The sequence below is a fragment of the Belnapia sp. genome, from assembly GCF_059504005.1.
Genome location: NZ_JCACHU010000010.1, coordinates 1 through 52,144 on the forward strand (window position 1 = coordinate 1; position 52,144 = coordinate 52,144).

The 52,144-nt window shown below is 72.6% G+C and carries 61 protein-coding genes and 3 pseudogenes (1 of these 64 cut by a window edge); 29 read left to right on the forward strand and 35 right to left on the reverse strand.

The window, feature by feature from the left end; all coding sequences use genetic code 11:
- Positions 1-191: 191 nt before the first annotated feature.
- From speE to AC5JJ1_RS00920, 11 genes and pseudogenes are all read right to left on the reverse strand, one after another.
- Positions 192-1,067, reverse strand: a complete 876-nt coding sequence (speE, locus tag AC5JJ1_RS00870) for a polyamine aminopropyltransferase (protein ID WP_495783222.1) — start codon at positions 1,065-1,067, stop codon at positions 192-194.
- Between the two features lie 72 nt (positions 1,068-1,139).
- A complete protein-coding gene (gene speD / locus AC5JJ1_RS00875) occupies positions 1,140-1,595 on the reverse strand; it encodes an adenosylmethionine decarboxylase (RefSeq protein WP_495783223.1) in 456 nt (151 codons plus the stop codon).
- Positions 1,596-1,750: 155 nt separating this feature from the next.
- Positions 1,751-2,857 carry a hypothetical protein gene (locus AC5JJ1_RS00880; RefSeq protein WP_495783224.1) on the reverse strand — a complete coding sequence of 369 codons (1,107 nt, stop codon included), beginning with the start codon at positions 2,855-2,857 and terminating at the stop codon, positions 1,751-1,753.
- Positions 2,808-4,496 (reverse strand): hypothetical protein, encoded by a 1,689-nt coding sequence (locus AC5JJ1_RS00885; RefSeq protein WP_495783225.1) that lies wholly within the window; start codon positions 4,494-4,496, stop codon positions 2,808-2,810. The genes AC5JJ1_RS00880 and AC5JJ1_RS00885 overlap by 50 nt, the downstream gene beginning before the upstream one ends.
- Complete coding sequence (locus AC5JJ1_RS00890; RefSeq protein WP_495783226.1) at positions 4,384-5,088, reverse strand: protein phosphatase CheZ; 705 nt, start codon at positions 5,086-5,088, stop codon at positions 4,384-4,386. Before AC5JJ1_RS00890 ends, AC5JJ1_RS00885 begins: the two co-directional genes overlap by 113 nt.
- On the reverse strand, positions 5,081-5,461 hold the full coding sequence (locus AC5JJ1_RS00895; RefSeq protein WP_495783227.1) for a response regulator: 381 nt from the start codon (positions 5,459-5,461) through the stop codon (positions 5,081-5,083). The genes AC5JJ1_RS00890 and AC5JJ1_RS00895 overlap by 8 nt, the downstream gene beginning before the upstream one ends.
- Positions 5,462-5,481: 20 nt before the next feature.
- Positions 5,482-6,084, reverse strand: a complete 603-nt coding sequence (locus tag AC5JJ1_RS00900) for a MotE family protein (protein ID WP_495783228.1) — start codon at positions 6,082-6,084, stop codon at positions 5,482-5,484.
- Positions 6,084-6,512, reverse strand: coding sequence for a DUF6468 domain-containing protein (locus AC5JJ1_RS00905; protein WP_495783413.1), 429 nt, complete (start codon positions 6,510-6,512; stop codon positions 6,084-6,086). The genes AC5JJ1_RS00900 and AC5JJ1_RS00905 overlap by 1 nt, the downstream gene beginning before the upstream one ends.
- A 2-nt stretch (positions 6,513-6,514) precedes the next feature.
- Positions 6,515-6,724, reverse strand: a complete 210-nt coding sequence (locus tag AC5JJ1_RS00910) for a FliM/FliN family flagellar motor switch protein (RefSeq protein WP_495783414.1) — start codon at positions 6,722-6,724, stop codon at positions 6,515-6,517.
- A gap of 130 nt (positions 6,725-6,854) precedes the next feature.
- Positions 6,855-7,571: pseudogene (locus tag AC5JJ1_RS00915) on the reverse strand (flagellar motor switch protein FliM); the annotation flags it as partial.
- Positions 7,568-8,044: a flagellar basal body-associated FliL family protein gene (locus tag AC5JJ1_RS00920; RefSeq protein WP_495783229.1), complete on the reverse strand. Its 477-nt coding sequence runs from the start codon at positions 8,042-8,044 to the stop codon at positions 7,568-7,570. The gene AC5JJ1_RS00920 and the pseudogene AC5JJ1_RS00915, both read right to left, overlap by 4 nt.
- 168 nt (positions 8,045-8,212) lie before the next feature.
- Here AC5JJ1_RS00920 and flgF point away from each other — a divergent pair, with 168 nt between their 5' ends.
- The 5 genes and pseudogenes from flgF (at position 8,213) to flgH (ending at position 11,235) form a co-directional block, all read left to right on the forward strand.
- Positions 8,213-8,944 (forward strand): flagellar basal-body rod protein FlgF, encoded by a 732-nt coding sequence (gene flgF / locus AC5JJ1_RS00925; RefSeq protein WP_495783230.1) that lies wholly within the window; start codon positions 8,213-8,215, stop codon positions 8,942-8,944.
- 12 nt (positions 8,945-8,956) lie between these two features.
- Positions 8,957-9,741: pseudogene (flgG, locus tag AC5JJ1_RS00930) on the forward strand (flagellar basal-body rod protein FlgG).
- 2 nt (positions 9,742-9,743) lie between these two features.
- Positions 9,744-10,232 (forward strand): hypothetical protein, encoded by a 489-nt coding sequence (locus AC5JJ1_RS00935; protein ID WP_495783231.1) that lies wholly within the window; start codon positions 9,744-9,746, stop codon positions 10,230-10,232.
- On the forward strand, positions 10,175-10,510 hold the full coding sequence (flgA, locus tag AC5JJ1_RS00940) for a flagellar basal body P-ring formation chaperone FlgA (protein ID WP_495783232.1): 336 nt from the start codon (positions 10,175-10,177) through the stop codon (positions 10,508-10,510). Before AC5JJ1_RS00935 ends, flgA begins: the two co-directional genes overlap by 58 nt.
- Before the next feature lie 2 nt (positions 10,511-10,512).
- Complete coding sequence (flgH, locus tag AC5JJ1_RS00945; RefSeq protein WP_495783233.1) at positions 10,513-11,235, forward strand: flagellar basal body L-ring protein FlgH; 723 nt, start codon at positions 10,513-10,515, stop codon at positions 11,233-11,235.
- A gap of 655 nt (positions 11,236-11,890) precedes the next feature.
- Here flgH and AC5JJ1_RS00950 read toward each other — a convergent pair.
- Complete coding sequence (locus AC5JJ1_RS00950; RefSeq protein WP_495783234.1) at positions 11,891-13,288, reverse strand: aminotransferase-like domain-containing protein; 1,398 nt, start codon at positions 13,286-13,288, stop codon at positions 11,891-11,893.
- A gap of 202 nt (positions 13,289-13,490) precedes the next feature.
- Between AC5JJ1_RS00950 and AC5JJ1_RS00955 the strand changes: the two genes are divergently transcribed.
- A complete protein-coding gene (locus AC5JJ1_RS00955) occupies positions 13,491-13,706 on the forward strand; it encodes a DUF1127 domain-containing protein (protein ID WP_495783235.1) in 216 nt (71 codons plus the stop codon).
- A 69-nt stretch (positions 13,707-13,775) separates the two neighbouring features.
- Here AC5JJ1_RS00955 and AC5JJ1_RS00960 read toward each other — a convergent pair whose 3' ends face one another.
- Complete coding sequence (locus AC5JJ1_RS00960) at positions 13,776-14,411, reverse strand: glutathione S-transferase family protein (protein ID WP_495783236.1); 636 nt, start codon at positions 14,409-14,411, stop codon at positions 13,776-13,778.
- A gap of 33 nt (positions 14,412-14,444) precedes the next feature.
- Between AC5JJ1_RS00960 and AC5JJ1_RS00965 the strand changes: the two genes are divergently transcribed.
- Positions 14,445-15,170: an SOS response-associated peptidase gene (locus tag AC5JJ1_RS00965; RefSeq protein WP_495783237.1), complete on the forward strand. Its 726-nt coding sequence runs from the start codon at positions 14,445-14,447 to the stop codon at positions 15,168-15,170.
- Here AC5JJ1_RS00965 and AC5JJ1_RS00970 read toward each other — a convergent pair.
- Genes AC5JJ1_RS00970 through AC5JJ1_RS00980 form a run of 3 tightly spaced genes read right to left on the reverse strand, consistent with a single transcriptional unit; the run spans position 15,160 to position 18,775 of the window.
- The gene (locus AC5JJ1_RS00970) at positions 15,160-16,086 is read right to left on the reverse strand and encodes a dihydrodipicolinate synthase family protein (RefSeq protein WP_495783238.1); all 927 of its coding nucleotides are present in this window, start codon (positions 16,084-16,086) and stop codon (positions 15,160-15,162) included. The two genes, AC5JJ1_RS00965 and AC5JJ1_RS00970, sit on opposite strands and share 11 nt — an antisense overlap.
- A gap of 2 nt (positions 16,087-16,088) precedes the next feature.
- On the reverse strand, positions 16,089-17,516 hold the full coding sequence (locus tag AC5JJ1_RS00975) for a M20 family metallopeptidase (protein WP_495783239.1): 1,428 nt from the start codon (positions 17,514-17,516) through the stop codon (positions 16,089-16,091).
- Positions 17,517-17,521: 5 nt separating this feature from the next.
- Positions 17,522-18,775, reverse strand: coding sequence for a flavin-dependent oxidoreductase (locus tag AC5JJ1_RS00980; RefSeq protein WP_495783240.1), 1,254 nt, complete (start codon positions 18,773-18,775; stop codon positions 17,522-17,524).
- A 117-nt stretch (positions 18,776-18,892) separates the two neighbouring features.
- Between AC5JJ1_RS00980 and AC5JJ1_RS00985 the strand changes: the two genes are divergently transcribed.
- The 8 genes from AC5JJ1_RS00985 (at position 18,893) to cysG (ending at position 25,667) form a co-directional block, all read left to right on the forward strand.
- On the forward strand, positions 18,893-19,456 hold the full coding sequence (locus AC5JJ1_RS00985) for an ANTAR domain-containing response regulator (RefSeq protein WP_495783241.1): 564 nt from the start codon (positions 18,893-18,895) through the stop codon (positions 19,454-19,456).
- Between the two features lie 224 nt (positions 19,457-19,680).
- The gene (locus AC5JJ1_RS00990; protein WP_495783242.1) at positions 19,681-20,808 is read left to right on the forward strand and encodes a CmpA/NrtA family ABC transporter substrate-binding protein; all 1,128 of its coding nucleotides are present in this window, start codon (positions 19,681-19,683) and stop codon (positions 20,806-20,808) included.
- Between the two features lie 145 nt (positions 20,809-20,953).
- A complete protein-coding gene (locus AC5JJ1_RS00995) occupies positions 20,954-21,487 on the forward strand; it encodes a hypothetical protein (protein WP_495783415.1) in 534 nt (177 codons plus the stop codon).
- A 51-nt stretch (positions 21,488-21,538) separates the two neighbouring features.
- Positions 21,539-21,667, forward strand: a complete 129-nt coding sequence (locus AC5JJ1_RS01000; protein WP_495783243.1) for a hypothetical protein — start codon at positions 21,539-21,541, stop codon at positions 21,665-21,667.
- Positions 21,668-21,787: 120 nt separating this feature from the next.
- Positions 21,788-23,152: a molybdopterin-dependent oxidoreductase gene (locus AC5JJ1_RS01005; RefSeq protein WP_495783244.1), complete on the forward strand. Its 1,365-nt coding sequence runs from the start codon at positions 21,788-21,790 to the stop codon at positions 23,150-23,152.
- A 364-nt stretch (positions 23,153-23,516) separates the two neighbouring features.
- Positions 23,517-24,248, forward strand: a complete 732-nt coding sequence (locus AC5JJ1_RS01010) for a molybdopterin dinucleotide binding domain-containing protein (RefSeq protein WP_495783245.1) — start codon at positions 23,517-23,519, stop codon at positions 24,246-24,248.
- Entirely contained in the window at positions 24,232-24,357 is a 126-nt protein-coding gene (locus tag AC5JJ1_RS01015; protein WP_495783416.1) for a (2Fe-2S)-binding protein, read from the forward strand. The genes AC5JJ1_RS01010 and AC5JJ1_RS01015 overlap by 17 nt, the downstream gene beginning before the upstream one ends.
- Positions 24,357-25,667: a siroheme synthase CysG gene (gene cysG, locus AC5JJ1_RS01020; RefSeq protein WP_495783246.1), complete on the forward strand. Its 1,311-nt coding sequence runs from the start codon at positions 24,357-24,359 to the stop codon at positions 25,665-25,667. Before AC5JJ1_RS01015 ends, cysG begins: the two co-directional genes overlap by 1 nt.
- Positions 25,668-25,673: 6 nt before the next feature.
- Here the strand turns inward: cysG and AC5JJ1_RS01025 are convergent, their stop codons facing one another.
- The 4 genes from AC5JJ1_RS01025 to cnbZ form a co-directional block, all read right to left on the reverse strand.
- Positions 25,674-26,951: a TRAP transporter large permease gene (locus AC5JJ1_RS01025; RefSeq protein ID WP_495783247.1), complete on the reverse strand. Its 1,278-nt coding sequence runs from the start codon at positions 26,949-26,951 to the stop codon at positions 25,674-25,676.
- On the reverse strand, positions 26,948-27,520 hold the full coding sequence (locus AC5JJ1_RS01030) for a TRAP transporter small permease (RefSeq protein WP_495783248.1): 573 nt from the start codon (positions 27,518-27,520) through the stop codon (positions 26,948-26,950). The genes AC5JJ1_RS01025 and AC5JJ1_RS01030 overlap by 4 nt, the downstream gene beginning before the upstream one ends.
- A gap of 1 nt (position 27,521) precedes the next feature.
- Positions 27,522-28,514 (reverse strand): sialic acid TRAP transporter substrate-binding protein SiaP, encoded by a 993-nt coding sequence (locus AC5JJ1_RS01035; RefSeq protein WP_495783249.1) that lies wholly within the window; start codon positions 28,512-28,514, stop codon positions 27,522-27,524.
- Positions 28,515-28,612: 98 nt separating this feature from the next.
- Positions 28,613-29,368: a 2-amino-5-chloromuconate deaminase CnbZ gene (gene cnbZ, locus AC5JJ1_RS01040; protein WP_495783250.1), complete on the reverse strand. Its 756-nt coding sequence runs from the start codon at positions 29,366-29,368 to the stop codon at positions 28,613-28,615.
- 62 nt (positions 29,369-29,430) lie between these two features.
- On the opposite strand from cnbZ, the gene atzD reads away from it, so the two are divergent.
- Positions 29,431-30,522, forward strand: coding sequence for a cyanuric acid amidohydrolase (gene atzD / locus AC5JJ1_RS01045; protein ID WP_495783251.1), 1,092 nt, complete (start codon positions 29,431-29,433; stop codon positions 30,520-30,522).
- Here atzD and AC5JJ1_RS01050 read toward each other — a convergent pair.
- From AC5JJ1_RS01050 to AC5JJ1_RS01080, 7 genes are all read right to left on the reverse strand, one after another.
- A complete protein-coding gene (locus AC5JJ1_RS01050) occupies positions 30,519-31,529 on the reverse strand; it encodes a hypothetical protein (protein WP_495783252.1) in 1,011 nt (336 codons plus the stop codon). The two genes, atzD and AC5JJ1_RS01050, sit on opposite strands and share 4 nt — an antisense overlap.
- Before the next feature lie 29 nt (positions 31,530-31,558).
- Positions 31,559-32,017, reverse strand: coding sequence for a hypothetical protein (locus tag AC5JJ1_RS01055; protein ID WP_495783253.1), 459 nt, complete (start codon positions 32,015-32,017; stop codon positions 31,559-31,561).
- Positions 32,018-32,125: 108 nt separating this feature from the next.
- Entirely contained in the window at positions 32,126-32,989 is an 864-nt protein-coding gene (ypfJ, locus tag AC5JJ1_RS01060) for a KPN_02809 family neutral zinc metallopeptidase (RefSeq protein WP_495783254.1), read from the reverse strand.
- Between the two features lie 63 nt (positions 32,990-33,052).
- Positions 33,053-34,276, reverse strand: a complete 1,224-nt coding sequence (locus AC5JJ1_RS01065) for a CaiB/BaiF CoA transferase family protein (protein WP_495783255.1) — start codon at positions 34,274-34,276, stop codon at positions 33,053-33,055.
- Positions 34,273-35,256 (reverse strand): tripartite tricarboxylate transporter substrate-binding protein, encoded by a 984-nt coding sequence (locus AC5JJ1_RS01070; RefSeq protein ID WP_495783256.1) that lies wholly within the window; start codon positions 35,254-35,256, stop codon positions 34,273-34,275. The genes AC5JJ1_RS01065 and AC5JJ1_RS01070 overlap by 4 nt, the downstream gene beginning before the upstream one ends.
- Positions 35,257-35,340: 84 nt before the next feature.
- Positions 35,341-35,757 (reverse strand): RNA polymerase-binding protein DksA, encoded by a 417-nt coding sequence (dksA, locus tag AC5JJ1_RS01075; RefSeq protein WP_495749275.1) that lies wholly within the window; start codon positions 35,755-35,757, stop codon positions 35,341-35,343.
- A 134-nt stretch (positions 35,758-35,891) separates the two neighbouring features.
- Complete coding sequence (locus tag AC5JJ1_RS01080) at positions 35,892-36,314, reverse strand: flagellar assembly protein FliX (protein ID WP_495783257.1); 423 nt, start codon at positions 36,312-36,314, stop codon at positions 35,892-35,894.
- A gap of 130 nt (positions 36,315-36,444) precedes the next feature.
- On the opposite strand from AC5JJ1_RS01080, the gene AC5JJ1_RS01085 reads away from it, so the two are divergent.
- From AC5JJ1_RS01085 to AC5JJ1_RS01095, 3 genes are read left to right on the forward strand one after another with little or no spacing between them, the layout of a single operon-like run.
- Complete coding sequence (locus AC5JJ1_RS01085; protein ID WP_495783258.1) at positions 36,445-37,572, forward strand: flagellar basal body P-ring protein FlgI; 1,128 nt, start codon at positions 36,445-36,447, stop codon at positions 37,570-37,572.
- The gene (locus tag AC5JJ1_RS01090; protein ID WP_495783259.1) at positions 37,572-37,847 is read left to right on the forward strand and encodes a rod-binding protein; all 276 of its coding nucleotides are present in this window, start codon (positions 37,572-37,574) and stop codon (positions 37,845-37,847) included. The genes AC5JJ1_RS01085 and AC5JJ1_RS01090 overlap by 1 nt, the downstream gene beginning before the upstream one ends.
- The gene (locus AC5JJ1_RS01095; protein ID WP_495783260.1) at positions 37,844-38,245 is read left to right on the forward strand and encodes a hypothetical protein; all 402 of its coding nucleotides are present in this window, start codon (positions 37,844-37,846) and stop codon (positions 38,243-38,245) included. The genes AC5JJ1_RS01090 and AC5JJ1_RS01095 overlap by 4 nt, the downstream gene beginning before the upstream one ends.
- Positions 38,246-38,439: 194 nt before the next feature.
- On the opposite strand, the gene AC5JJ1_RS01100 is transcribed toward AC5JJ1_RS01095, so the two are convergent.
- The 5 genes from AC5JJ1_RS01100 to AC5JJ1_RS01120 all read right to left on the reverse strand — a co-directional run bounded on the left by AC5JJ1_RS01100 (position 38,440) and on the right by AC5JJ1_RS01120 (position 41,498).
- Positions 38,440-38,871: a phasin family protein gene (locus tag AC5JJ1_RS01100; RefSeq protein ID WP_495783261.1), complete on the reverse strand. Its 432-nt coding sequence runs from the start codon at positions 38,869-38,871 to the stop codon at positions 38,440-38,442.
- A gap of 55 nt (positions 38,872-38,926) precedes the next feature.
- Positions 38,927-39,544: a TetR family transcriptional regulator gene (locus AC5JJ1_RS01105; RefSeq protein WP_495783262.1), complete on the reverse strand. Its 618-nt coding sequence runs from the start codon at positions 39,542-39,544 to the stop codon at positions 38,927-38,929.
- 40 nt (positions 39,545-39,584) lie between these two features.
- Positions 39,585-40,400, reverse strand: coding sequence for a pyrroline-5-carboxylate reductase (gene proC / locus AC5JJ1_RS01110; protein WP_495783263.1), 816 nt, complete (start codon positions 40,398-40,400; stop codon positions 39,585-39,587).
- Between the two features lie 36 nt (positions 40,401-40,436).
- Positions 40,437-40,940, reverse strand: a complete 504-nt coding sequence (locus AC5JJ1_RS01115) for a type III secretion system chaperone family protein (protein WP_495783264.1) — start codon at positions 40,938-40,940, stop codon at positions 40,437-40,439.
- Positions 40,941-41,093: 153 nt separating this feature from the next.
- The gene (locus AC5JJ1_RS01120; RefSeq protein WP_495783265.1) at positions 41,094-41,498 is read right to left on the reverse strand and encodes an accessory factor UbiK family protein; all 405 of its coding nucleotides are present in this window, start codon (positions 41,496-41,498) and stop codon (positions 41,094-41,096) included.
- A 95-nt stretch (positions 41,499-41,593) separates the two neighbouring features.
- Between AC5JJ1_RS01120 and rfaD the strand changes: the two genes are divergently transcribed.
- The 5 genes from rfaD (at position 41,594) to AC5JJ1_RS01145 (ending at position 46,187) form a co-directional block, all read left to right on the forward strand.
- Complete coding sequence (rfaD, locus tag AC5JJ1_RS01125) at positions 41,594-42,574, forward strand: ADP-glyceromanno-heptose 6-epimerase (protein ID WP_495783266.1); 981 nt, start codon at positions 41,594-41,596, stop codon at positions 42,572-42,574.
- Positions 42,574-43,380: a prolipoprotein diacylglyceryl transferase gene (lgt, locus tag AC5JJ1_RS01130; protein WP_495783267.1), complete on the forward strand. Its 807-nt coding sequence runs from the start codon at positions 42,574-42,576 to the stop codon at positions 43,378-43,380. Before rfaD ends, lgt begins: the two co-directional genes overlap by 1 nt.
- 86 nt (positions 43,381-43,466) lie before the next feature.
- Positions 43,467-44,435, forward strand: coding sequence for a class I SAM-dependent methyltransferase (locus AC5JJ1_RS01135; RefSeq protein ID WP_495783417.1), 969 nt, complete (start codon positions 43,467-43,469; stop codon positions 44,433-44,435).
- Positions 44,432-45,217, forward strand: coding sequence for a peptidoglycan editing factor PgeF (gene pgeF / locus AC5JJ1_RS01140; RefSeq protein ID WP_495783268.1), 786 nt, complete (start codon positions 44,432-44,434; stop codon positions 45,215-45,217). The genes AC5JJ1_RS01135 and pgeF overlap by 4 nt, the downstream gene beginning before the upstream one ends.
- A gap of 58 nt (positions 45,218-45,275) precedes the next feature.
- On the forward strand, positions 45,276-46,187 hold the full coding sequence (locus tag AC5JJ1_RS01145) for a hypothetical protein (RefSeq protein WP_495783269.1): 912 nt from the start codon (positions 45,276-45,278) through the stop codon (positions 46,185-46,187).
- A gap of 3 nt (positions 46,188-46,190) precedes the next feature.
- On the opposite strand, the gene AC5JJ1_RS01150 is transcribed toward AC5JJ1_RS01145, so the two are convergent.
- From AC5JJ1_RS01150 to AC5JJ1_RS01160, 3 genes are read right to left on the reverse strand one after another with little or no spacing between them, the layout of a single operon-like run.
- Entirely contained in the window at positions 46,191-46,586 is a 396-nt protein-coding gene (locus AC5JJ1_RS01150) for a FlgD immunoglobulin-like domain containing protein (protein WP_495783270.1), read from the reverse strand.
- 30 nt (positions 46,587-46,616) lie between these two features.
- On the reverse strand, positions 46,617-46,862 hold the full coding sequence (locus AC5JJ1_RS01155) for a flagellar hook capping FlgD N-terminal domain-containing protein (protein WP_495783271.1): 246 nt from the start codon (positions 46,860-46,862) through the stop codon (positions 46,617-46,619).
- Between the two features lie 13 nt (positions 46,863-46,875).
- Positions 46,876-48,369 (reverse strand): flagellar hook-length control protein FliK, encoded by a 1,494-nt coding sequence (locus AC5JJ1_RS01160; protein ID WP_495783272.1) that lies wholly within the window; start codon positions 48,367-48,369, stop codon positions 46,876-46,878.
- A 228-nt stretch (positions 48,370-48,597) separates the two neighbouring features.
- Here AC5JJ1_RS01160 and flgE point away from each other — a divergent pair, with 228 nt between their 5' ends.
- The 5 genes and pseudogenes from flgE to AC5JJ1_RS01185 all read left to right on the forward strand — a co-directional run.
- Positions 48,598-49,914, forward strand: a complete 1,317-nt coding sequence (flgE, locus tag AC5JJ1_RS01165; RefSeq protein ID WP_495783273.1) for a flagellar hook protein FlgE — start codon at positions 48,598-48,600, stop codon at positions 49,912-49,914.
- A 165-nt stretch (positions 49,915-50,079) separates the two neighbouring features.
- Positions 50,080-50,796, forward strand: a pseudogene (locus AC5JJ1_RS01170) (FlgK family flagellar hook-associated protein); the annotation flags it as partial.
- 97 nt (positions 50,797-50,893) lie between these two features.
- Positions 50,894-51,451 (forward strand): flagellar basal body rod C-terminal domain-containing protein, encoded by a 558-nt coding sequence (locus AC5JJ1_RS01175; protein WP_495783418.1) that lies wholly within the window; start codon positions 50,894-50,896, stop codon positions 51,449-51,451.
- Positions 51,452-51,465: 14 nt separating this feature from the next.
- On the forward strand, positions 51,466-51,663 hold the full coding sequence (locus AC5JJ1_RS01180; RefSeq protein WP_495783426.1) for a hypothetical protein: 198 nt from the start codon (positions 51,466-51,468) through the stop codon (positions 51,661-51,663).
- 81 nt (positions 51,664-51,744) lie between these two features.
- Positions 51,745-52,144: the 5' portion of a flagellin gene (locus tag AC5JJ1_RS01185; RefSeq protein ID WP_495783274.1), read on the forward strand. 389 nt of this gene lie beyond the right edge of the window; only the first 400 of its 789 coding nucleotides appear in the window; the start codon lies at positions 51,745-51,747; its stop codon lies off the right edge, out of view.

Genomic DNA, 52,144 nt, shown 5'->3' on the forward strand with positions numbered 1-52,144 from the left:
CGGCTGTTTCCGGCACGTCGGCCTGAGCCTTACCCAACTTCCGTGAAGGTCAATAATCGATGGCTGGCGGCTCGTCGCAGGCAGTCTTGTGCAGGGCTTCGCCAGCGGATGATCTCGGCCTACCCCCGGCAGCGGCGTCGGCCGAGGCTCAGCCCGACTCCATCCATGCCCCATCCGGCAGACGCCTCTCCTCAACCAGCAGCGCCCGGAAGCTGCTCGGCGATATACGGCGGGAGGTTGAAGGCTCCGCAATGGATTTCCGGCGTCCAGTACCGGGTCTGGCCAAGAATGCCGGCCATGCGGGCTCGCTCACGGATCTCGCCAACAGTGGCCGTCCGCAGCCGCGCGTCCTTCGCCGCCCAGCCCAGCGCCATGAAGCCGCCGACATAGGTCGGCACCGCGGCGACATAGGCGAAAACATCGGCAAAGACCTTTCCCCGCCGCAAGCTGGTATCCCGCAGCTCGTCCGCCTGCATGAAGGGCACCCCGGACTGGTTCACGACCAGGCCGTGCTCGGTCAGCAGCCGGGCGCAGTTGGCGTAGAATTCCTCCGTGAACAGCACCTCGCCGATACCAATCGGGTCCGTGCTGTCGACGATCACCACGTCGAAGCTCCCGGCCGACGCCTGACGGACATAGTCGATGCCGTCGCCGACGATGACCTCGGCGCGCGCATCGCTCCAAGCCTCCCCGGCAATGCCAGGCATGTACTGCTTCGCCAGCCGGATCACCTCGCCGTCGATCTCGACCATCACCGCCTGCTCGACCGTCCGATGCTGCAGCACCCGCCGGAGCACGCCGCCGTCGCCGGCACCGATGATCAACACTCGCTTGGCCGCGCCATGCGCCAGCAGCGGCACATGGGTCAGCATCTCCTGATAGACGAACTCGTCCGCCTCGGTGATCTGCACCACGCCGTCGAGCAGCATGACCCGGCCATGGGTCTCGCTCTCGAACACCATGATGTCCTGGAATCCGCTCTGCACCCGCGCCAGCTCACGCAGGACGCGGAAGCGCTGGCCCCAGGCGCTGTAGAGCGTCTCGTTCACCCAAGAGTCGGTCGCCATGGCGAGTGTCCCTGAAACAACGAGGGCGGGACCTCAAGGCCCCGCCCCACTCCTTGCGCGCTCGCTTCGATGTCAGCCGGTCAGGCCGCGCTTGTGCTCGGCGAGTTGAACCAGGGCCGGCATGAAGCCCCGCTTCAGTACCGGAATCGCCTTGTACGGGTTGCAATCGCCGCAGACGAAGATGTCGAGCGCCGCATAATCCCGTTCCGGCCAGGTGTGAATGGAGACATGGCTTTCCGCCAGCACCAGCACGCCGGACACTCCGCTGTTCGGGCCGAAATGATGGAAATGGCCGTGCAGGATCGTCGCACCAGTGGCGACCGCCGCCTCACGCAGCACTGCGTCGATATGCTCCGGGTCGGCCAGGTTGGTGGCATCCCAAAGATCGATGATCAGGTGCGTGCCAGCGAATTTCACGCCGTCGCGGGAGACGAAATAGTCCTTAGCCTCGCTCGCCGAGGTATCGGTATTCTGGGCTTCGCTCGGGAGCAACTCCGAGACCATCCCCAGTTGGAGAAGAGCGTCCATCGCGGGCTCCTGTTCCCACCAGCAGATGACCAGGGTGATCGGGATTGATCAGGTCAACGGGGCGCGCATATGGGGCACTGGGAACGGGGACGCAAGCGAAAATCGTCCGGAACGGCCGAAAATTTTGCCGCCCTCCCCCTCGCCCGACGCGGGACTTACCGCGTCATCGGGCCGCCAGCCCGCAATGCCTCCAGCCGCGACGAGATGGCACGGAATAGCGACAACTCTCGTTGCAACCGCGGCAGGTCCGTCAGGCCGCTGAGATGGTCCGCAGTCAGGAGCGTGAAGGCAGCCGCCAGGGGCCCCTCCGGCAGGCGAGGAGCGAATTCGAACCGCAAAGATGCCAGCCCCGATTCGTCACCGGCAAGAGCCAGCATCGCGGCCTGCCGGACCAGCATTCGACGCTGCGCCCCGTCAAGCGGGGCTGGCGCGGGCGCGACGGTTGCACGGAGATAGGCCGCCAGCGCCGCCGCGGCACCCGCCCAATCCTGCCGCTGCGCCAGCAGCTGCGACATCTCCTCCAGCCCGAAGGGTCCGAGTGCGCCAAGGCCAGCCAAGGCGTCTTCCACCTGCCCCAGCCGCGCCCGCGCTCGCGCCGCGAGCACGGCCCGGTCTCGCGCCAGGGCCTCCGGCATCGCGTCCGCTTCGCTCTCCTGCAAGGCTTTCAGCGCTGCCACGCCATTACCCTCCGACATCCGCAGCACCCCCTGTCGCAGGCCGAAGCTCGCCCGCACCGGGCCCGCGATGCGCGCTGCCGCCTGCCCGAGCAAGGCGGCAGCCCTGTCACCGAGATCGAGGTCCACCAGCCGGTCCGCAAGCGCCAGTATGGCGGCCTCCCCTTGCTCTCCCTGCGGCAGCAGTTCCGGATAGGCGTCGAACAGCGCAATCGCGTTGAGCGGCGGCGCCTGCGTCAGAGCCGCCAGGAAGGCGGTGCCGAGCGCTGGGCGCACGGCTTGCGCCCGCTCCGGAAAAAGCGCCTCCGTTTCCCGCAGCAGGGCGAGCGCACCGCGCGCATCGCCGGCCTCCTGCCTGAGCGCTGCAGGGCGGATGCGGGTCGCAGCCTCGTCCGCATCCCATCGCCAGGCGAAGAGCGTCCCCTCGAGTGCCCGCGCCGCCGCGGCCGCATCGATTCGCTTATGTGCCAGGCGCAGCTCGACCGCTCGCCCCATCGCCCGCGCACGCGCCAGCCGGTCGCGGCCGTGGGCGATCTCGTCATATCCGGCGAGCGCCGCATCGACGTCCCCACGGATTTCGGCCAGCATGGCGCGCGGCAGCCCCAGATCGGCCGAGGCTCCCGCCTGCGCCAGCAGCTGCTGCAACGGCAGCGACGCTCCGGCCTCCGCCAGCGCCTGGGCTGCCAAGGGGAGCACCCGCGCGCAGTGTTTCCGCATAGTCGAATACCAATGGCAAGGCCGCCGCGATCGCAGGCGCTGCTCCACCGGCGTCGCCCTCGGCCGCCAGGAGCAGCGCGCGCCACAAGCCCAGCTCATCCGTCTCCGTCAGCTCGGCCTGGCGCAGCGCGGCAGCCTGCGGCAAGCGCCCGCCAAGCGGGGCCGCAGCCCCAGCCAGGGCCGTGAGATGAGCATCCCTTACGGCCTCAGGGTCTTCGCCACGGGAGACGTCCACCATCGCCTGCGCTTCAGGCGGCAGGCCGAGTGCCAGCAAAGTTTCCGCTGCGGCGCGACGCAAGGACAGCCACTGGCACGGCGCCGCCGTTGCAATGCTCGCCTGGAGGATCCGTGTCCGGTCCAGCAGCTGTGCCGCCGGCAGACGCGGCAGGTCGAAGCTGCGAGTCACCGCAGAGCCCGCTGGCAGCTCCGCCAACGCAGGATCCAGCGAGAGCGGCACGGCCGCGGCCCCGATCAGGAAGCCGCCCGCCGTCGCACGCATCGTCACCTGATCCGCCCGCGCCAGCACTGCCCCTCCCAGAAAAGTTGGCGGCAGATCGAGTTCCGGCAGGCGCCGGACGACCGGCATCATCTGCCCCGACTCCCGGACGGTGCCGACCAAGAGCGGCAAGCCCGTCTCAGGGTCGATTACGGGCACCACGCGGCCCGGCTCGCCCGCCCGTACCACGAGGCGGGACGCGACGCCGCCCTCCGCCTCCACCGCCATCGCCCGCCCAGGCAGGTCGCGGCCTCCGGCCGGACGATGAGCTTCCAGCATCCAGCCGCCCGGCTCCCGCCGCGCCCGAATCCGGCCGGGCGCCGCCAGCGGCAGCCGCAGCAATGTCGCGTCGCCCAGCCTGTCGACCTGAAGTGCGGCGAAAACCACGTCTCCCCGCACAGCCGTGAGGTCGAGTGCCTCGCCGCTGTCGAACAGGGCCAGCACCTCCCTGCCCCTGCGCAGCACGGCCAGGCCGGTGGTCGCCGGATAGGGCAGCAGAATGCCGCCCGCCTGCGGCAAGGGCCGCACCGCCAGCGCATCCGGAAACGCAGGCGCGACCGGTGGCGCGGCAGGAACCGGGACCGATGGCACAGGCTGCGGCGCAACCTCGGCAGCGGCTTGCGGAACGGGAACCACCCGAGCCGGCAGCGGGGCAGCCTCCGCAATGGCCTCGCCTCCAGGGTTCAGCGCATCGACGACCAGCTTCGGCCCAACCCGGAACACTCGCGGCCGAACGCCCGGCTTCAGCGTGATGCGAATGCTCTCGCCATCGGCCGTCACCGCCGCCATGTTGCGCGGCGGCCGGCGCGCGCCGGAAAGGTCGATCGCGGCCCCTTGCGGAAAGGACAGCAGCACCGAAGCACCCGCTTGCTCCATGCGGTATTGCGGCGGTGCGGGCCAGTCAAAGACCAGCCGCCCGTGGCCCGGATGGTTGCCCACCCGGACCCCGACCACCTCCTGCGCCGAGGCCGCCGGCGCGAGCAGGAGCAGGGCAAGCAGCGGTGCCCAACGCATCAGTCGAAACTCGCCAGCAGCCGGTCGATCTCGGCCTGGGAGGAAGCCACCCCGGCAGCTGCGGCCCGTTGGCAAGCGCCTCGCCCTCGGTCCGCGCCATCGGTACCTCCTCGATCTCCGGCGATGCCTCCCCCTCGCTGCGGCCGAAGCTATGCGTCACCGCCGCGACACGCTTCTCGATGGACTTCAGGGCCGAGACCACCTTGCCGATGCGCTGCCCGGTGATGTCCTGGAAGCTGCAGGCCTCGTAGATGCGCGTCACGGCACCCCCCAGCGCCTCCGCATCCTCGCCCGCGAGCCGCGCCTGCAGCCCCTCCAGCACCTCGCAGCAATCGAGGATCTCGTTGGTGGCCGTCGCGGTGTGGCTGACGACCGCATCCAGCTCGTCCGTCGCCGTCGAGATGTGGCTGGCATTGATGTCCTCGACGCGCAGCGCCGCGATCTCGCTCTTCGCCCGCGCCACCTCGCGGCCGAGCGCCTCCAACTCGCCCAGCAGCGCCGCCTCGGTCGCCGTCATGTCGCCCGAGAGGCTGCCGAGCACCGCCCGCACCGCGGCCTCGATCCGGTCGCCGCCGGCCTGGCCATCAGGCATGGGTCAGTACCTTCTCGATCTTGCCGCGCAGCGTCTCGGCATTGAAGGGCTTGACGATGTAGTTGGAGACGCCGGCCGCCTTCGCCGCCACCACGTTCTCAGTCTTGCTCTCGGCGGTGATCATGATGAAGGGCGTGTCCTTCAGCTGCGCATCCGCCCGCACCTCCTTCAGCAGGTTGAGCCCGGTCATCGGCTGCATGTTCCAGTCGCTGATGGTCAGGCCGAACTGCCCGGCGCGCAGCTTGGCCAGTGCCTCCCGCCCGTCAGATGCCTCTTCGACATTGTCGAACTCCAGCTGCTTCAGCAGGTTGCGGATCATCCGCAGCATCGTCTTGTAGTCGTCGACGATCAGGACATTGGTGTTCTTGTCCATCGCAGGCTCATTGACTGTCGCTAATCGGCCGGCCGGGCACGATGCCGGGCCAGCTCGGCCGTCAGCAGCCGGGCACGATCGGGCTTCATCGCGCCGAGCACCGGTGCTGCCTTCGCTTCCCGCATCCGGTCCAGCAGCTGGACCAGCACGGGCATCTCCAGATCATCGAAGATCGCCGCCGCATCGCGCGGCCGCATGCCTTCGTAGAGCTTCACCATCTGCCGCCAGCCGGCCTCCTCGCGGGCGCCGAGCGCCTGGTCGGCTGCCTGCAGCCGCTGCTGGAGCGCCGTCATCTCCTCGAGGCGCTGGCTCAGCCGGCGTTCGGCCGCGGCAAGCACCAATTCACGCGTTGCCATCGCCTGCTCACGCTGGTCCAGCTCCAGCCGCCGGGCCCGCAACGCCTCGAGCAGGGCCCGCTCCGCCCGCTGCTCCGCGCTCGGCTCCTCGGAGGCGGGCAGGGGCGCCGCCATCGGTGCCGCGGCCGGCGGGGCCGGGCTGCTCGCCTGGGCGGGCGCCACTGCCAGGCGCTCCATCCCGGCGGGCAGGAGCGCGGCCAGCTTCGCCGCCAGCAGCAGGCCGATCGCGCCGAGCGCCGCCGGCATCAGGCGAGGGTGGAGACGCATCACGGCCCGCCCCTCGCCCCGCCCAGGCCCTGGCTCAGGGCCCGCAGCAGATCCCGCTCCGCCTGGCTCGGGACGGCGAGGGCGGGCTCCGGCGATGCCATCGGCCGCGCGGCGCGGACCAGGCCTTCCAGCCGGTCCGCCAGCCCCTCGGCCCGTTCCACCAGATAGCGCAGGTCATCCCGCATCGGCTCCGCCGCCGCGAGGCGCTCCGCCACCTGCCGCCCGGCGCCCTCCGCCGTGGCCCGCAGGCGCAGCGAGGCAGCCTCGGCCATGCGCGTCGCCTCGCCGAGGCCGGCCGCGCCCGCTTCCAGCGCCTCGCGGTCGCGCCGCACCGCGGCCAGCGTCCGCTCCAGCTTGAGGATGCAGGGAATGGCCGCCACCAGCAGACCGATCAGCAGCAGCTGCGCCGACCATTCGTACCAGCCCATGATCACGCCTCCGCCTTCTGCCGCAGCTTGCGCAGGATGCGGACCGCCATGCGGTTCTCCCGCCGGCCGAGCTCCGCCTCGAACATCGTCACGTCGCCGCAGCGCAGCTGCACCGGCCCACCGGGCGCGGCATTCAGCGTGATGCGGTCGCCCCGCTGCAGCGACATCACCGCGGCCAGCGGCATGGTCTGCTCGTCGAGCACCACGTCCATCGACAGCTCGGTGTGCCGCAGCTCCTCGGCGAGATGCGTCTCCCAGATACTGTCCCGGCCGAATCTCGCCCATGAATTGCTGCAGCAGCGGCTCGCGGATCGGCTCGAGCGTAGCGTAGGGCAGCAGTTCGATCTTGCCGCCGCGATCCTCCATGTCGACCCGGAGCCGCGACAGGATGCAGGCGTTGGACAGCTGCGACACGGCCGCGAAGCGTGGGTTGACCTCCAGCCGCTCGAAGCGGAAGCGCGCCGGGGAGAGCGGGCTGAAGGCATCCGACAAGTCGTCCAGCACCACGGTGATCAGCCGCTCCACCAGCGTCCGCTCGATCGTCGTGTAGGGCCGCCCCTCGATCCGCATCGCCGCGGTGCCGCGCCGGCCGCCGAGCAGCACGTCGACGACGGGGTAGATCAGCGCGCTGTCCACCACGATCAGCCCGTAATTGTCCCACTCCTCCACCTCGAACACGGCCAGCATCGCCGGGAGCGGCACGCTGTTCAGGTAGTCGCCGAAGCGCAGCAAGACGATGCTGTCGATCGAGACCTCGACGTTGTCGCTGGTGAAATTGCGCAGCGAGGTGGACATGATGCGCACCAGCCGGTCGAAGATGATCTCCAGCATCGGTAGCCGCTCGTAGGAGACGAGGCCGGCGCTGACGATGCGCTGGATGCCGGACCGCTCCTCCTCCTGGCGCGCCCCGCTGCCGAAGCCGAGCAGGCTGTCGATCTCCTGCTGGTTCAGCACACGCGTCGCATCGGGCGTGGCGGCGGGCGGCCGGTTGCTGGGCGAGGCCTCGGCGTCCAACGCCTCGCCCCAGGCCGCGGCCAGGTCGTCTGCCTCGGTGCTCATTGCAGCAGCAGCTCCGTGAAGAGGATGTCGGTCACGCGGGCCGGCGGCGCGACCAGGTTGGCACGTGCGATGAGCTCCTCCCGGAGCCGCTGCGTGCCGCTGCTGCCGCGCAGCTCCTCCGGCCGGAGCTCCCGCAGATAGGTGTTGAACAGGTCGAGCAGGCGCGGCATCGCCGCCTGCAGCGGCGCGGCATCCTCGGCCTTCGCCAGTTCGAGCTTGCTCCGCAGCTTGATGTAGCTGGCCCGCCGGCCGGTCACGCTCAGATTGGCGATGATGTCCGGCATGTCGAAGAAGACCGGCGGCGGCGGGACGTGCGCCGCTCGCGCCGCCTCCTGGCCGAGCAGGCGCTTCGGTAGGATGTCGCCGAACCAGAGCCCCGCACCCGCCGCGGCGAGCAGCAGCGGCAGCAGGAGCAGCAGCTTCCCCGTGCCCTTGCCTCCCTGCCTCGCCTCGTTCGACATGCCCTGCCCCATCGCATCGCTCCGGGCAGTCTGGCGTCCCAGCCGTTAAGGAAGCCTTGCGATGGCAGGAAGCGCCGCGCTGCCCGGCATTTCCTGCCGCCCGCGGCAGTCCTCGCCGCCCTGCGCCGGCCGCGGCCCTGGCACGCGCCTTGCCCCAGGGCGTGCCAGCAGGACACCACGATGGACCAGCCCGGCTACATCATTCTGTCCCGCCTCAGCGCCCAGATGCGGGCGACGCAGGTGCTGGCGAACAACATCGCCAATGCCGACACGCCGGCCTATCGCGCCGAGAGGCCGGTCTTCGCCAGCCACCTCGCCCGCGCGGGCGGCGAGCGGATCGCCTACAGCATCGACCGCGCGACCTGGCGCGACACGCGGCCCGGCCCGGTCAGCACCACCGGCAACCCGCTCGACGTCGCGCTGCGCGGCAACGGGTTCTTCGTCCTCGAGACGCCGGACGGCGAACGCTATACCCGCGCCGGCCGCTTCACCCTGGACCCCACGGGCCGCCTCACCGATGCGGACGGCAACGCCGTGCTCGGCACCGGCGGCACGCCGATCGCCTTCGGCCCGGGCGATACCCGCATCGAGATCACGGGGGACGGCACGGTGCGCAGCGAGAACGGCCCGATCGGCCGGCTCCGCATCGTCCGCTTCGCCGACCCGCAGCGCCTCCGTGCCGAGGGCGAGCGGCTCTACGCCGCCGAGGACCAGCCGGAGGATGTGCCCCGTCCGCAGCTCGTCCAGGGCGCGGTCGAGGGCGCGGTCGAGGGCAGCAACGTTTCCCCGATCACCGAGATCACCCGCCTCATCCAGGACGTGCGGGACTTCGAATTCGCCACCCAATTCGCGGAGCGCGAGGGCGACCGGCAGCAGAGCGCCATCGACCGCATCCTTCGCCGCCGCAGCTAACGGAGACGCCCCATGCGCGCCCTGCAGATCGCCGCCACCGGCATGATGGCCCAGCAGACCAATGTCGAGGTCATCTCGAACAACATCGCCAATATGAGCACGACCGGCTTCAAGCGCCGCCGCGCCGAGTTCGAGGACCTGATCTACCAGAACCTCCGCCGCGTCGGCTCGCAGAGCTCGGAGACCGGCTCGGTCCTGCCCTCCGGCGCGCAGATCGGCCTCGGCGTGAAGACGGCGGCCATCTACCGCATCGGCGAGCAGGCAGCCTGTCGCAGACCGACAACCGCTTCGACCTCGCCATCCGCGGCAACGGCTTCTTCCAGGTGCAGCTGCCCTCGGGCGAGATCGCCTATACCCGCGACGGCACCTTCGGCCTCTCGGCGGACGGCCAGCTCGTCACCTCGGAGGGCTTTCCGGTCCTGCCGCCCATCACCATCCCGGCGGCCGCCGTCGACGTCACCATCAACGCCACGGGCGAGGTGCTGGCGAAGCTCGACGGCCAGACCAACCCGCAGAATGTCGGCCAGATCCAGACCGCGATCTTCGCCAATGAGGGCGGGCTCGAGCAGACCGGCGACAACATGATGCTGGCGACCCCCGCCTCCGGCCTGCCGCAGCTCGCCGCCGCCGGCCAGCCCGGGCATGGCCAGGTGCTGCAGGGCTTCATCGAGACCAGCAACGTGAACGTCGTGCAGGAGATCACCCAGCTCATCACCGCCCAGCGCGCCTATGAGATGAACAGCAAGGTCATCACCGCGGGCGACGAGATGCTCTCCACCCTCTCGCGGATGCACTGAGCATGTGGGCCCTCCCCCTCCTCCTGCTGCTCGCCGCGCCCGCCGCCGCGCAGGACTTCGCCAGCATCCGCCCGCTCGCCACGGTCGAGGAGCCGACGCTCCGCCTCGGCGACATCTTCGACGGCGCCGGGCCGCGCGCCGGGCAGCCGGTCGGCGCCAGCCCCGCCCCCGGCCGCCCGGTCACCGCGGAGGAGATCGCCGCCACCCTGCGCCCCGAGCTCCACCGCCTCGGCATGGACCCGGAGGCCGAGCTCGACCTCGGCCCCCTCCTCCCGCCGATGATCCCGCCCGGTGCCGCCCCCCGCCTCGCCGCGGAAGGGATGCCGGTGCTGCGCCAGCGCCTCGCCGGCCGCGCCGCGCCGACCGTGCCGGCCGTCGCCGCCACCCGCCGCCTCGCCGCGGGCGAGATACCGGGCCCGGCGACCTCCGCGCTATGCGCCTCCGCGCCGAGCGCTCCCGGCCCGGCCTGGCCGAGCGGCCGGAGCAGGTGATCGGCCAGCAGCTCCACCGCCCCGTCGCCGCCGACGCGCCCATCCCGCTCGCCGATCTCGGCCCGCCCTCGCTGGTCGAGAAAAACGGCCTGGTGACGATGCTGCTCGAGTCGCCGGGCCTCTCCCTCAGCGCCCAGGGCCGCGCGCTGGAGGCTGGCCCGCGCGGCGGCCTCGTCCCGGTGATGAAACTCGCCAGCCGCGCCGTCGTCGAGGGCGAGGTGATCGGCCCCGGCCGGGTCCGCATCGCCCCAGGCGCCACGCCGCTGCGGAGGCCGTGACCATGCGCGCCGCCCTACTCCTCCTGCTGCTGGCGCTCGCCGGCTGCGGCTCGCTCGAGCGCCTCTCCCGGGTCGGCCGCACGCCGGAGCTTTCCGAGGTCCGCAACCCCACCGCCGACCCGGCCTGGCGCCCCGTCTCGATGCCGATGCCGGGCGCGCAGGAGGCGCCGCTCGCCGCCAACAGCCTTTGGCGCCCCGGCAGCCGCACATTCCTCCGCGACCAGCGCGCCTCGCAGGTCGGCGACCTCGTCACCGTGCTCGTCAGCATCGCCGACGACGCCCAGCTGCAGAACCGCACCCAGCGCGCCCGCGCCGGCACCGACAACCTCGGCATCTCGCAGATCTTCGGCATGCAGACGCGCTGGCTGCCGCGCGGCGACAGCCCCGCCAGCCTGCTCGATTCGAGCGGCGGCCAGACCAGCGACGGCAACGGCACGGTGAAGCGGGGTGAGACGATCAACCTCCGCCTCGCCGCGACCGTCACCCAGGTGCTGCCCAACGGCAATCTCGTCGTCACCGGCAAGCAGGAGGTGCGGGTCAGCGCCGAGCTGCGCGAACTCGCCGTCCAGGGCGTCATCCGACCGGAGGACATCGCCAGCGACAACACCGTCCGCCATGACCGGCTGGCCGAGGCACGCATCGCCTATGGCGGACGCGGCACCCTCTCCGACCTGCAGCAGCCCCGCTACGGCCAGCAGCTGCTAGATGCGATCCTGCCCTTCTAGCGCGGAGTCCGTTGGCAACGGCTCACCGAAGCCGCTCAGGTTCGTTGTTTCGTCGAGCAAATACCTCCGGGCAGGTGGTTCCACCAGAGCGGGGTTCGCTCCGGGCCGAGGCGGCGCCTGGAGCCTCGCCGATCTCGGGCTGCCGTTTGGGAGGGCGGCCCGATGCGAAGGACGGGCAGCGGGCGGTGCCGGGCAACTTGCGGCAGACGGTTGCGGCCATTCCTCGATCACACCGCGACCTGCGTGATCGCCGAAGGCACCGGAGACGCACCCGTCCCGGGTGAGACGCGGGATGCCGACGCCATGCTGCCGGCTCGGGCGGCTGAAGGACTGCGTCGCATCTTTCATGACCGTTTTCAGGGATCGTTCAGAGCGGAGGCGGGATTTGGCGAGGGCGCTCTCAGCCGAGGAACGTGCCAGGGTACGGCGGGCGCTCCTCGCGGAAGGCCGCCGGCTGTCCGTGGAGGGCGAGCTCAAGGCCATGTCGCTCGCCCAGCTTGCGCAGGCCGCTGGCATCGCCAAGACCTCCTTCTACGCATTTCCCCCTCGAAGGAGGCCATGCTGCTCGACCTCCTACAGGACGAGGCGCCGGGCGTGCGGGGCCAGCACCCCATAGCGGCTCCTGGCATGCTGGCGGCATCCTCGTCGCCGAAGGTCACCGCGCGGCCAGCGCCGCGCCGAGGGCCTCGAACATCCGCGGCTCCGAGGACCGCGCCGCGTTGAAGCGCAGGTGCCGGCACTCCCCCCGCTCCGGCCGGAACAGCGCCCCGCGCGCCAGCAACAGGCCGCGGTCGAGCGCCGCCTGGTAGACCGCTTCCGGCTCGCAGCCCGGCGGCAGCGCCGCCCAGAGGAAGAGCCCCGGCTCCCCTTCCGCCGGCAGCCCGAAGCCGAGCGCCTGCAGCCGCGCCACCGCCTGCGCCCGCGTCGCCGCCAGCTTCGGCCGCAGCCGGTCGAGCCAGCGCCGGTACTGGCCGGAGGCCAGCAGCTCCGCCAGCAGCACCTCCATCAGCGGCGGCAGCGCCGGCGCCGAGAGCAGCTTCGCCTGCAGCAGCGCCTCGATGATCGGCCGCTCGGCCGCGATGAAGCCGAGCCGCGTCGCCGGCCCCACCATCTTGGTGAAGGAGGAGAGGTAGATCAGCCCACGCCCTCCCGCCAATTGCAGCAGCCGCACCGGATGGCCCGGGTGCAGGTCGGCATAGGTGTCGTCCTCCACCAGCAGCAGTCCGTGCCGCTCGGCGATCAGCAGCAGCCGGTGCAGCGTCGCGGCGGAGGCCGTCCACCCCGTCGGGTTGTGCAGCACGCTCTGCACGAGGAACAGCTTCGGCCTGACCGTCCGGCAGGCCTGTTCCACCGCGTCGAGGTCCGGCCCCTCCGGCGTCCAGGGCACCGGATGCAGCCGCACCCCGGCCCGCTCCAGCATGGTGTAGAACTTGAAGTAGCCCGGATCCTCCGCCAGCACCGTGTCGCCCGGCTGCAGCCGCGTGCGGATGATGAGGTCGAGCGCCTGCGTCCCCCCGAGCGTCGTCAGGACGCAATCCGGCGAGACCGGCATCGCCATCCCCGCCAGCCGCACCGCGATCTGCTCGCGCAGCGCCACATCGCCACGCGCGGTCCCGTCGCAGGCCAGCAGCTCCGGCATCCGCCGCTGAACCCGGTGCAGCACGGCGGCCGGCCAGGCCTCGCGCAGCCACCCCTCCGGCAGGTAGCCGTTCCCCGGCTTCCACAGCGCCGGCGGCCCGAAGCTGCGGAGGCTGACCGCCTCGTCGCCCACATCCGGGTCGGCGCCCCGGCCCGCCGGCTGCGGCCCGATCGCGGCGACGAAGGTCCCCGCCCCCGGCCGCGGCGCGACCAGGCCCATCGCCCCCAGCCGGTCATAGGCCTCGACGACCGAATGCACGCTGCAGCCGAGCCGCCCCGCCATCGACCGCACCGAGGGCAGCCGCAGGCCGGCCGCCAGGGCACCGCCGCGGATCATCCCGCCCAGCTTGTCGACGATCTGCTCCACCACCGGCCCATCGCGCTCGAGCCGCAGCGCTGCCAGGGAGTGGGCCATCGAAGGAGGAAGCGGCAGCGTGTCCGGCATGGCCCCAGCCTGCCGCCCCTCGGCCCAGCTTCGCAAGCATCACCATCCCGAACGCCAGTCGCACTGTACCGCGCGCCGGCCGGTACAGTTCCCCCCGCATCCGCCAACCCGTACCGGGACCGGAAGATCGGTCCGCCGCATCCTCCATCACCCCAACCGGGAGAATGGAGCCATGCAGTCCGCCCTTCGCACGCCCGCCCTCGCCCTTCCCGCCTGCCTGACCCGGCGCCCGCTGCGCCTCCGCGTCACGGCCTGGCTGCGGCTCGGCCTGGCCCGGCGCCGCGAGCGGCAAGCCCTGGCCGAGATGGATCTGCGCATGCTCCGCGACATCGGCATCGGGCCCCATGATGCCTTCCACGAGGCGCGGAAATTCTGGTGGGAAGTCTGAGGCATCGGGAGGGGCGCCGCCCCCTCGCGCCCGCCGCCCAAGGGTCGCAGCGTCCTTGGGATCCCGGCGTCACTTGCGCTTCGGCGGCGGGGGCTCCGTCCCCGCCACGCTCGGGCGCGCCAGGTGCCGCGTCAGGTAGCCGGTCAGCGCAGGCAGGCCCGCCATGATCGCCCCGGCCTCCGGCAGCCGCGCCAGGTAGTAGAGGATCGGCAGCAGGTTCGCGTCGGCCAGCGTGAACCCCTCACCCACCAGATGCCCGGTCGGCGCCACGCTCCGGTCGAGGAAGCCGAGCTGCTCGCGCAGCGCAGGCACCGCCGCCTCCACCGCTGCCCGGTCCGGGGCGCCATCCTCCGTGCCGGGGAAGACATGCGCATAGAGATACCGCCGGATGCAGAGCGGATCGATGACGGTGTTCACCACCGAGACCCATTGCTCCACCAGCGCCTCCGCCACCGGCTCCTCCGGGATCAGCTTCGACCCGGGAAAGATCCGGTCGATATAGGTGCAGATCGCCTTCGACTCGTAGAGCACGAGGTCGCCATGCCGCATCGCCGGGATCTTGCCGAAGGGATGCAGCGCCCGCATCTCCGGGGTCCCCGGCCAGCCGCGGGTATGGGTGTGGGCGACGCCCTTCTCCGCACAGACCATCCGGCAGGTCCACACATAGGTGCTCCGCGCCACGCCGATGATCTCGAGCTCCGCCATCGCCTTCCCCTGCCCCTGATGTAGACTGCGCCGATGTGCGGACGATACTTCCAGCAGCGCGGCGCCGGCTATGTCGCCCGCTACTTCGAGGCGGTGAACGCCATCCCCAACACGCCGCCGAGCTGGAACCGTGCGCCCACGCAGGATGCGCTGGTCGTCCGCCGCCACCCCGAGACCGGCGCTCGCCACTTGGACGCGCTGCGCTGGGGCCTCGTCCCCCGCTGGGCCAGCGACCCCTCGGTCGGCAGCAAGATGATCAATGCCCGCTCCGAGGGCATCACCGAGAAGCCCTCCTTCCGCGAGGCCTTCCGCAAGCGCCGCTGCCTCGTCACCGCCGACGGCTTCTACGAATGGCGCACGGAGGGCAAGGCGAAGCAGGCCTTCGCCATCGCACTCGCCGGCGGCGAGCCCATGGCGCTGGCCGGCCTCTGGGAAGGCTGGCGCGCCCCCGATGGCAGCATCCTCCGCACCTGTACCGTCATCACCGGCGACGCGAACGAGAAGCTCGCCGCCATGCACCACCGCATGCCGATGATCCTGCCGCGCGAGGCTTGGCCCGCCTGGCTCGGCGAGGAGCCGGCCGAGCCGGAGGAGCTGCTGGCCCTCCTCAAGCCCTATCCGCCCGAGCTGACCCTCGCCTGGCCCGTCACCAGCCGGGTCAACAAGGTGGCCGAGAACGACCCCGGCCTCCTCGCCCGCGACCCGCTGGCCATGCCCCCACCTGGCCTCGACGACCCGCCGCCGGAGTTCAAAGAGTGACCACCGGATCCCGCGCCAGCAGCCGCCCGAGCAGGTAGTCGACCTCCGCCCGCGTCTCGGCCGAGAGCCTCGGCCCCGGCGCCCGCAGCGCGTCGCTGCCGATGATCCCCCGCCGCATCAGCACGTATTTGCGGACGGCGAGCCCAAGCCCCGGCTGCAGCTCCGTCCGGATCAGCGGCAGGTGCAGGTCGAAGAGGTCCTGCGCCGCATCGCGCTCGCCTTTCGCCATCAATCCGCAGACCCGGACCAGCATCTCCGGCACCGCATAGCCCGTCATAATGCCATCTGCCCCGCGCGCCAGCTCCTCCGGCAGGAACTGCCCGCCCAGCCCGCCGAGGATGCTGATCGGCCGCATCCGCCCCTCGGCCATGAAGCGGCGGAGCGTGGTGATCTTGTCGAGACCCGGCCAGTCCTCCGCCTTCAGCATGACGAGGCGCGGATTCTCGGCCATCCGCCGGATCATCTCGGCCGACATGAAGATGCCGTTCGCCTGCGGATAGTCCTGCAGCACGAAGGGCACGTCCCCGACCGTCTCGGCGGCCTGGGCGATGTAGGACACCACCGCCTCGTCGCCCCGGAGCCCCGGCGTCGGCGCGATCATCACCCCCGCCGCCCCCGCATCCATCGCGCTCCGCGCCAGCGCGCCCATGCTGGCGAAGCCGGGCGAGGAGACGCCGACGACCACCGGCACCCGCCCGTCCACCCGCCGCAGCACGCGCGCGGTGAAGGCCATGGCCTCGACCGCATCCAGCTTCGGCGCCTCCCCCATGATGCCGAGGATGGTGAGTCCGCTCGCCCCCGCGGCGAGATAGGCCTCCACCATCCGGTCCGTGCTGTCGAGATCGAGCGCGCCATCCGCCGAAAACGGCGTCGGCGCGATGACGAAGACGCCCTTCGCCCCCACTCCGAGCCGCATCGTCAGGCCGCCGTCACGGACATGTCGAAGGGCGGCTGCACATCGGGCGAGAGCACCGGCTCATAGGGGTTGGCCGCCGTCCGCGCCGCGAGGTCCGCCTTCGCCGCCTCGATGAGCGCCGGGTCGCGCAGGCAGTCGACGGCCGTCCCCGCCATCACCTTCGCCACATGCACCATGCCCTTATGCGCCGCCGGCAGCTTGCCCTGCGCCGTCAGCTGCCAGGAATGCCCCGGCGTGCCGATCGCATAGGTCGAGCCCCGCGCCTGCACCGTCGGCACAACCCAGGAGACGTCGCCCACATCCGTCGAGCCCATCATCGGCGCGCCGCGCACCTCGAGCGGCACGACGACGTCGCAGAGCGCGACGCCCTTGCGCATCGGCAGCCCGATCCGTCGCCAGGAGGCGGCGATGTCCTCCTCGGTCAGCGTCGCCTGGAACTCGGCGGCCCGCGCCCGGTCGAGGTCGTCGAAGGGCGGTGGCCCCAACCGGTCGAGGTTGTTCTGCATCGCCCGCTCCAGCGGCGCGTTGCCGAGAAGGTTGGAGACGCCGGACACGACCTTGGAGGAGACTTTGGTCTCCGTCATCAGCGCCGCCCCATCCGCGACCTTCCGCACCCGCTCGATCAGCCGCCGCAGCTCGACCAGGTCCCGCGCCCGGATCAGGTAGCGGACCTTGGCCGTCGGCTGCACCACATTGGGCGCGACCCCGCCGGCATCGAGATAGGCATAGTGGATGCGCGCATCGCTCGGCATGTGCTCGCGCATGTAGTTGACGCCGACATTCATCAGCTCCACCGCATCGAGCGCGCTCCTCCCGAGATGCGGCGCCGCGGCGGCATGCGAGGCCCGCCCGACGAAGGAGAAGTCGATCCGCGTATTGGCGAGGCTCACCGCCTCCTGCACCGCGGCGAAGGCCGCCGGATGCCAGGAGATGGCGATGTCCACATCCTTGAAGGCGCCGTCGCGGACCATGAAGCCCTTCGCCGCACCGCCCTCCTCGGCAGGACACCCATAGTACCGCACCCGCCCCGGCAGCCCCTTCGCCGCCAGCCAGTTCTTCACCGCCGTCGCCGCCAGCAGCGAGGCGGAGCCCAGAAGGTTGTGCCCGCAGCCATGGCCGAAGCCCGGCCCCGGCAGCGGCCGTGGCTCGGCGACGCCGGCCTCCTGGCTCAGCCCCGGCAGCGCGTCATACTCGCCGAGAATGGCGATGACCGGCCCGCCCTCGCCCGCCTCGCCTATCACCGCGGTCGGGATGCCCGCCACCTTCTCGGTGACGCGGAAGCCCTGCTCCCGCAGCATCGCCGTATGCTCGGCGCAGGAGCGCGTCTCGGTATAGGCCAGCTCCGGCATGCCCCAGACGCGGTCGGACAGCGCCTCGAAGCCGCCCCTCCTGGCATCCACCAGCCGCCAGATCTCTTCGCTGTTGTCCATGATGGTCAGGCCCGTGCCTTGAGTGTCTCGAGATCATAGCCTGCGATGCGCTTGTAGCCACCCGTGATGGCCAGCATCTCCTCGCGCGACATCACATCCTCGATCCGCGCGAAGGGCCGGTCGCCCGTCCGCGCATAGACCTCGCCGAGAATCGCATCCGGCGGCGTCTTGCGGTTGGTCAGCACCACCTGCGTCGTCGCCGGCAGCCGCTCCGCCTCATAGGCCTTCAGCGCCGTCTCCGGGTCGTCCGCATGCCGCGCCAGCAGGTCGGCGAGGCACCGCGCATCGAGGATCGACTGCCCCGCCCCGTTCGACCCGCGTGGCACCATCGGATGCGCCGCATCGCCGAGCAGGGTCAGCCGTCCGAAGGTCCAGCGCGGCAGCGGGTCCTGGTCGACCATCGGGAATTCCAGCACGACGTCGGAGGCACGCAGCATCGCCGGCAGGTCGAGCCATTCGAAGACCCAGTCCCGCACATAGGGGATGACATCCTCCACATCCCCCGGCCGGTTCCAGTCGCGGCGCGAGCGGTGCTTCTCCGTCTCCACCTCGAAGACCCAGTTGATGAGCTGCCGCCCCTCGCCGTCCACGTCATGGTGAATCGGGTAGATCACCATCTTGCCCGTCTTCAGCCAGCCCGCCCGCGTCATACTGGCCCCGGTGAGGATCGGCGGCCAGCGTGCGACGCCGCGCCACATGTTGTAGCCGGTGTATTTCGGCTCGCCCTCACTGGGATAGAATTGCCGCCGCATCACGGAATGGATGCCATCCGCCCCGATCGCCGCGCTTCCCCGCAGCGGCTCCGGCGTCGCGCCGTCGCGGCCGGGCGTGAAGCTGATGGTCACGCCGTCCTCGTCCTGTTCCACCCGCGCCACCCGCCGGTCGAACAGCACCGCTCCCTCGCCCAACCGCTCCCGGACGGCGGCCAGCAGCACCCCATGCAGGTCCGCCCGGTGGATCGACATCTGCGGATGCGCATAGCCCGCCGCCCGCCCGAGCGGCTCGCGATGGATCAGCTGCCCGAAGCGGTTGAAGAAATTCGCCTCATCCGTCTGCACGCAGTGCCGCAGAAGCTCATTCTGCAGGCCGAGCTGCGCCAGCTCGGCGGCGGCATGCGGCAGGATGTTGACCCCGACGCCGAGCGGCCTGACCTCCGCCACCGCCTCGACCACCCGGCAGGGGATGCCGTTCCGGTGCAGGCAGAGAGCGAGCGTCAGCCCGCCGATGCCGCCGCCGATGACCAGGATGCTGTCCTCCATGGCGCCTCTCCCTCCGCCGGCTCGATACTGGCCCCCGCTCCCGGGAGGTCAAGCGCCCGGCTTCGTCGCGCGGCACGATCCGTGCTTCCCGCCGGACGGACCGACCCAGGAGCCTGCGTGCTGCGCGTCTTGCTTGTGGACAGTGACCCGGAGCGCGCCGCCGCCGTCGAGGCCGGCCTCTGCGCCACCGGCTGCACCGTCGTCGCCATCGCCGCCGGCACGCGGGATCTGACCCGCCATGTCCGCGACACCGGCGCCGAGGTCATCGTCTGCGGCCTCGACGACCCCTCGCGCGACGAGCTGGAAGGCATGCGCGCCCTTCACCGCGACGAGCCCCGCCCCGTCATCCTCTTCGCCGAGAGGGCCGAGCCCGAGCAGATCGAGGCGGCGCTGGCCGCCGGCGTCTCGGCCTATGTGGTGGAGAGCATGGCCCCCGCCCGCGTCCGCCCGGTGATCGAGGTCGCCATCCGCCGCTTCCGCGCCCACCAGGCGCTGCGCGAGGAGCTCGCCACCGCCCGCCGCGACCTCGAGGAGCGCAAGCTGGTCGACCGCGCCAAGGCGCTGCTGATGAAGCGCCACCGCCTCACCGAGCCCGAGGCCTATAAGCGCCTCCGCCGCATGGCGATGGATCGGAGCCTGAAGATCCCCGACCTCGCCCTCCGATTTCTGGACGAAAAATAGACAACAAGCCTCAATAATGTGCTATTACCGGTAATTTAAGTGTGTCTGCTTAATCTGCGCGCATTTTCCCTTTGACCCGCTTCCGCCGCTTCTGTTGCATTGCAGCAGCGAGGTGATGCGCAACGGCGTGCATCGCACGGGCCCGGAGCGGGCCCGCTCGGGTGATCCATCCGCGGTCCAATGGCGGTCCGCACCTGGCCCTTCCGGGCCGGAGGACCGCCCCCGTGCTGCTCGATGCCGACGACGCCCCCCGCCCGACGCTCCGCCGCCCGGTCCTGCGCACGCTGCGCCTCGGCTTCGTCCCGCTCACCGACGCCGCGCCGCTGCTCGCCGCGCAGGAGCTCGGCCTGTTCGACGCCGTCGGCCTCCGGGTCGCCCTCTCGGCCGAGCCCTCCTGGGCGGCGCTGCGCGACAAGCTGGCCTTCGGCGCCCTCGATGCCGCCCATCTGCTTGGCCCCATGCCGATTGCGCTGGCCGCCGGCCTCACCGGCGTCCGCGCCCAGGTCACGATCGGTGCCGGGCTCGGTGCCAACGGCAACACCGTCACCCTCTCCAACGCCCTGGCGCAGGAACTCGGCCGCTTCCCCCGCCCGCTGCCCGCCGCGGGCTTCGCCGCCCTGGTCCGCCGCCGGGCCGCGCAGGGCCGGCCGCCGCTGACGCTCGCCGTCGCCTTCCCCTTCTCCTCGCACAACTACCTGCTGCGCTTCTGGTTGGCCGAGGCCGGGCTGGACCCCGACCGCGACCTCCGCCTCACCGTCGTCCCGCTGCCCATGGTCGCGCAGCACCTGGCCGAGGGCGCGATCGACGCCTTCTGCGCCGGCGAGCCCTGGGGCAGCCATGCCGCGGCGCTCGGCGCCGGACGCATCGCCCTCTCCTCCGGCGACATCTGGCCGAACCACCCGGAGAAGGTCCTCGCCTTCGACACCGCCTACGCGACGCGCGACCCGGACAGTGCCACGGCCTGCACCGCCGCCGTCATCGCCGCCGCGCGCTGGCTGGACGAGCCGGAGAACCAGGCCGAGGCCGTCAGCATCCTCCGCCGCCGCGCCTTCCCGAAGCTCGGCCGCCCCGAGATCGCGGCCGCCTTCGAGGGCACGGCCGAGGGCCTGCCGCTGGCCGCCCCGCTCCGCTTCCACAACGCGACGCTGCCGCGCCGCGACCAGGCCACCTGGTTCCTCCGCCAGATGCGCCGCTGGGGCCACATCCCCGCCGCGGTCAGCGACAGCGCCGCCCTCGCCCCCTGGCGCCCCGACATCTGGCGCGCCGCCGCCGCCCGACTGCACGAGGCGGAGCCGCCCGCGCCCCCGCCACCCCCTTCCTCGCCGCTGAGCGACAGCCTGGAGCACGCCTGAGATGAGCCTCACGCGCCGCAACGCCATCACCGCGACGGCCGCCCTCCTCGCCGGCGCCGCCCGCGACCCGCGCCAGGCGGCGATGCTCCACAAGCTCTCCGACGGCGATGACGCTGCCTAGCCGAAGGAGGCCGACCTCCTCGACCTGCTGACGGCCTTCCCCTCCGCCCGCCCGCCTATTGCCGACCTCCTCGCCTCCCTCCCCGCGCTAAAGCCCCGCCTCTACTCCATCGCTTCCTCTCCGCTGGCCGCCCCCAGCCGGGTCGAGCTCTGCATCGGCGTGGTGCAGGCCGAGCGCCGCGGGCGCCGGCGCGATGGCGTCGCCTCCTACCACCTCGCCTTTCGCGCGGGCCCGGACGCGCCGCTCCGCGCCCACATCCAGCCCAGCCACTTCCGCCTACCCGGCAATCCGGAGACGCCGATTGTCATGATCGGCCCGGGCACCGGCATCGCCCCCTTCCGCGCCTTCCTCCAGCACCGCGCGGCGACCGGCGCCCGCGGCCGCAACTGGCTCTTCTTCGGCGACCAGCGCAGCGCAACCGACTTCCTCTTCCGCCCCGGGATCGAGGCCTGGCGCGAGCAGGGCCTTCTGACCAGCCTGTCGCTGGCCTGGTCCCGCCACGGCGTGCGGAAGGTCTACGTTCAGGACCGCATGCGCGAGGAGGCCGCCGGCCTCTAGCGCTGGCTGCAGGACGGCGCGCATGTCTATGTCTGCGGCGACGCCGCGCGCATGGCGAAGGATGTCGATGCCGCGCTGCGCCAGGTCGCCATGCGGCAGGGCGGCATGAATGCCGACCAGGTCCGCGACTGGATCGTCGCGCTGGCCCGGCAGCACAGCTATCAGCGCGACGTCTACTAGCCCACCTGACACTGCCGACGCCGCGTCGCGGCCTTCGTGCATGCCCAGGATCCTGCACCGCCTTCCGCAGCATGGCCGCGGAAGCGCAGCACCCAGCCCGCTCACGAGGGGCGCATCCCCATGGCCGAGACGCGTACCACTTGCCCCTATTGCGGCGTCGGCTGCGGCGTCCTCGCCACCGCTGACGGCACGGTGCGTGGCGACCCGGACCACCCCGCCAACCGGGGCCGCCTCCGCAGCAAGGGCACGGCCCTGGGCGAGACGCTCGACCAGCCCGGCCGCCTCCTCCACCCCGAGGTCGACGGCAAGCGCGCCAGCTGGGACGCCGCCCTGGACGCCGTGGCGGAAGGCTTCCGCCGGGCGCTGGCCGAACACGGCCCCGCCGGTACCGCCCTCTACGTGTCCGGCCAGCTGCTGACCGAGGACTACTACGTCGCCAACAAGCTCGCCAAAGGCTTCCTTGGCACCGGTAACATCGAAAGCAACTCCCGCCTCTGCATGGCGAGCGCCGTCGCCGGCCACCGCCGCGCCTTCGGCGAGGACTTCGTGCCCGGGATCTACGAGGATCTGGAGCTGGCCGACCTCGTCATCCTCGTCGGCAGCAACCTCGCCTGGTGCCACCCCATCCTCCACCAGCGCCTTCAGGCGGCCCGCGCCGCCCGCCCCGGCATGCGCCTCGTGGTGGTCGACCCCCGCCGCACTGCCTCCTGCGAGGGCGCCGACCTGCATCTGCCCATCGCCCCCGGCCGCGACGTCGCCCTCTTCAACACCCTGCTCCGCCATCTCCACGCGCGGGGCTTCCGCAGCGACGCCCCCGGCCTCGCCGGCACCCTCGCCGCCGCCGATGGCGAGACCGGCCTCGACGCCGGCCTGCTCGCCACCTTCCTCGACTGGTTCGCGGCGACCCCCCGCAGCGTCACGCTGTTCAGCCAGGACGCCAACCAGTCCTCCGCCGCGACGGACAAGGCCAACGCCATCATCAACTGCCATCTCCTCGCTGGCCGCATCGGCCAGCACGGCTCAGGCCTCTTCAGCATCACCGGCCAGCCCAACGCCATGGGTGGCCGCGAGGTCGGCGCGCTGGCCACCACCCTCGCCGGCCATCTCGACTGGGACCGGCCCGCCGAGCCCGCCTCCCTCCGCGACTACTGGCGCGCCCCCAACCTCGCCGCCGGCCCAAGCCTCAAAGCCGTCGACCTGTTCCGGGCCGCGGGCGAGGGCCGCATCGGCGCCCTTTGGGTGATGGCGACCAACCCTGCCATCTCGCTCCCCGATGCCGGCGCGGTCCGCGAGGCGCTGCGCCGTACCCCCTGCCTCGTCGCCTCCGACTGCAGCCGCGAGAGCGACACGATGGACCTCGCCCGCATCCGCCTCCCCGCCCTCGGCTGGGGCGAGAAGTGCGGCACGGTCACCAACAGCGAGCGCGTCATCAGCCGCCAGCGCGCCTTCCGCGCCCCGCCCGGCGAGGCCCGTCCGGACTGGTAGGCGATCGCCCAAGTGGCCGCCCGCCTCGGCTGGGCCGAGGCCTTCGCCTGGACCGGCCCGGCCGCGATCTTCCACGAGCATGCTGGCCTGACCGGCCTCGCCCGCCCGGCCCCGCGCGCCTTCGACCTCACCGGCCTCGCCGACCTCACCGATGCCGAATACGATGCGATGCTGCCGACCCGCTGGCCCGTCGCCGGCCGCGGCACGCAGGGCGACCGCCTTGCCCCCGCCGCCCGCTTCGTACCCACCCCCTACCGCCCCCCGGCCAACCCGACCGGCGCCTCCGACCCCCTCGTCCTGCTGACCGGCCGCCTCCGTGACCAGTGGCACACGATGACGCGGAACGGGCCCGGTCCCCCGCCTCATGGCCCACACGCCGGAGCCGACGGCCGTCATCCACCGCGCCAATGCAGCCGGTCTGGCGGATGGCAGCCTCGCCCGGATCGAGAGCCCCTGGGGCAGCGCCACCCTCCGCCTCCGCCACGAGCCGGGGATGGCCCGCGGCACCGTCTTCGCGCCGATGCATTGGACCGCCCGCTTCGCCCCCGCCGCCCGCATAAACGCTTCGGTCAACCCGGCGGTGGACCCCATCAGCGGCCAGCCCGAGCTGAAGCATACCCCGGTCCGCCTGCGCCCCGCGCCGATGGGCTGGCACGGCTTCCTCCTCGCCCGGCGCAGCCTCGGCGCCGGACTCGCCGCCTGGACCGCCTTAATCCCCGCCGCCCCCCGCCCTCTTCCGCCACGAGCTCGCGGGCATCGAGCCGCCGGCGGACGCCTTCGACCGCCTGCGCGGCCTGGTCGAAGAACCCGCCGCCGCCTGAGTCCTGCTCGAGGACCCCGCCGCCGGCCTCCACCGCGCCGCGCTACTGCGCGAGGGTCGCCTCCTCGCCTGCCTCTTCCTGGCGCCCGGCCCCTCCGCGCCGCCGCCCCGCGCCTGGCTCCTCTCCCTCTTTGCCGAGCCCGCCATCGGCAGCGCCGCCCGCCGCGCCCTGCTCGCCGGCGCCCAGGCCGACGGCCCCGCCCCCTCGCCCACCATCTGCGTCTGCCACGGCATCGCCGAATCCAGCATCTGCGCAGCCATCGCCTGCGGTGCTAACACCCCGGCCCTGGTCGGCGAGGCGACGCGGGCTGGCACGGGCTGCGGCTCCTGCCGCCCGGAGATCGCCGCCCTGCTCGCCAAAGCCCCGGTGCCGGAACCCGCCTGATGCAGCATTTCCCCGTCTTCCTCGACCTCCAGGCCCGGCCGGTGCTGGTCCTCGGCACGGGCGAAGTGGCGGAGCGCAAGGCGGAGCCGCTCCGCGCCGCCGGCGCCGAGATCCGCTTCGCCGCCCGCTTCGACGAGGCCCTGTTGGAGGGCTGCCCCCTCGCCATCGGCGCCGATGCCCCGGAAGCGGAGCTGCAGGCCCTGGCCGCCGCCTGCCGTGCGCGGGGGATTCCGGTTAACGTCGTCGACCGCCCCGCGCTCTGCACCGCGCTGATGCCGGCGATCATCGATCGCGCGCCCGTCACTATCGCCGTCTCGACCGGCGGCGCCGCCCCCGTCCTCGCCCGCATGGTCCGCCAGAGGATCGAGGCGATCCTCCCCCCGACCCTCGGCCGCATCGCAGCGCTCGCCGAGCGCTTCAAGTCGGCCGTCCGCGCCCGCCTCCCCGACCTCCCGGCCCGCCGCCGCTTCCTCGAGGCGGCGCTGGCCGGCCCTCCCGCCGAGCTGGCCCTGGCGGGCCGCGACGCCGAGGCCGACGCCGCCTTCGCCACCGCCCTCGATGCCGCCGAGGCGCGCCCTGGCGGCATCGTCCACCTGGTCGGCGCCGGCCCCGGTGCCGCCGACCTCCTCACCCTCCGCGCCCTCCGCCTCCTCGGCGAGGCCGATGTGATCGTCCATGACCGCTTGGGCACCGAGGCCGTGCTGGAGATGGCCCGCCGCGATGCCGAGCGCATCTTCGTCGGCAAGGCCCGCGCCAACCACTGCATGAAGCAGGAGGACATCAACGCCCTCCTCATCCGCCTCGCCCGCGAGGGCCGCCGCGTGGTACGCCTCAAGGGCGGCGACCCGCTGGTCTTCGGCCGCGGCGGCGAGGAGGCGGAGGCCCTGGCCGAGGCCGGCATCCCCTGCGAGGTCGTCCCCGGCGTCACCGCAGCACTCGCCTGCGCCGCCGGCGCCGGCATCCCGCTGACCCATCGCGACGCCGCCCGCGCCGTCACCTTCGTCACCGGCCACCGGCGGGACGGCGGGGTCGATGTCCGCGGCCTGGTCCAGCCCGGCCAGACGCTGGCGATCTACATGGGCATCAGCACCCTCGCGCCGCTGCGCGACGCCCTCGTCGCCGATGGCATGTCGCCTGCCATGCCCGCCGCCGTCATCGAGCGCGGCGGCACGCCGCAGCAGCGCGTGCTCCGCGGCACGCTCAACAGCATCGCCACGGAGGCCCCGGCCTGGGTCACCGGCGGCCCCGCCCTGCTGCTGGTGGGGGAGGCAGTGGGGCGCGGCGCCCAGGGTTGGCTCCGGGCTGCCTGACGCCCCCTACCGGTAGATCGCCACCGGCAGCCACATGACCATGCTCTCCCAGTAGGTCACGAGGCCAAGGCAGATGAAGAGCGGGATCAGGAAGGGTGCGCAGGCCCGCATGGTCTGCTCGAAGGACAGGCCGGAGACGCGGGCGAGGATGAACAGCACCATCCCGACCGGCGGCGTCAGCAGGCCGATCATCAGGTTCAGGACCATGATGATGCCGAAATGCACCGGGTCGACGCCGAGCTGGGTCATCAACGGCAGCAGCACCGGCACGAGGATGGTGATGGCCGCGATCGTCTCGAGGAAGCATCCGACCACCAGCAGGAACAGGTTCACCAGCAGCAGCACCAGCCATTTGTTGGTGGTGAGGCCGAGCACCCATCCCGCCACCCCCTCGGTGACGCGGGTCGTGGTGATGAGCCAGCCGAAGATCGAGGCACCGGCAACGATCAGCAGCACCACCGCCGTGGTCTCGATCGTCTCCTGCGTGACGCGGAGGAAGCTGCGCCAGGTCAGCGTCCGATAGACCACGGCGCCGAGGAAGAGGGCGTAGAAGGTCGCCGCGATCGCCGCCTCGGTCGGGGTGAAGGCGCCCGAGGTCATGCCGCCCACCAGCAGCACCGGCGTCATCATCGGCAGGAAGGCGCGCCGGCCGGTCTGGCCCAGCCGTGCCCAGCGGAACTGCGCGTCGCGGTCGAAGCCGCGGCGATGCGCCGTGACGGCGACCGCGCCCATCAGCGTCGCCGCCATGACCAGCCCGGGGATAAGCCCCGCCGCGAAGAGCTGCCCGACCGAGGCATTGGCCATGACGCCATAGATCACCATCGGCAGCGACGGCGGGATGATCGGCCCGATGGTGGCCGAGGCCCCGGTCAGCCCGACCGCGAAGGGCAGCGGGTAGCCATGGTCCCGCATCGCCTTGATCTCGATGGTGCCGAGCCCGCCGGCATCGGCGACCGCGGTGCCCGACATGCCGGCGAATATCACGCTGCCGACCACGTTCACGTGGCCGAGCCCGCCCTTCAGCCAGCCGACCAGGGCGGTGGCGAAGCTGTAGATGCGCTCGGTGATGCCGGCGCTGTTCATCAGCGAGCCGGCCATGACGAAGAACGGGACGGCGAGCAGCGGGAAGCTGTCCACGCCCGCGGCCATGCGGTGCAGCACCACCAGCGGCGGCAGCGCGCCTTCCGCCCAGACATAGAGCAGCGACGCGGCGCCGAGCGAGACGGCCACCGGCACGCCGATCAGCAGCATGACGATGAAGGCGAGGAAGAGCAGCGCCGTCACAGCTTCATCCCGCCGAGCGATGGGTCCCTTGGCCCCTCGGGCTCACCCGCCCGCCAGCGCGCAATGCCCTGCAGCGCGCTGCGGATCGTGGTGAGCACGAGGCCGAGCAGGATGCCGTAATAGACGATGGAGAGCGGCTGGCCGAGCGCGATCATCGGCTGGAACTGCATCGCCTCGGCGACCTGCCAGCAGAGCCAGATGGAGACGGCGAAGAAGGCCGTCGTCACCGCCGAGACCACGGCAAGCGTCAGGCGGCGCCCGCCGGCCGGCAGCTTGTCGAGGAAGAATTCGACGGCGATGTGCGTGCCCCGCCGCGCCGCCATGGCGCTGCCCGTGAAGGTCAGCACCATCAGCAGGTACTGCGCGATCTCCTCGGTCCAGGAAAGGCTGCTGTTCAGGATGTAGCGGGTGAAGAACTGCAGGAAGACGATCGCTGCCAGCGTCCAGAACAGGGCGACGCTGATCCAGTCCTCCACCGCCAGGTCAGCCGGCAGGTCGGGCTGCGCGGCCTCCTCCTCGCGGGCGAGTTCAGCGAAGAGGTTGTCCGCGTCGGTGTCGCCCTGGCGCATGTCAGCTCCGCGCGCCGATCGCCTGGAGCCGGTCGTACTGCTCCTTCGTCCACCCGGCGCCGGCGGCGGTGTCGTTGTGCAGCGGCTGGGCTGCGGCGCGGAAGGCGGCGCGGTCGGGGCGCAGGACCGTCTTGCCCTGCTGCTCGAACCAGGGCGGCAGCGCCTGCTCGGCCTCGCGGATTTCCGCCGTGGCGCGGTCGGAAGCCTCGCGCAGCACCTCGTCGAACACCTTCTTGTCGGCGTCGTTCAGCCGCCGCCAGGTATTGCCCGAGACGACGGTGACGAGGCTCTCGGTGATGTGCCCGGTCAACGAGATGTGGCTCTGCACCTCGTAGAATTTCTTGGCCTGGATGGTCGGCAGCGGGTTCTCCTGCCCGTCCACGGTGCCCTGCTGCAGCGCCAGATAGACCTCGGCGAAGGCGATCGGCGTGGCGTTGGCGCCGACGCTGCGGGTGAACATCAGGAACATCGGCGCCTGGGGCACGCGCAGCTTCATCCCGCGCATGTCCTCCGGCTTCATGACGGGACGGTTCGCCGTGACATGTCGCTCACCGTAATAGGTCAGCGCCAGGGCCTGATGGCCGGTCTGCCGGCCATAGCCCGCCATCATCTCGCGCAGCAGGTCGCTTTTGCGATAGGCCTCGAAATGCGCGTAGTCGCGGAAGACATAGGGCGCATTGCCGATCGAGATCGGCTTGTAGGTGGCGCCGGCGAAGGCGACCCCGGTGTAGATCAGGTCCACCGTGCCGAGGGCGAGGCCCTGGTTGATCGTCGGCTCGTTGCCGAGGGCCGAGGCCGGGAAGACCTCGATCGCCCAGCGGTTTCCGGTGCGCTGCGTGATCTGCTGCGCGGCCCAGAGCGCCTGGGTGTGGTAGGCCTCGTTGGTCTCGTAGACATGCGCCCAGCGCAGCCGGGTCTGCGCCCCGGCGGCGCGGCCGAGGATGAGTGCCGGCGCAGCCAGGGCCGTGCCGATCAAGATCCTGCGGTTCATCATGGTCCTCCCCAGCCCGGCCGCCCTTGCCGGCTTGTCATGGCCGGCAAGGATGGCCGGAGGTCAGGGCGGACGCAAGCCGGCGAACCCTGCAAGGCCGGTCATGCCGCCAGGACACGCTCCAGCGGCAGCCCGCGGCAGTCCATCTCGTATTCCAGGTCGACCACCGGCGGCCGGCAATGCTGCCAAGTGACGCCGTGCCGCGCCGCCCCTCGCCTCACAAGCTCGTCGCCGAGGAGGGGGTGGATGTCATGCACCGTGTAGACCTGCACCCCCGTCGTCGCCTGCCAATCGGCATCGAGCGCCACCATCCGCCGCTCCATCTCGCCCAGCACATAGGTGGCCTTGGCCCGGATCCCCGCCGGCGACAGATCCCGGTGGGCGACGGTGCTTTCCGCATAGGTCGCCTTGCCCTCGATGCTCTCCCCGCTCCCCGCGACGACGAAGCTCGGCCCCGCCCCCGCATCCCGCAGCGCAAAGGTGAATGCGTGAAAGCCGGGCTCGGTGGGCGGCGCGATCTCCGGGCAGACATTGCTCCGCGCCACCGGGTTCCGCCCCTCGGCCAGCACGCCCCACTCGCCGAGCACGCCCGCATAGACCTCGTTGAACCTGCGGAACCCCGCCTCGCTGAACGGCGCCGGCGACCGCAGCTCGCAGGCGCAGAAGGCCGTCAGCGGCAGCCCCGCGCCGCGCAGGAACTCGGCTATCCGCCCGAAGCCTGCCCGCAGCGGCACCGGCTCGGCGAAGCGCACCCGCTCCAGCCGCCAGCCCGGCAGTGCCGCGACGCCACCCGAATACTGGAAAACGGCGGGGATGAAGCGATAGCCCCGCTCATCGAGGCTGATGGTGCCGGCCATGCGAGGACCTCCTGCTCCCCGCTATGGTGCCACCGAACCGCCATCCCGGGAGTCCCTTCTTCATGCCGAAGCCCCGTCGCGCCGCCCTGCACCGCCTCCCCATGCGTCACCCGGGCGACACCGCGGCGATCGAGGCCCTCATCGCCGACGGAGGGCTGGACCCCGCGCGCATCGTAGCGATCCTCGGCAAGACCGAGGGCAATGGCTGCGTCAACGACTTCCCCCGCGCCTATGCCGTTCAGTCCCTGGCGCTGATGCTGGCCCGCCATCTCGGCGCCGAGGCCGCCGCCCGCGTCGCGCTCGTCATGTCCGGCGGCACCGAGGGCGGCCTTTCCCCGCATTTCCTCATCCTCGCCGTCGGGGAGGGCGACGCGCCCGACCCGCGGGGCGCGCTCGCCATCGGCACCGCCTTCACCCGCGACCTCGCCCCGGAGGAGAGCGGCCGCGTCGCCCAGACCGAAGCCGTCGCCGCCGCGGTGCGCGAGGCGATGGCAGAGGCCGGCATCGCCGAGCCGCACTATGTCCAGGTGAAATGCCCGCTGCTGACGACGGAGCGCATCGCCGCCGCCCGCGCCCCCGTGGCGACGGAGGACACCTATGCCCCGATGGGCCTCTCCCGCGGCGCCTCCGCCCTGGGCGTCGCCCTCGCCCTCGGCGAGGTTAACGGCATTGCGCCCGAGGAGATCGGCCGGAACTGGGAGAGGCACTCCGCCGTCGCCAGCGCCTCGGCGGGCGTCGAGCTGGAGCGCTGCGAGATCATCGTGCTCGGCAACAGCACGGCGTGGTCCGGGGACCTCGCCATCGCCCATGCGGTGATGCAGGACGCGATCGACCTGCCCGCGGTGCACCGCGCCCTCCGCCTCGCCGGCTTGCCGACGGAGGATGGGCAGCTCGCCGCATCGGCCGCCGGCCGGCTGGTCGCCGTGCTGGCCAAGGCGGAGCCCTCGTCGACCGGTCGCATCCGCGGCCAGGGCCATATCATGTGGGACGACAGCGACATCAACGCGACGCGCCATGCGCGGGCGCTGGTCGGCGGCGTCATCGCCGGGGCTATAGGCCGCACCGACATCTTCGTCAGCGGCGGCGCCGAGCATCAGGGCCCGGATGGCGGCGGGCCCGTCGCGGTCATCGCGCGACGGGCCCAACCGATTTAGGACGCCGGATTCGGATTCCGGTTCGGGTTGGTCTCGTTCTCGGGGTGGGCGCCGCTGACATTGGTGCCCGCCACCTTGTCGAAGCCGCGCGAAGCCTGCGTGCCCGGCGGGTTGCCCGGCGTGCCGTCCGGCTGGCTGCTGCCCATGCCCGTCGACCGCCCGGCCTCGTTGCCCGGCCGCGCGCCGCTGACATTGGTGCCGGCGACATCGTCGAGGCCGCGCGAGGCCTGCGTGCCCAGCGGGTTGCCCGGCATGCCGTCGGTGCTGCCGAGCGCCGCATCGGTCCGGGTGCCCGGCCCGGTATGCGTGCCCATCTGGCCCGCTGCCGTGGTGGTGCCGATGCCCGTCGCGGCACCGAGGCCGCTCCCGGGAGTGGTCATCCCCGAGGTCGCCGGGCTCCGCGCCGGCATCGTGTCGTCGGCCCCACGCGGCGCACCGTCATTCCGCACCCAGCCGCTCTCGTCCCAGCGGCCGGACGAGACGTCGAGCTCCTGCGCATTGTGCCGCGCGAGGATGCCGTCGATCTCATGCGCGCGGCCCTCGTCGGCCCGCACGGTGACGAGGTTGCTGCCGCGCCGCACGCCCTCGGCATAGGCCGCCGCATGCTCCTCGCCGAGGCCCGCCTGGGTCAGCCCGCCGAGCAGGCCGCCCGCTGCTGCGCCGACGCCGGCGCCGGTCAGCGCCGCGACCAGCCAGCCCGCGGCCACGATCGGCCCGAGGCCCGGGATCGCTAGCGCGCCGATGCCGGCGAGCAGGCCCGCGCCGCCACCGACCAGCGTGCCGAGCGTGGCACCCGTGCCTGCGCCGGTCCCGGCGCCGGTGTGGCCCGGGCCGTTGTCGGCGACGTCGGTGGTGCTGGTGGTCGGCGTCGTCGTCGAGCTGTCCTCGGCGCCGCGGGCGACGAGGCTGATGTCGTCATGCGGGAAGCCGGCGGCCTCGAGGTCGCGCACGGCCGCGGCTGCGTCGGAGTAGTTGTCGAAAAGACGCGCGATGGTGCGTGTCGCCATGATGGAATCTCCTATCTTGTTCGAAGGGTTCAGCGCGTCGTCACATTGCCCTGGAAGTCGAGCCCGACGGAGACCTGCTGGCCATTCCGCATCGCCCGGCCGCGCCAGATGCCCTGGTCGTCCTTCTTGAGGTCGTCGACGCCGCTGAAGCCGGCGGCCTCGATGCGGCTGCGCGCCTGGCCTTCGGTGAAGCTGTTGGCGCCGGCGGCCGGGTCGGTCGCGGTGCGGGTGCCGTTGTCCATGGTGACGGCGGGCGGCGTGCTCTCGGTCCGCGCGCTGGGCGCGTTGGCGCCGGCAGTCGGGTCGGGCGTGGTGCGGGCGCCCTGATCCGTGGTGGCCGCAGGCGGCACGGTCGTGGCCGCGGGCGGCATGGCGTCGCCGCGCGCGCCCGGCGCAGTGGCGCCGCTGCGGTCTGGGGCAGTCTGGGCGAGGGCCGGCATGGCGGCAAGGCTGCCCAGCAGCGCCAGGCAGAAGCTTGTCTTGCGCATTATCGTGTTCCCGTGTTGTGGTCATGGCCCGCTTGCGGCGCGCCATTGGTCCACTAACGGACAGCGGGCTGGAGCGTTCGTTGCGCCGGCAACCTCAAGCGGGATCGATCAGGGCTGTGCCGCAAACGTGTCGCAGGCCCGCGGGTCGCCCGCCTCCAGCCCATGGCGGAACCAGCGCACACGTTGGGCGGAGCTGCCATGGGTGAAGCTCTCCGGCACCACCACGCCGCGCGCGCGCCGCTGCAGCCGGTCGTCGCCGACCGCGGCCGCGGCGTTCAGCCCTTCCTCGATGTCGCCCTGCTCCAGCACCTGACGCATGCGCTGCGTGCGGTTGGCCCAGACGCCGGCGAAGCAGTCCGCCTGCAGCTCCACCCGCACCTGCAGCGCGTTCGACTCCGCCTCGCCCATCCCGCGCCGCTGCGCCTCGACGCGGCGCAGCACGCCGATCTGGTTCTGCACATGGTGCCCGACCTCATGCGCGATGACATAGGCGCGGGCGAAATCCCCCGGCGCGCCGAGCCGGCGCTCCATCTCGCGGAAGAAGCCGAGGTCGAGATACACCTTCTGGTCGAGCGGGCAGTAGAAAGGCCCCGTCGCCGTCTGCGCCGTGCCGCAGCCGCTCTGCGTCGTGCCGCTGAACAGCACGAGGTTGGGCGGCCGATAGGCATTGCCGCCGCTGCGGAAGGCCTCGGTCCAGACGTCCTCCGTGGTCGCCAGGACCTGGGCGACGAAGCGCCGCTGCCCCTCCTCCGCCGCATCCGGCGGCGCACCCTGCTGCCGAGCGACCGGCGCCTCCGGCGCCCCGCCGCCCGAGAGGATCACCGAGGGATCGACGCCGAAGAACAAGGCCACCAATACCAGCGCGATGGTGCCGAGCCCGCCGCCCGCGACGCCGATCGGCAATCCGCCGCCGCCACCGCTGCCGCGCCGGTCCTCGACATTGCCGCTTTCCCTCTCGCCGCCGAGCCGCATCGCCTGGGCCTCCCGCTCAGCCGGCACAACAGCGGGAGGGACGGATGGTTCCGGAAGCGGGTCCTACCCCTCCCGCAGGACGCCGTCCTCGCGCAGCCGCGCCAGCGCCGCCGCGCCGAGCAGCGGGCCGAGCACCGCCTCGTTATGCTCGCCGAGCCGGGGCGCTGGCCGCGCCAGGATGCCGGGCGTTGCCGAGAGCCGCGGCACCATGCCGTGCATCGGCAGCCAGCCCTCTGGCATCTCCTCGTCCGGCACGGCGATCACCGCCTCGCGCTCGGCCAGGTAGGCATCCTCGGCGAGCATCGCCGCATCCATGATCGGCCCGATGGTGACGCCCGCCGCGTCGAAATGCGCGAGCACCTCGGCCAGGTCCCGCTCGGCGATGTAGCCGGCGATGATGGCGTCCAGCGCCTCGCCATGCCGCACCCGGTCGGCATTGGTGCGGAAGCGCGGATCCTCGATCAGCTCCGGCCGGCCGATGCTGCGCAGCAGCTTCTCCGTCATCCCCTGGGTCGAGGCGGACAGGCAGACCCAGCCGCCGTCGCGCGTGCGGTAGGCGTTGCGCGGCACGGCATTGGTGCTGCGGCTGCCGGTGCGGGGCTTCAGCTCGCGCGTCAGCCGCCAATTGGCGTGCTGCGGCTCCATCATCACATGGATCGGATCGAAGAGCGTCTGGTCGATCACCTGCCCCTGCCCCGTCGCCTCCGCATGGCGCAGCGCGATCATCGCGCTCGCCGCGCCGTAGAGCCCGGCATAGCCGTCGGCCATGTACATCGGCGGCAGCACCGGCTCCCGGTCGGCGAAGCCATTGACCGCGGCGAAGCCGGCATAGCCCTCGACCAGCGTGCCGAAGCCCGGCTTGTGCCGGTAGGGCCCGTCCTGCCCCCAGCCGCTGATGCGCACGACGACGAGGCGCGGGTTGATCGCCAGCAGCACCTCCGGCGCGAGGCCCATCGCCTCGAGCACGCCAGGGCGGAAGCTCTCCACCAGCATCGCCGCATCGCCCGCGAGGCGCTTCACCACATCGATGGCGCGCGGGTCGCGCAGGGCGAGGCAGACCGAGAGCTTGTTGCGGCTCAGCGTCTTCCAGGTGGTGGAGATGCCGCGGATGCGCCAAGCGCGCAGCGTGTCGCCCTCGGGCGGCTCGAGCTTGATGACCTCGGCGCCGTGGTCGGCCAGCACCTTGGTCAGGATGTTCCCGGCGACGAGGCGCGACAGGTCGAGCACCCGGAGCCCGTGCAGCGCCCCGGTTGCGCCCAGATCGAAGTCGCGGCGAGGCGGCGTCATTCGGCGCGGATATCCGCCGCGCGCGCCACCTCGCGCCAGCGGGCGAGATCGGCATGCAGCACCGCGGCGAACTCCCCCGGCCCGACCGGCGAGGGCGTCGCTCCCTCGGCCGCGTAGATGCGCGCGAGGTTGGCATCGCTGAGCGCGCCGCCCACCGCCGCATGGATGGCGGCGCGCGTCTCCGGCGGCAGGCCGTGCGGCGCGAGCAGCCCCCACCAGATGGCGGCCTCGTAGTCGATGCCCGCCTCGCGCACCGTCGGCACCGGCGGCACCTCCGGCGGCAGCCCGCCGCCCCCGTTTCCGTTCGTGGGGGCGGTCGCGGCGATGACGCGCACCCGCCCCTCGCGGATGGCGGCATTCGCGCTCGCCACCGTCGTGATCATCACCGGGATGGTGCCCGCCACGAGGTCCGTCACCGCCGGCGCGGTGCCGCGATAGGGGATATGGTTCATGCGGATGCCCGCCCGCTGGCAGAAATACTCGGAGATGAAGTGGTTGATCCCGCCCGCGCCGGAGGTGGCGTAGTCGATGCCGCCCGGCCTCGCCCGTGCCAGCGCGACCAGCTCCTGCACGCTGCGGGCCGGGAGGGCCGGGTTGACCATGATGAAGAAGGGCGCGCGCGCCAGCAGGGCGACGGCATCGAAGCTCGCCTCCGGGTCCCAGCCAGGCTTCTGCAGGATGGCGGTGGTGGCGAAGGAGGAGGAGGTGACCATCAGCGTGTAGCCATCCGGCGCCGCCTGCGCGACCTGGCCGGCGCCGATCGCCCCGCCGGCGCCGCCGCGGTTCTCGACGACGAAGGGCTGGCCGGTCCGCGCCTGCAGCCGCTCCGCCAAGGGCCGCGCCACGACATCGTTGGAGCCGCCGGGCGGAAAGGGCACCACCACCCGCACCGGGCGGTTCGGCCAAGCCGGCTGCGCCCGGGCAAGGGCCGGGGCCGCGAGCAGCGCGGCCAGCAGGGGACGCCGGGTGAGCGGGCGCATGGGGTTCCTCCCAGGCGCGAGCCTCTCCGGCATGGCAGGGGCTGTCAATCGGCGCCGGCTGGCGCGTCGGCCGACGCCCTGGCCTTAGTCGTCGCGGTGGACTCGCTCCATGCGCTCGTGGCGCTCCTGCGCCTCGATCGAGAGGGTGGCGATCGGCCGGGCCTCGAGGCGGCGGAGGCCGATCGGCTCCCCGCTTTCCTCGCAATAGCCGTAGGTGCCGTTCTCGATCCGCTCCAGCGCCTGGTCGATCTTGGAAATGAGCTTGCGCGCCCGGTCACGGGTGCGGAGCTCGAGCGCGCGGTCGGTCTCGACGCTCGCCCGGTCGGTCAGGTCGGCCTCCGAGATGCCGCCGGCGGAGAGGCTCGCCAGCGTGTCCCCGGCTTCGCGCAGGAGGTCGAGCCGCCAGCGCCGCAGCTTCTGGCGGAAATACTCCTGTTGCCGTGGATTCATGAACTCTTCGTCGTCCGTAGGACGGTAATCGGGCGGGAGGGTGATCAGCATTGTCTGGACGGCCCCATTCCGCTTGGGGGCCCAGGCACGCCGCCCGGCCCCTTGATCGCGGCCGGACCATACAGGCGGGTCCGGTCGGAAGCCAAGGGGTTGCGATACCGCAAATTGCTGGCGGAAGGCGGTTTTCACGCAAAGGCCATAAGGTCATCCAGGCCGCGGCGTGCCAATTCCACCTGCGCGCGCAGAACGACGCCCTGAACCACCTCCCGCAACGTCGGGTCGGCCCCCTCCTCCCCCGACTCCACCAGGCGGCGCAACCGCGCCGGATCAGGTGGGGTGCCGCCGAGCATATCGCATTGCAGCGCCGTCAGTTCCGCCAGGATATCCGTGGCCCGGCGATGCGCCGCCGCATCCCGCTCGGCGCCCGAGCTGCCTTCCTGCAGGGCGAGCAGGCCGAGGCCCAGCGGGGCGATGCCGCCGGCCGCCGCCGCCTCCCGCGCCGCCTCGCCGCCCTCCGCGGCGGGGCGGAAGCCGCCCGCACCGGCCCGCGCCCTGCCACGCGCCGGCACGGCCGCGCCGATGCCGCCGAGCCTGCCGATCCCCTGCATCCCAGACCTCCTTCTGCCCATCGGGCGGCAAGGCCGGGTCCCTTGCCCGGCAAGCCTTGCCGGCCTTGCCCCCGCAGCGCCTGGCATGGCGGTTGCGAAGCCGGGAGCGATGTGACCGACGGGGTGCAGCGTGGCCGAAAAAACTTTCGCAAGGGCGAAGATCGCCTGTGTTGCCGTGCTGGCGCTGGCCTTCCTCCTGGCCGGGCCGGCGGCGGCGCAATCCGTCCGCATCAAGGACATCGCCGATGTCGAAGGGGTGCGGGACAACCAGCTCGTCGGCTACGGCCTCGTCGTTGGCCTCGCCGGCACCGGCGACCGGCTGCGCACGGCGATCTTCACCCGGCAGTCGCTGATCGGCATGCTGGAGCGGCTCGGCGTCAACACCCGCGACAACGAGGCGCGGCTCGACACCCGCAACGTCGCCGCGGTGATGGTGACGGCCAACCTGCCGGCCTTCGCCCGGCCGGGCAGTCGGATCGACATTGCCGTCTCGGCGCTCGGCGATGCGACCAACCTCCAGGGCGGCACGCTGGTGGTGACGCCGCTCCTCGGCGCCGATGGCGAGGTCTATGCGGTGGCGCAGGGCGCGGTCGCCACCGGCGCGGTCGCAGCACGCGGGGCGGCGACCAGCATCCAGCGCGGCGTGCCGACCAGCGCGCGCATCGCCTCCGGCGCCATCGTCGAGCGGGAGATCCCCTACAGCCTCGCCGGCCGGCCCAACATCCGCCTCTCGCTCCGCAACCCCGACAGGACCACGGCGAGGCGCATCGCCGCGGCCATCAACCAGTCGACCGGCAGCACATCGGCCGTGGCGACGGACCCGCGCACGGTGGCGGTGGCGATGGTCGGGCGGGACCCGGTCGGCTTCCTCGCCCAGGTCGAGCAGCTCCGCGTCGAGCCGGACCAGGTGGCGAAGGTCGTGATCGAGGAGGCTTCGGGCACCATCGTCATGGGGGCGAATGTGCGGGTCTCGACGGTCGCCATTGCCCAGGGGAACCTCACCATCCGCATCACCGAGACGCCACAGGTGACGCAGCCCAACCCCTTCGCCCAAGGGGAGACGGTGGTGGTGCCGCGCACGACCATCGAGGTGGACGACCAGGCGCAACGCCGCATCGGCCTGCTCTCGGGCGGCGTGTCGCTGCAGGAGCTGGTGCGGGGGCTGAACGCGCTCGGCGTCGGGCCGCGCGACCTGATCACCATCCTGCAATCGATCAAGGCAGCCGGTGCGCTCCAGGCCGAGATGGAGCTGCGCTAATGACGCCCATTGCGGCCCCGCCGGCGCTCCGCCGCGCCGCCCAGGCCTTCGAGGCCCAGGCGCTCGGCCAGCTGCTGCAGCCGATCTTCGCCACCCTGCCGAAGGGCCGCTTCGGTGGCGGGGCGGCGGAGGCGCAGTGGCAGCCCATGCTGGTCGACGAGATGGCGAAGGCCGCCAGCCGCTCCGGCCATGGCTTCGGCCTCGGCGATGCGGTGCTCAGGGAAATGCTGCGCTGGCAGGCCGCCGGCGCCCGAACGGAGGAGGCTCAACGATGATGGATGCCCTGCTGACCGCCGGCCAGCGCCTGGCCGAGGCGCTGCGCGCCGAGAACGAGGCGCTGGCGGCGCTCGACCTGCCCCGCGCGGCCGGCCTCGCCACCGCCAAGATGCAGGCGGCGGATGCCTTCGCCGCCGCCTTCGCCACCACGCGCAAGCTCGGCACGCGGGCGGAAGGGGAGCAGCGCGCTACCGCCTCCGACCTCACCCTGCGGCTGCAGCAGCTCGGCGAGGAGAACCGGCGGCTGCTGGAGCGCGCCATCGCCATCCAGTCGCGCGTGATCGAGACCATCGCCAGGGCGGCGCTGCCGCGCAGCGGCTCCGGCGCCTATGGCGCTGCCGGGCGGATGGCGACGGCGCGGCAGGCGCCGGCCATCGCGGTCACGACCCGCGCCTGAAGCACCGCCCGCCATCACCGGATCACGCCCTAGTGCCCTGATCCCGAGATCCGGCGGATGTCGCGCTCGGGCCACCAGCCCGTGCCGTCGGCGGCCTGCCTGTCCGCGAGGCGTGCGGGTCAACCCTCACGCCTCGCTTGCAGGACACCAAGCCTTCGGATTGCCGCGTGGTGGCGGCCTGCGGCGGTCGCGCGTCAGCCCTGCTTGGCGACCAGCGCCTTCACCTCGTCCATCGCCTCGGTGAAGCGGGTGTTGAGCAGGGCCAGCGCCTCGGTGTTCGACTTCTGGATGAGGTCGGCCACCTCTCGCATGTTGCCAACGGCCTTTTCATAGGCGCTCTTCAGCAGCTCGGTCTGGCGGGCCGCCTTGGCCTGGGGGCTCTCCTGGGTGGAGATGGCCTTCACCGCCTCGGTCATCTCCGACATGGCGGATTGGAGGATTTCCATATGCCGCCGGGCGACCGCCTGGGCGCCCTCGAGCGCGACGCGGTTGGCGGCGGAGAGCGCTTCGAGGTTGCGGCGCTGTGCGGCGGCGAGCGCCTCCATATCCGGCATGCCGGGCAGGCGGAAATCCGCCAGCATGCGCATGATGTCGGTATCCGGCTTGAATCCCATCGGGTCTGCCATGTCGTCCTCCGCCCTGTTTCGTGTACCGGAAGCTAAGGCCCGGCCCCATGGCCGGTCAAAGCATCGAGGCATCCGGTGCGCCGGTGGTGTCGCCCGGCTCCAGCCGCAACGCGCGGGCGACCTGTTCGGCACGGTCGAGCGCGCGATCGAGTGCCGCCATCGTCGCGCCGAGGTCAGCCGTGTCGTCCCGGACCCAGGCGCGGAGCGTCGCCAGCCAGACCGCCGTCAGCCCCTGCGCCCGGGCGAGGCCGGCGATCCCGCCGGAGCCGAGCCCTGCCGCCTCCAGCATCCAGGCCATGGAGCCCGGGAGCGCCGAGAGCAGCGCGAGCGCCAGCAGCGGGTCGGTCTTCAGGTCCTCGATGAGGCGGAGGATGCCGGCGCGGTGCGGCTGCAGCGCGTCCACCCGCCGCATGATGACGTCGAAGACCCGGTCGCGCGGGGTGTTGTCGTCCGGCGCGTCGGGCACCACCCCTTCCAGCACCGCCTGGTCGACCAGGCGGCCGTGCAGCATCAGCAGGTGGTGGGGGGTCGGGCAGCGCCGCCTGATCTCGGCCGGGGCGACGCCTGAGGCGGCGGCGACCCGCCGCATGGAAAGTCCGGCCCAGCCATGCGCGGCGACCACGCGCCAGAGGCCGGCGACCAACCGCGCCTCGGTATCCTGCATCTCGCTCATGGCGCTGAGTGTGGGGATGCCGGCGGCGGAAGGATAGGGGTCAGCCCGCCAGCTCGCGTGAACGCTCGGTGGCGGCGGCGATGGCGCGGGACATCAGCGCCGGCCAGGCCTCGCCCGCCATCAGCACCGCCAGCGCCCGTTCGGTCGTGCCCTTGGGGCTGGTGACGTTCTTCCGCAGTTGGGCGCTGTCCTCCGCGCTCGCCGCCAGCAGGGCGCCGGAGCCGGCGACGGTGGCCCGGGCCATCCGCCGGGCGAGCCCGGGCGGCAGCCCCTGCTCGATGGCGGCCGCTTCCATCAACTCGGCGAGGAGGAAGACATAGGCCGGGCCGCCGCCGGAGACGGCGGTGACCGGGTCGATCAGTCCCTCCTCCTCGACCCAGGCGGTCTCGCCGATGGCCGAGAGCAGCCGGTCGGCCAGCGCCCGCTGCCCCGCCTCGACGCCAGGGCCGGGAAAGGCGACGGTGAAGCCCTGGCGGACGGCGGCCGGGGTGTTCGGCATGGCGCGGACGATCCGCGCGCCCTCGCTGAGCAGGGCCCGCATGCCGCCGGTGCTGCGCCCGGCCATGATCGAGATGAACAGGGTTTCCGGCTCGGCCAGCGGCGCAAAGGCCGGCAGCGTCGCCGCCGCCTCCTGCGGCTTGATGGCGAGCACCACCGCGCCGGGGCGGAAGCCCCCCGGGATGGCAGCCGGGCTCTCCACCACCGTCACCCGCCCGGCGAAGGGTGCGGCGGCAGGGGCATGCGGCTCCACCACCACCGCATCGGTGAGGCCCCGCTCCAGCCAGCCGGCCAGCATGGCCCCACCCATCTTCCCGCAGCCGACCAGCAGCAGCGGGGGCAGCGCTTCGGCGCTCATGGCTTCCTCCCCCAAGCGAATCAGGGGGAGAAGCTGTCAGGCCTCGCCGACACAGTCCAGCATGGCGGCCTGCAGGGCATCCGTCGGGCTCTTCCCACCCCAGAGGACGAACTGGAAGGCCGGGAAGAATCGCTCGCACTCGGTCAGCGCGATGTCGACCATGTCCTCGAGGCTCTCGGCGCTCGCCCCCGGGGCGCCGCGCAGCAGCACGGAGTGGCGGAACACCGGCACCCCCTCCTCGGATTCGATGCCGAAATGCCCGATCCAGAGCTTCTCATTCGCCAGCGCCAGCAGCTCGAAGAGCTTGCCGCGGGCCTCCGGCGGCACCTTCATGTCGAAGGCACAGGAGAAGCTCATGGCGCTGATTTCAGCCGACCAGGAGAAATAGAGGCCGTAATCGCACCACTTGCCCGGCGCCTCGGCCGCCATCTCGCCATCCGAGCGGCGCTCGAAAGCCCACTCGTTGGCGGCGACGATCTGTTCGAGGACATCGAGGGGGTTGGTCGCATGCTCGCGCTCGAGGGCCAGCAAGCCTGACATCGCGCACCTCCTCACTGGTCTGCGGCGCTCCCGCCCACCCGATATCTTGGGTGAATCGGCTGGGCGGGACCACCAGGGCTAGGATACCCAGGGGGCAAACGCGCCTGCAAGCCCGACGGTTGCGCAGGCGTTGCGAGACCAGTCCGAAATCCCTCAGCCGCCGCCGATGGGCGGCGGGTTTTTCATCGTGCCGCTGATCGGCGGCGGCTCGCCCGACGCGCTGGGCGGCGTCTCGGTGTTGGGCGACGTCTCGCTGGGCATCGCCTCGGCCGGGGCCGGGGCCTCCGCGCCTCCGCCGAGCTGGGCCTCGAGGGCGGCGACGCGCGCCTCGAGCGCCTCCTGCGCCTCGCGGGCGCGGCGGGCCAGCTCCATCGCCGCGTCCAGTTCCTCCCGCTTCACCAGCTCCAGCCGCTGGACCATCTGGTCCACCTGGCTGCGCACCGCGGCCTCCACCTCGGTCCGCACCCCGGCCAGGGCCGAGAAGGCGCCGCCGGCCACCCCGGCGAGGTCGTCGAACATGCTGCCGCGCTTGCGGCCGCCGCTACCCGTATCGTCCATGGACCCGTTCCCCTTCACAGCCTGCGTTGCCGCGGCCTATACCCCCCGCCGCCCGGTGCCGCCATCTGGCGGGCCGGCCTTTGGGGATCGCGGAGATGTATCTCGTCACCGGCGGGGCCGGTTTCATCGGCTCCAACCTCGTCGCCGCGCTCTGTGACCGCGGGGCGGAGGTGATGGTGGCCGACCGGCTGCGCTCGGGCGAGAAATGGCGCAACCTCGCCAAGCACCCGATCGCCGGCATCCTGCCGCCGGAGGAGCTGGACCGGTTCCTGGCCTCGGCGCCGCCGCTCGCAGCCGTGCTGCATCTCGGCGCCATCAGCGCAACGACCGCGACGGATGGCGACCTGGTGGCGGCGACCAACCTCACCCTCTCCCTTCAGCTCTGGGATGTCTGCGCCGCGCGGGGCATCCCCTTCATCTACGCCTCCTCGGCGGCGACCTATGGCGACGGCTCGCTCGGCTTCGAGGACGATGCCTCGCCCGCGGCGCTGGCGCGGCTCCGCCCCCTCAATCTTTATGGCTGGTCGAAGCTCGCCTTCGACCGCCGCGTCGCCGACCTGCTGCGCCGCGGCCGGCCGGCGCCGCCGCAATGGGCGGGGCTGCGCTTCTTCAACGTCTATGGGCCGAACGAGGCGCACAAGGGGCGGATGGCGAGCGTCCTCTTTCACAAATACCAGCAGGTGATGCGGGGCGAGGCGGCGACGCTGTTCCGCTCCGACCGCACGGGCATCGCCGATGGCGAGCAGCAGCGAGACTTCGTCCATGTCGACGACTGCGTCGCGGTGATGCTCTGGCTGCTGGACAACCCGGGGGCCTCCGGCCTGTTCAACCTCGGCTCCGGCCGGGCGCGGAGCTTCCGCGCGCTGGTCGAGGCGATGTTCGCCGCGCTCGGGCGCGAGGCCGATATCCGCTACATCGACATGCCCGGGGATTTGCGCGGCAAGTACCAGTATTTCACCGAGGCGCCGCTGGACCGGCTGCGCGCCGCGGGCTTCAACGCCCAGATGACGCCGCTCGAGGAAGGGGTTCGCCGCACCGTGCAGGATTTCCTCACCCAGCCGGACCCGTATCGCTGATGCTCTTCGCCCTTCCCTTTCCGATCATCGACCCGGTGCTGGTGCAGATCGGGCCGCTCGCCATCCGCTGGTATGCGCTGGCCTATATCGCTGGCATCCTCGGCGGCTGGTGGCTGGCGCGGCGGCTGGTGGCGCTGCGGCCGGAGGTGGCGACGCGCCAGCAGATCGACGACTTCGTCACCTGGACGACGCTCGGCATCATCCTCGGCGGGCGGCTCGGCTATGTGCTGTTCTACCGGCCGGACCACTACCTCGCGCATCCCCTCGACATCCTCAAGGTTTGGGAAGGGGGCATGAGCTTCCATGGCGGGGCGCTTGGGGTGATCGTCGCCATCTTCCTGTTCTGTCGGCAGGAGCGGCTGGACCCGCTGGGATTCGCGGACCGGGTGACGGCGGTGGTGCCGATCGGCCTCTGCCTCGGCAGGCTGGCGAATTTCATCAATGCCGAGCTCTGGGGGCGAGTGAGCGACGTGCCCTGGGCCATGGTCTTCCCGACCGGCGGGCCGGAGCCGCGGCATCCGAGCCAACTCTACCAGGCGGGGATGGAGGGCGTGCTGCTCTTCATCCTGCTACAGGTGCTGGTGCACAACCCGGCAATCCGGGCGCGGCGGGGCTTCGTCGCCGGCGCCTTCCTCGCCGGCTACGGCGTGGCGCGCTTCGTCGGCGAGTTCTTCCGCCAGCCGGATGCCTTCCTCGGCTTCCTCTTCGCCGGCGCCACGATGGGTCAGCTGCTGTCGCTGCCGATGATCCTGGCCGGCGCCTTCCTCATGCTCCGGGCCAGGCCGCGGCAGGAGGCGGTGGCCTGAGCGCGTCCGATCGCCGGGAGCCGGAGGCGCGAGGCGTGGCGGGGCCGCGCCGGCAAACAGCCGTGCCGGAACGCCTCGACCGGTTCATGGGCCGCGCGGCGCAGGCTTATTACGCCGGGCGCGACCCCTTCGGCCGCGTCGGCGACTTCACCACGGCGCCGGAGATCTCGCAGGCCTTCGGCGAATGCCTCGGCCTTTGGGCCGCCGTAACCTGGCAGATGATGGGCGCGCCGGCGCCGCTGCGGCTGGTGGAGCTCGGCCCGGGGCGCGGGACGCTGATGGCGGATGCGCTCAGGGCCATCGGCGAGATGGTGCCGGCCTTCCGGGCGGCGGCGGAGGTCCACCTCGTCGAGACCTCGCCTTTGCTGCGTGCAGCGCAGGCGGCGCGGCTGCCGGGGGCCACTTGGCATGAGCGGGTGGAGGCGGTGCCGCCCGGCCCGGCCATCGTCATCGCCAACGAGTTCTTCGATGCCCTGCCGATCCGCCAATTCGTCCGGCGCGGGGAGGCCTGGCTCGAACGCTTCGTCGCGGCCGGCGGCTTCGTCGAGCAGCCGGCCGAGGCCCCCCCCGCCCTCCCGGGGACGGCGCCGGAGGGGGCCATCCATGAGCTCTCCGAGGCCAGCCTCGCCATCGCCCGGCATCTCGGCGAGCGGCTGCGCGACCAGGGCGGGGCGGCGCTGGTGCTCGATTACGGGCCGGCCGAGCCCGGCTTCGGCGACAGCCTCCAGGCCATGGAGGCGCATGGCCGGGCCGATCCGTTGGCCGAGCCGGGCAGCGTCGACATCACCGCCCATGTCCGCTTCCCCGCCCTGGCCGAGGCAGCGCGCGAGGCGGGCGCCGCCACGCATGGGCCGCTGCCGATGGGCCTCTTCCTCCAGCGGCTCGGGCTGATGAGCCGGGCGGCGATCCTCGCCCGGGCCAACCCGCGCCAAGCCGGGCTGCTGCTCTCGGGCGCCGAGCGGCTGGTGGCGCCGGAGGGGATGGGGCGGCTGTTCAAGGCGCTCTGCCTGTGTCATCCGGGGCTCGCCATTCCTCCGGGCTTCGAGCCAGCATGAGTTCCGCCGAATACCTGACCACCCCCGCGCTCGCCGCCGTCACCGGGCTGCGCCACGGCTTCTTCACCCGCCGCGGCGGCGTGTCGGAGGGGCCCTGGGCGGCGCTCAACTGCTCGCTCTCCGGCCAGGACGACCGCGAGCGGGTGCGGGAGAACCGCCGCCGCGCCGCCGATGCGCTCGGCCTGCCGCGGGAGGCGCTGCACGGGCTGACGCAGGTGCATGGCATCGCCGTCGCCGAGGTCGATGAGCGCCGCTGGCGCGAGGGCGAGGGGCCGCAGGCCGATGCCATGGTGACGCGGCGGCCGGGCGTTGCGCTCGGCATCGTCACCGCCGATTGCGCGCCCGTGCTCTTCGCCGAGCCGGAGGCTGGCGTCATCGGCGCCGCCCATGCCGGCTGGCGCGGGGCGGTGGATGGGGTGATCGAGGCGACGCTCGGCGCCATGGAGGCGCTCGGCGCGTGCCGGGCCCGCGTGGTGGCCGCGGTCGGCCCCTGCATCGGCCAGGCGAGCTACGAGGTGGGACCCGACCTGCGCGGCGCGGTGCTCGCCCGCGACCCCGGGGATGCGCGGCACTTCGCCCCGGGCCGGCGGGAGGATCGCTGGCAGTTCGACCTCGCCGGCTACTGCGCCGCCCGGCTCCGGGCCGCCGGAGTCGCGCTGGTGGAGACGGCCGGCGCGGACACGCTGGCCGACGAGCAGGCCTTCTTCAGCCATCGCCGGCGCACCCTGGCGGGGGGCGGACCCATTGGCCACCAGCTCTCCGCCATCAGCATGGCGGCCTGAGCCATGCCCTACCTGGTCCAGTTCTTCGTCCTTACGCTGCTCACCATCATGGTCGCCTGTGCGCTCCTCTAGGCTGCTGCTCATCCTTCCCCTGCTGCTCGGCGCCTGCGGCGACCTGCCCCAGCCCTTCCGCGGCCGCCCCGGCGCGGAGGCGCAGCGGCTGGCCGTGCCGCTCGCGGTCCGCCTCGCCGTGCCGCCGCCGACCGAGGCGCTGCTGAGCGACGAGGGGGCGAAGAGGCTCGCGGACAGCATGGCCGAGGCGCTGCAGGCGCAGGACATCCCGGCCGTCGCCACGCCGGCGCCGCTGCCGCTCGACTGGCGCGTCGACATCGCCGCCGAGCGGCAGGGCCAGGCGGTGCTGCCGCGGTTCCGCCTGGTCGATGCGGATGGCAAGGTGCAGGCGGCGAGCCAGGGCAACCCGGTGCCGCTGGCCCGCTGGGCGGAGCCGACGTCGGAGCTGTTCGCCGATGTGGCGACCCAGGCGGCGCCCAGCCTCAGCCGGTTGCTGCTGCAGGTCGAGGCGGCGCGGAAGTCGACCGATCCGGCCTCCATCGCCGGCGGGCCGCCGCGCATCCGCTTCGCCGGCGTGACGGGCGCCCCGGGCGACGGCAACCAGGCGCTTGCCGCGCGGATGCGGGAGTTCCTCGGCAATGAGGGCTTCGTCGTCCAGGATGCGGCGGACGGGGCGGGCTATGCGCTGCAGGGCGATGTCGTCGTCGCCCAGGCCGCGGCACCGGCGCAGCAGCGCGTCGAGATCCAGTGGATCGTCAGCCGGCGGGACGGCGAGGAGCTCGGCCGCGTCGTGCAGATCAACGAGGTGCCGACGGGGCGGCTGCGTGGCCTCTGGGGCGACATCGCCTATGCGGCGGCGGAGGAGGCGGCGCCGGGCGTGCGGACCGTCGTCGCCAACGCGCTGAGCCCGGCGCCGTCCACGGCCGAGCCGGCCGCCGCCCAGGCGCCGGTGCGCTGACGGCTACTGGCCGGCGATCCCGCGCATGGCATCGAAGCCGACCGAGAGCGCGCCGAGCTGGAGCTGGAGGTCGCCGCCCGCGGGACGCTTCGCCGCCGTCGCCGTCCCGATCACCGTCGCCATGACCGTCTGCGCGCCGCCCTGCGCATCGAGCCCGGCGACTGCGAAGCCGTAGGCGCCGTCCGGCAGGCGCTGGCCGGCGACATTCCTGCCGTCCCAGCGCCAGTCCTGCGCGGTGCTGCCAAGCTTCACCGTATCCTGCCGGAGCACGCGGCCGCCGGCATCGACGATGCGGACCACCGCCTGCTGCGCCGCGCCGGCGGCCGGCAGGCGTAGGGTGACGTTGCCGTCCTGCAGGCTGAGCCGGGCGCTCTCCACCTCCACCCGCGCGCCGATCAACGGCGCCGCGGCGGTGAGCTGGGCGCCCTGCTACAGGCCGATCAGCTTGGTCAGTCTGGCGTTCATCGCGATCTGCTGCTCGACGCCGGCGAAGGAGACGAGCTGGTTCGTCATCTCGTTCGTGTCCATGGCCTTGGTCGGGTCCTGGTTCTGCAGCTGCGTCGTCAGCAGGGTCAGGAAGGTGTTGAAGTCGCCGGCAAGGCCGGTGCTGCCCTTGGGGCCGGAGGCGGCGGTGCCGCCGCCCGTGCCGGTGGTGCCTTGGATGGTGCCGCTCATCGATAGTGCTCCGTCAGACTGCGATGTCGAGAAGGGAAAGGGCGCTGAGCCTGGCCTGGACCGGACCGGCGGCGGCAGGCGGCGCCCCTCCGGCCGGCCCGCCGGCCGGCTGGCCGCCCTGCTGCCGCGGCCGCTGCTCCCCCGGAGGTCCGCCATCGCCGCCGGAGAGGCCGAATTGCGCGCCCCCGCTGGCGACCGCGATGCCGGCCTGGGCCAGGCTGCGGTCCAGCTTCCAAGCGTCGCGCTGCAGCAGGGCAAGGGTTTCCGGCCGCTCGGCGAGAATCCGGACCGAGGCGCCCTCGCCGTCCGCGCCGCGCTCGATGCGGATCTCGACCCGGCCGAGGGCCCCCGGCTCCAGCGCCACGGTGAGGCGCGGCACCTGGCCCTGGCCGAGAGCCAGGGCGATCGTCACCTGCGCCACCTGCCGGACCGGGGGCGGCGGCGGGGCCGGGACGGCATTCTCGGCGGGGGCGGGGGAGGCAGGCGGCGGGCTCAGCCCGACCGGGACGGCCTGGAGCGGATCGGGCGCGGCGGGCTGCACCTTGGCCGGCTCGCCGGGAAGATGCGGCGCCGGGCTGGCCGAGACAGGGGCCGGCGCGCCGTGCCCGGGCATGGCCTGAGGCGGCTCGGACGCATCCCCGCCCTGCTCCCTGGCCGCCATCTGACCCATGGCGGCGGTGACGGCCATGGGCCGGTCGCGCGGGGGCTGCGGCCCCGCCCCGCCAAGCGGTGCGGCCAGGGCCGATGGCACCAGCGGCGGCGCCGGGCCTGGCGCGGCGGATGCCGGGAGCGGCGGCGCGGCTTCGGCCGGCAGCGCGGCCGCGGCACCGGGTTGCGGAGGGGACGCCTCGGTGCCTGCCATGGGGACCGGACGCGGCCTCGGCCCAGGGGCGCCGGGTATCCTGGCGCCGAAGGCTTCGGCCAACCGGGCCGGATCGGCCGGCGCCTCGCCCGGCAAACCCGCCGGCGCCGCTTCGGCGACAGGGCTATCCGCAGGCCCAGCCTCGCCGCCGGCCGGCAAGGAGCTGGCAGGGGCGGCGATCGATGCCTGGGGCAGCGAGGCCGGGCTGGACGCCGCCGTCATCGCGGGGGCTGGCACCGGCACGCCACCGGCCGGCAGCGCGGGCGAGGCTGGTGTGGCGTCCGTTGCGGCGGGTTGCGGCGAGGTATCGGCCTCCGCCGCCTTGTCGTCATCGGTCGGAGCTCCCTCCGCGGAGCCGGGCTCCGTCGTGGCGGAGGGGGGCGCCGGCAGGGTGCGCTTCCCGGTTGGTGCCGGGGCAGGCCTCGCCGCAGGACCCGATGGAGCCGAAACGCTGCTCGCCGCCATGGCGGGAGTGTCCGCGGCGACGGCCAGCGCCGGCGCGGTGCCTGGCGCGGCCGCCTCCGCCGGGTTCGGCCCGGCACGCAGCAGCATGGCAGCGAAATCCTCGGCGCCGGCCTCGGGAGGCCTGGCGGCGGGAGGCGGAGGCGTCGCCGTCATCGGCGGCAAGCGGGCGGTGGGGTCCATGGCGATCCGGTCCAGCGGCGAGCCCCCGCTGCGAAGCCCGGGCCAGCCCGCTGACCCCTGGCGCCGGCAAGCCTCGCCGCCCGACCGGCAAAGCCTGCCGGCCGCCCGGCAGGACCGGCTCGCCCAGGGCGCTCCGGCGCTGGCACGCCGCCTGCGATGCCCCCCGCGACGCAGGCCGGCCCCGCTCGTCGCGCGGCGCCCGCCCCCTTGGATGACGGAGGCCCGACCATGTCTCTCTTCGGCTCGCTCACCGCCGCCATCAGCGGCCTGACCTCGCAAAGCCGATCGCTCGGCAACATCTCGGACAACATCGCCAACAGCCAGACCATCGGCTACAAGCGGGTCGACACCAACTTCATCTCCTACATCACCTCGTCGAGCCAGACGAACAACCTGCCCGGGGCGACGATCGCCGCGCCCTCTTACACCAACACCGTGCAGGGCACGATCGAGCAGTCCGAGGATCCGCTCGCCATGGCGATCGGCGGCCAGGGCTTCTTCAGCGTGGCGCAGGCGAAGGGCGCGGCGAACGGGCTGCCGCTCTTCGACGAACGGCAATTCTTCACCCGCGCCGGCGACTTCACCTGCGATTCGGACGGCTACCTCAAGAACGGCTCCGGCTACTACCTGAAGGGCTGGCCGGTCGATGCCGCCGGCAACCCGGACCGCACCAGCATCGAGCCGATCCGGGTGAACCAGCAGGTCTTCAACCCGATCGCCACCAAGCAGATCGAGCTCGCGGCGAACCTGCCCGCAACGCCGCCCGCCAAGCCGATCGAGACCCAGGTGCAGCTCTACGACACGCTCGGCAAGCTGCACACCGTGAGGCTCATCTTCTCCTCGACCACGTCCAACCAGTGGGACCTGAAGGTCGACGTACCGGACGACAAGGTCTCGAGCGACCGCGGCAGCATCGGATTGCTCTTCGGCAAGAGTGCGTCGCCGGCCGCCCCCGACGGCACGATCGGCGGCTTCGCCGCGCCGACGCCGCCCGCGACCTCCGGCACCATCACGCCGCCGACGGCGGGGGTCACGGGCGATCCGGCCGCCTTCACCTTTATGGCCGATTTCGGCCAGGGACCGCAGACCGTCTCGCTCTCGCTCGGGCAAATCGGCAAGGCGCTGGGCCTCACCCAGTACGACGCCGAGTTCAGCGTGCGCAACTCGGCGCAGGACGGCGTGCCGCTCGGCGCCTTCTCCTCGCTCAGCATGCGCACCAACGGCGACGTCGCCGTGAACTACGACAACGGCCAGAGCCGCGTCATCGCCCGCGTGCCGCTCGTCGCCTTCAACGACCCGGACAAGCTGCAGCGCCTCGACGGCCAGGCCTTCATGCGCACGCCGGAATCGGGCGAGGCGCGGGTGACGGATGCGGCCTCCAACGGCGTCGGCAAGCTCGTCGTCGGCTCGATCGAGCGCTCGAATGTCGACATCGCCGGCGAGTTCAGCAAGCTGATCGTGGCGCAGCGCGCCTACACGGCCAACACCAAGGTCGTCACCGCGACGGACGAGCTGCTGCAGGACACCATCAACATGCGGCGCTGAGGCGGGGGCTGACCGATGAGCCTCGACCTTGCCCTCGGCATCGCCCGGAGCGGCCTCGCAGCGGTGCAGCGCGGGCTGGCGCAGGCCTCGCAGAACGTCGCCAATGCGGGGACGGCGGGCTATGTCCGCAAGACCGTCGAGCAGCAGTCGCTGGTCGTCGGCGCCATGCCGGCCGGGGTGCGCAGCGGCGAGGCGCAGCGGGCGGTCGACCTCGCCTTGCTCGGCCGGCTCGACCAGAGCCGCGGCGTGGCTGCTGCCGCCACCCTGCGCGAGGCCTTGCTGGCCGGCATCGAGCAGGCGCATGGCGCGACCGGCGCCGGGGCGACGCTCGGCGACGCGGTGGCGGCGCTGGTCCCCGCCTTCACCGCGCTGCGCGGGGCGCCTTCCGATGCCGGGCAGCAGCGCGCGGCGCTCGGCGCCGCCGGCACCGTCGCCGAGCGGCTGAACGACGTCTCGGCGGCGATCGGCGCGGCGCGGCAGCAGGTGCAGGACGGCATCGTCGCCGAGGTCGCCGCGGCCAATGTGGCGCTGAGGCAGATCGCGGGCCTCACCCTCCAGATCAGGTCGGGCACCGGCGGCGACCGGGCCGGCCTCGAGGACCAGCGCGACCGGGCGATCGTCACCCTCTCCGGGAGCCTGGAGCTCCAGGCCGTCCGCAAGCCGGATGGCGACCTGCTGGTCATCGCCCGCGGCGGACTGGTGCTGCCGCTCGACCCGGGCCGGGACGTGCTGGCGACGGCGCCCGCCACCATCGCGTCGGGGGCCTTCCATGGCGGTGGTGGGACGCTGCCCGGCGTTACGCTCAACGGGCTCGACGTCACCGGCCAGATCGCCGGCGGCCGGCTCGGCGAGTACGTGGCGATGCGCGACCGCACTGTGCCGCGCTACCAGGCGGAGACGGATCTCCTCGCCGCCACCCTCGCCAGCCGCTTCGACCGGCTGGGGCTGACGCTCTTCACCGACCAGGACGGGCAGCACGGTGCCCGACACCAGCCTGCCCTATGCCGGCAGCGCGCAGGTCGGCTTCGCCGGGCGCATCTGGCTCGGCAGCGCGGTCGCGGCCGATCCCAGCCTGCTGCGCGACGGCACCCATTCGGTGGCGCCGAGCCCCGGCGGGCCGGATGGCTTCGTCCGCAACCCGCCAGGCGGGCCGGCCGGCTTCACCGCCATGCTCGACCGGGTGCTCGATTTCGGCCTCGGCGCCGAGGCCTCCAAGGGCAATCCCTGGCCGCCGATCGCCGGCGCCGGGCTCGGGCCGGACGGGACGCTCGCCTCGCCCCTCCGGCCGGCGGCCCGGATCGCCGACTATGCCAGCGCCGTCACCACCGCCCAGCTCGCCGACCGCGCCGCGGCGACCGAGGCGAAGGCCCAGGCGACGAGCCTGGTGCGCGCCCTGACCGACCGCCTCGCCGCCGGCTCGGGCGTCGATGCCGAGATGGCGGGGATGGTGACCTTGCAGAACACCTACGCGGCCAATGCCAAGGTGATCGGCACCTTGCAGGCCATGTGGGATGCGCTGCTCGGCGCGATGCGCTGACGGGAGGGAGCGGCATGGCGGGGATCGACATCATCGGGCAGCTCAACGGCGATGCGGCGGCGCTGCGGGCGCGGCTGGCGACGCTGACGCGGCAGCAGGCGACCGGCTTCAGGAGCCAGCAGCCAGGCGATCTCGGCGCGCAGCTGCCCCGGTCCGTCTCGCTGCGGGCCGAGATCGTGCGGCGCGACACCTATGGCACGCAGATCGGCTAGGCGCTGTCGCGCACCGCGGCGACGCAGCAGGCGCTCGGCCGCCTCGCCAAGATCGCCCGGCAATTCGGCTCCAACGTCGCGGTGAAGCTCGACGCGAACAATCCGGGCGTGCTGCCGCTCTATGCCAGCCAGGCGCGGCAGGCGCTGGTCGAGGTCGGGCAAGTGCTGAACGCGCGGCAGGGCGGCGAATACCTGTTCGGCGGCAGCGACTTCGCCAACCCGCCGGTACCCGACCCGGACGGCTTGCCGAGCAGCGGCTTGGCGGCACAGATCGCGGGCGCCATCGGCACGCTCGGCGGCGGCAACGCGGCGGCGGTCGCGGCGGCGACCAGGGCGGCGGCGCTCGACGACAGCGCCGGCGTCACCCCCTTCTCCGCCTTCGTCAGCGACCCGCCGCGGGGCGGCGGCGAGCCGCGGCGGACCCTGGTCTCGGCCGATGGCACGGCGACGCCGGTCGGCCTCTTCGCCAACCGCAACGCGG

Coding starts and splice junctions, on each gene's coding strand:
- speE (WP_495783222.1), bottom strand. CDS start 1,067: ATGGCGACCGACTCTTGGGTGAACGAGACGCTCTACAGCGCCTGGGGC.
- speD (WP_495783223.1), bottom strand. CDS start 1,595: ATGGACGCTCTTCTCCAACTGGGGATGGTCTCGGAGTTGCTCCCGAGC.
- AC5JJ1_RS00880 (WP_495783224.1), bottom strand. CDS start 2,857: ATGCTGGCCGAAATCCGTGGGGACGTCGATGCGGCGCTCGCCGGATAT.
- AC5JJ1_RS00885 (WP_495783225.1), bottom strand. CDS start 4,496: ATGCGTTGGGCACCGCTGCTTGCCCTGCTCCTGCTCGCGCCGGCGGCC.
- AC5JJ1_RS00890 (WP_495783226.1), bottom strand. CDS start 5,088: ATGCCTGATGGCCAGGCCGGCGGCGACCGGATCGAGGCCGCGGTGCGG.
- AC5JJ1_RS00895 (WP_495783227.1), bottom strand. CDS start 5,461: ATGGACAAGAACACCAATGTCCTGATCGTCGACGACTACAAGACGATG.
- AC5JJ1_RS00900 (WP_495783228.1), bottom strand. CDS start 6,084: ATGCGTCTCCACCCTCGCCTGATGCCGGCGGCGCTCGGCGCGATCGGC.
- AC5JJ1_RS00905 (WP_495783413.1), bottom strand. CDS start 6,512: ATGGGCTGGTACGAATGGTCGGCGCAGCTGCTGCTGATCGGTCTGCTG.
- AC5JJ1_RS00910 (WP_495783414.1), bottom strand. CDS start 6,724: ATGGACGTGGTGCTCGACGAGCAGACCATGCCGCTGGCCGCGGTGATG.
- AC5JJ1_RS00920 (WP_495783229.1), bottom strand. CDS start 8,044: ATGGGGCAGGGCATGTCGAACGAGGCGAGGCAGGGAGGCAAGGGCACG.
- flgF (WP_495783230.1), top strand. CDS start 8,213: ATGGACCAGCCCGGCTACATCATTCTGTCCCGCCTCAGCGCCCAGATG.
- AC5JJ1_RS00935 (WP_495783231.1), top strand. CDS start 9,744: ATGTGGGCCCTCCCCCTCCTCCTGCTGCTCGCCGCGCCCGCCGCCGCG.
- flgA (WP_495783232.1), top strand. CDS start 10,175: ATGCGCCTCCGCGCCGAGCGCTCCCGGCCCGGCCTGGCCGAGCGGCCG.
- flgH (WP_495783233.1), top strand. CDS start 10,513: ATGCGCGCCGCCCTACTCCTCCTGCTGCTGGCGCTCGCCGGCTGCGGC.
- AC5JJ1_RS00950 (WP_495783234.1), bottom strand. CDS start 13,288: ATGGCCCACTCCCTGGCAGCGCTGCGGCTCGAGCGCGATGGGCCGGTG.
- AC5JJ1_RS00955 (WP_495783235.1), top strand. CDS start 13,491: ATGCAGTCCGCCCTTCGCACGCCCGCCCTCGCCCTTCCCGCCTGCCTG.
- AC5JJ1_RS00960 (WP_495783236.1), bottom strand. CDS start 14,411: ATGGCGGAGCTCGAGATCATCGGCGTGGCGCGGAGCACCTATGTGTGG.
- AC5JJ1_RS00965 (WP_495783237.1), top strand. CDS start 14,445: ATGTGCGGACGATACTTCCAGCAGCGCGGCGCCGGCTATGTCGCCCGC.
- AC5JJ1_RS00970 (WP_495783238.1), bottom strand. CDS start 16,086: ATGCGGCTCGGAGTGGGGGCGAAGGGCGTCTTCGTCATCGCGCCGACG.
- AC5JJ1_RS00975 (WP_495783239.1), bottom strand. CDS start 17,516: ATGGACAACAGCGAAGAGATCTGGCGGCTGGTGGATGCCAGGAGGGGC.
- AC5JJ1_RS00980 (WP_495783240.1), bottom strand. CDS start 18,775: ATGGAGGACAGCATCCTGGTCATCGGCGGCGGCATCGGCGGGCTGACG.
- AC5JJ1_RS01000 (WP_495783243.1), top strand. CDS start 21,539: ATGGCGAAGGATGTCGATGCCGCGCTGCGCCAGGTCGCCATGCGGCAG.
- AC5JJ1_RS01005 (WP_495783244.1), top strand. CDS start 21,788: ATGGCCGAGACGCGTACCACTTGCCCCTATTGCGGCGTCGGCTGCGGC.
- AC5JJ1_RS01010 (WP_495783245.1), top strand. CDS start 23,517: ATGGCCCACACGCCGGAGCCGACGGCCGTCATCCACCGCGCCAATGCA.
- cysG (WP_495783246.1), top strand. CDS start 24,357: ATGCAGCATTTCCCCGTCTTCCTCGACCTCCAGGCCCGGCCGGTGCTG.
- AC5JJ1_RS01030 (WP_495783248.1), bottom strand. CDS start 27,520: ATGCGCCAGGGCGACACCGACGCGGACAACCTCTTCGCTGAACTCGCC.
- AC5JJ1_RS01035 (WP_495783249.1), bottom strand. CDS start 28,514: ATGATGAACCGCAGGATCTTGATCGGCACGGCCCTGGCTGCGCCGGCA.
- cnbZ (WP_495783250.1), bottom strand. CDS start 29,368: ATGGCCGGCACCATCAGCCTCGATGAGCGGGGCTATCGCTTCATCCCC.
- atzD (WP_495783251.1), top strand. CDS start 29,431: ATGCCGAAGCCCCGTCGCGCCGCCCTGCACCGCCTCCCCATGCGTCAC.
- AC5JJ1_RS01050 (WP_495783252.1), bottom strand. CDS start 31,529: ATGGCGACACGCACCATCGCGCGTCTTTTCGACAACTACTCCGACGCA.
- AC5JJ1_RS01055 (WP_495783253.1), bottom strand. CDS start 32,017: ATGCGCAAGACAAGCTTCTGCCTGGCGCTGCTGGGCAGCCTTGCCGCC.
- ypfJ (WP_495783254.1), bottom strand. CDS start 32,989: ATGCGGCTCGGCGGCGAGAGGGAAAGCGGCAATGTCGAGGACCGGCGC.
- AC5JJ1_RS01065 (WP_495783255.1), bottom strand. CDS start 34,276: ATGACGCCGCCTCGCCGCGACTTCGATCTGGGCGCAACCGGGGCGCTG.
- AC5JJ1_RS01070 (WP_495783256.1), bottom strand. CDS start 35,256: ATGCGCCCGCTCACCCGGCGTCCCCTGCTGGCCGCGCTGCTCGCGGCC.
- dksA (WP_495749275.1), bottom strand. CDS start 35,757: ATGCTGATCACCCTCCCGCCCGATTACCGTCCTACGGACGACGAAGAG.
- AC5JJ1_RS01080 (WP_495783257.1), bottom strand. CDS start 36,314: ATGCAGGGGATCGGCAGGCTCGGCGGCATCGGCGCGGCCGTGCCGGCG.
- AC5JJ1_RS01090 (WP_495783259.1), top strand. CDS start 37,572: ATGACGCCCATTGCGGCCCCGCCGGCGCTCCGCCGCGCCGCCCAGGCC.
- AC5JJ1_RS01095 (WP_495783260.1), top strand. CDS start 37,844: ATGATGGATGCCCTGCTGACCGCCGGCCAGCGCCTGGCCGAGGCGCTG.
- AC5JJ1_RS01100 (WP_495783261.1), bottom strand. CDS start 38,871: ATGGCAGACCCGATGGGATTCAAGCCGGATACCGACATCATGCGCATG.
- AC5JJ1_RS01105 (WP_495783262.1), bottom strand. CDS start 39,544: ATGAGCGAGATGCAGGATACCGAGGCGCGGTTGGTCGCCGGCCTCTGG.
- proC (WP_495783263.1), bottom strand. CDS start 40,400: ATGAGCGCCGAAGCGCTGCCCCCGCTGCTGCTGGTCGGCTGCGGGAAG.
- AC5JJ1_RS01115 (WP_495783264.1), bottom strand. CDS start 40,940: ATGTCAGGCTTGCTGGCCCTCGAGCGCGAGCATGCGACCAACCCCCTC.
- AC5JJ1_RS01120 (WP_495783265.1), bottom strand. CDS start 41,498: ATGGACGATACGGGTAGCGGCGGCCGCAAGCGCGGCAGCATGTTCGAC.
- rfaD (WP_495783266.1), top strand. CDS start 41,594: ATGTATCTCGTCACCGGCGGGGCCGGTTTCATCGGCTCCAACCTCGTC.
- lgt (WP_495783267.1), top strand. CDS start 42,574: ATGCTCTTCGCCCTTCCCTTTCCGATCATCGACCCGGTGCTGGTGCAG.
- AC5JJ1_RS01135 (WP_495783417.1), top strand. CDS start 43,467: ATGGGCCGCGCGGCGCAGGCTTATTACGCCGGGCGCGACCCCTTCGGC.
- pgeF (WP_495783268.1), top strand. CDS start 44,432: ATGAGTTCCGCCGAATACCTGACCACCCCCGCGCTCGCCGCCGTCACC.
- AC5JJ1_RS01155 (WP_495783271.1), bottom strand. CDS start 46,862: ATGAGCGGCACCATCCAAGGCACCACCGGCACGGGCGGCGGCACCGCC.
- AC5JJ1_RS01160 (WP_495783272.1), bottom strand. CDS start 48,369: ATGGACCCCACCGCCCGCTTGCCGCCGATGACGGCGACGCCTCCGCCT.
- flgE (WP_495783273.1), top strand. CDS start 48,598: ATGTCTCTCTTCGGCTCGCTCACCGCCGCCATCAGCGGCCTGACCTCG.
- AC5JJ1_RS01180 (WP_495783426.1), top strand. CDS start 51,466: ATGGCGGGGATCGACATCATCGGGCAGCTCAACGGCGATGCGGCGGCG.